Genomic DNA, 57,081 nt, shown 5'->3' with positions numbered 1-57,081 from the left:
TTCCGGCGGTTCCAACCTTACCAGACTCTTTTTCGTTCCGTTTCCGGTCCGAATTTGAATTCCGGTGGCCTTTGGAGTGGCCTTGCCTTTCGGCGGATCCGACTTTATCAGAAGTTCTGAGTCGGAATTTCCACCCTGTCCTGGACGCCCAGCGCACACGAGTGTGCGCGGTGCTTCCCGGTCAGGCGGAGCCGTAAACGTACTGGAGCGGGGCGCCCCGATGCAAATCGGGGGCCCCGCTCCGGAGTTCGCGCCTGTCGGCGTCAGACCTCGACGACGACCGGAAGGATCATCGGACGCCGGCGGTAGGTGTCGGAGACCCACTTGCCCACCGTGCGGCGGACGAGCTGCTGGACCTGGTGGGGCTCCAGCACGCCGTCCTGGGCCGACCTGTTGATCGCTTCCTCGATCTTCGGCACGACGGCGCTGAACGCCGAGTCGTCGATGCCGGAGCCGCGGGCGTGGATGTCCGGTCCGCCCGTGATCTTGCCGGAGGAGCTGTCGACCACGATGAAGACGGAGATGATGCCCTCTTCGCCGAGGATCCGGCGGTCCTTGAGCGAGGTCTCGGTGACGTCGCCGACCGACAGGCCGTCGACGTAGACGTAGCCCGCCTGGACCTTGCCGACGATCTTGGCCCGGCCGTCGACGAGGTCGACGACGACGCCGTCCTCGGCGATGACGATGTGGTCCTTGGGCACTCCGGTGAGCGCGCCCAGTTCGGCGTTGGCCCTCAGGTGGCGCCATTCGCCGTGGACCGGCATCAGATTCTTCGGCTTGCAGATGTTGTAGAAGTACAGCAGCTCGCCGGCCGAGGCGTGGCCCGAGACGTGGACCTTGGCGTTGCCCTTGTGGACGACGTTGGCGCCCCAGCGGGTCAGGCCGTTGATCACGCGGTAGACCGCGTTCTCGTTGCCCGGGATCAGGGACGACGCCAGGATCACGGTGTCACCCGGGACGATCCGGATCTGGTGGTCGCGGTTGGCCATCCGGGACAGGGCCGCCATCGGCTCGCCCTGGGATCCGGTGCAGACCAGCACGACCTCGTCGTCCGGCAGGTCGTCGAGGGTCTTGACGTCGACGACCAGGCCCGCCGGAACCCGCAGGTAGCCGAGGTCGCGGGCGATACCCATGTTGCGGACCATCGAGCGGCCGACGAAGGCGACCCTGCGGCCGTACTCGTGTGCCGCGTCGAGGATCTGCTGGATGCGGTGCACATGGCTGGCGAAGCTCGCCACGATGATGCGCTTCTGGGCGTTGGCGAACACCGTGCGCAGGACGTTGGAGATGTCCCGCTCGGGCGGCACGAAGCCGGGGACCTCGGCGTTCGTCGAGTCGGAGAGGAGGAGGTCGATGCCTTCCTCGCTCAGCCGCGCGAAGGCGTGCAGGTCGGTGAGCCGGCCGTCCAGCGGGAGCTGGTCCATCTTGAAGTCGCCGGTCGCGACGGCCATGCCCGCGGGGGTGCGGATGGCGACCGCGAGGGCGTCCGGGATGGAGTGGTTGACCGCGATGAACTCGCAGTCGAACACGCCGATGCGCTCGCGCTGGCCCTCCGCCACTTCGAGGGTGTACGGACGGATGCGGTGCTCCTGGAGCTTCGCCTCGATCAGCGCGAGGGTCAGCTTGGAGCCGATGAGGGGGATGTCCGGCTTCAGGCGCAGCAGATACGGGACACCACCGATGTGGTCCTCGTGTCCGTGCGTGAGGACGATGCCCTCGATGTCGTCGAGACGGTCCCGGATCGTGGTGAAGTCCGGCAGGATCAGGTCGATTCCGGGCTGCTCCTCCTCGGGGAAGAGGACGCCACAGTCGACGATGAGCAGGCGGCCGCCGTACTCGAAGACCGTCATGTTGCGGCCGATTTCGCCGAGACCGCCGAGCGGGGTGACCCGGAGGCCGCCCTTCGGGAGCTTCGGCGGGGTGCCGAGTTCGGGATGCGGATGACTCAAAAGACTCTCCTTACCACGCACGCCACGTACCGCTTGGGCACGTGGCGCGCATGTCATTCGTGCACTTGCTGTTGTCTGTTTTTTCGCTCTTGCGAGTGTTCTTCGCGTATTCAGTTGTGAAGTCTGTGATTACAGCTCTACCCCGCCGGCGGCGAGATCGATCTTGAGCTGGGCCGTTTCCTGCTCGGTGAGCTCCACCAGCGGGAGGCGCAGCGGGCCTGCGGGCAGTCCCTGGAGGGCCAGGGCGGCCTTGGTGGTGATCACACCCTGGGTGCGGAACATGCCGGTGAAGACCGGCAGGAGCTTCTGGTGGATCTCCGTCGCCTTCTGGACGTCGCCCCCGACATGGGCCTCGACGAGGGCGCGCAGGTCGGGGGTGACGACATGGCCGACGACGGAGACGAAGCCGATGGCGCCGACCGAGAGCAGCGGCAGGTTGAGCATGTCGTCGCCGGAGTACCAGGCGAGGCCGGAGCGGGCGATGGCCCAGCTGGCGCGGCCGAGGTCGCCCTTGGCGTCCTTGTTGGCGACGATGCGCGGGTGCTCGGCGAGCCGTACCAGCGTCTCCGTGTCGATCGGCACACCGCTCCGGCCGGGGATGTCGTAGAGCATCACCGGCAGGCCGGTGGCGTCCGCGATGGCCGTGAAGTGGCGGAAGAGGCCTTCCTGCGGCGGCTTGTTGTAGTACGGCGTCACCGCGAGGAGCCCGTGGGCGCCGGCGCGTTCGGCCGTACGGGCGAGCTCGACGCTGTGACGGGTGTCGTTGGTGCCGATGCCGGCGACGACATGGGCCCGGTCTCCCACGGCTTCCAGGACCGCCCTTACGAGCTGGTCTTTCTCCGCGTCGCTGGTGGTCGGGGACTCGCCGGTGGTGCCGTTGACGACGAGGCCGTCATTGCCTGCGTCCACCAGGTGGGCGGCGAGCCGCTGGGCACCGTCGAGGTCGAGTGCGCCGTCCGCCGTGAAGGGCGTGACCATAGCGGTGAGGACCCGCCCGAAGGGGGTCTGCGGAGTGGAGATCGGAGCCATGGGTAACACGCTACTCGCTGCTCAGGGCCCAATGCCCCCTCGGGGGGACAAGCGATAGGAGCCCGGCACTGCCTGCTCGGGGGTTCAAGCAGTGCCGGGTCCGTTTGATCAGCCTAGATGAACTTCACGAAACGCCGCAATATGGACACCGCTTACGGGGCTACGCGTCCGTTCTTGTTGAAGGCTGCATGGGTGAGCGGCATCAGGCGGGCCCAGTGCTCCTCCATCTGCTGGCCGACCATCTCGATCTCGCGCTGCGGGAAGGACGGCACCTTCGCCAGCTCGTGCTGGGTGCGCAGGCCGAGGAAGTGCATCAGCGAGCGGGCGTTGCACGTGGCGTACATCGAGGAGAAGAGGCCGACGGGGAGCACGGAGCGGGCGACCTCCCGGGCCACTCCCGCGGCGAGCATCTCCTGGTAGGCCTCGTACGCCTGGCGGTAGGAGTCCTCCATGACGCGGCCGGTGAGCTCCTGCTGGGCCTGGGTGCCCTCGACGAACTCGTACTTGCCGGGGCGGCCCTGCTGGACGAGCTTGCGGGAGGCGTCCGGGACGTAGAAGACCGGCTCCAGCTCCCGGTAGCGGCCCGATTCCTCGTTGTACGACCAGCCGACGCGGTGCCGCATGAACTCGCGGAACACGAAGATCGGGGCGCTGATGAAGAAGGTCATCGAGTTGTGCTCGAACGGGCTGCCGTGGCGGTCACGCATCAGGTAGTTGATGAGTCCCTTGGAGCGCTCGGGGTCCTTCGTGACCTCTTCCAGGGACTGCTCACCGGCCGTGGAGACGCGGGCCGCGAACAGGACGTCGGAGTCGCCCGCGGCGTGTTTCACCAGCTCAACGGTCACATCGCTGCGGAAGCTGGGCTTTGCGGGCTCGGGGGTCTCGGTCACCGGCGGGGTCCTTCCAATTGCGTCGCTCGGGCGGCGCCCACTCTACGGGCCACCACTGACAACCGGTCCGGAAGGGCCGTCCAGGGATTTCTTCGACGAATTCGGCGATTCGGGGCACCGATCGGGCCCGTTGTGCGTCTGACTCAATAGCAGCATCCGTCACAGAGTTCAAGGAGACCTTCCTCATGTTCCGCCGGCGTGAATCCGTCCCGTTCTCGTTCGTGGCCGAGAGCGACCGATTCCGCAGTAATGTCACACCCCCGCCCCGGCAGCGCGCCACCGTCTCCCAGCTGGCCGGGCGTTCCCTCGTCGGGCTGACCATGGTCGCCGGTCTCGTCGGGGCACTGGTCCTCGGCCTGCCCGCGCTCGGCCCCGCGCAGAGCCCCTCGCACGCCGAGCAGACCGAGGCCACCCACGGGCGCTGACTCGTACGGGGCCCTGGGGTGGTCGGGTCGGTGATCTCCTCGGTAGCCTCACCGGGCACAGCAATCGAGCGTGTTTGTGAGTGAGGATCAGTCGTGCCCCTGCCCTTCCTGACGGCCGACCGCGCGTTTGACGCGAGCGCCGAGGACATCGCGCTGCCGTTCGACGACCATGACAGCTGGCGGCGTCCGTACCGTCCCGGCCCCTGGCGGGTCGCGGCGGCGGCCTTCCTGCTGCTGCTCGCGTCCTTCGTACTGCTCGCGGGAATGATCATCGCGTTCGCCGGCGCGGTGCCGGGTTCGGCCGTATGCCTGGGCCTCGCCCTGGCGGTCATCCTCAGCGCGCTGCGGCTGCTGCGGGTCGGTACCTGGGTCAGCAGCCACGGTGTGCGGCGGGTGGGCTTCTTCACCAGCGTCACCGTGCCGTGGAACCGGGTCGCCGCGATCCGCACGGTGCAGCAGCCCGTGAAATGGCTCGGATTCCCCCGCACCGTCCAGGGGCAGGCGCTGATCCTGGTACGCCAGGGGGGTGAGCCGGTTCCGCCGCTGCTCACCGACAACAACGCCGACTTCCTGACCCGGAGCGAGGCGTTCGACCGCGCCGCCGACACGGTGGAGGCGTGGGGAGACGAGTACCGGGGGGTCTGACCCCCGGAGAGCCGGCAGGACGCCCGGCCCGGCCCCTTCAGGGGGTGCTGGGCCGGGCGTCCTTCGTGTGCAGGGCGATGGCGCGCTGCATGGCCTTGCGGGCCCGCGGGGTGTCCCTGGCGTCCTGGTAGGCGACGGCGAGGCGGAACCAGCAGCGCCAGTCGTCCGGGGTGTCCTCGGTCTCCTCGCGGCGGCGGGCGAACACGGCGTCGGCCGAGTCGCGGTCGATCCGGCCGGACGGGGTGCGGACCAGCTCGTCGACCGGCAGGCCGCCCTCCGCGTCGAGCTCCGCGGCCAGCGCGTTGGCCCGCGACACGAACTGGGTGTTCTTCCAGAGGAACCAGATGCCGATCACCGGCAGGATCAGCACCGCGACGCCGAAGGCGACCGTCAGCAGCGTGCCGTGCCGGATGAGCAGGACGCCGCGACTGCCGACGAGGGCGAAGTAGAAGACCAGGACGGCAGCGGTGACGAAGTAGGTGATCTTTGCGCGCATGGCAGGCTCAGTCAGTTCAGGTCGAGGAAGTTTTCCAGGCCGAACGTGAGGCCGGGAGTGGTCACCACGCGGCGTACACCGAGCAGGATGCCCGGCATGAAGCTGCTGTGGTGCAGGGAGTCGTGGCGGATGGTGAGCGTCTCGCCCTCGCCGCCGAGCAGCACTTCCTGGTGCGCGAGGAGACCGCGGAGCCGGATCGCGTGGACGGGGACGCCGTCCACGTCCGCGCCGCGGGCGCCGTCCAGGGCCGTGGCGGTGGCGTCGGGCTGCGGGGCGCAGCCGGCCTTCCGGCGAGCGTCGGCGATCAGCTGGGCGGTACGGGTGGCGGTGCCCGAGGGGGCGTCCACCTTGTTGGGGTGGTGCAGTTCGACGACCTCGACCGACTCGAAGTAGCGGGCGGCCTGCTCCGCGAACTTCATCGTGAGGACGGCGCCGATGGAGAAGTTCGGTGCGATGAGCACACCGGTCTCCGGGGAGCCGGAGAGCCAGGTGTTGAGCTGCGCGAGCCGTTCGTCGGACCAGCCCGTCGTACCGACGACGGCGTGGATGCCGTGCCGGACGCAGAAGTCGAGGTTGTCCATCACCGACGCGGGGGTGGTGAGCTCGACGACGACCTGGGCGCCGGAATCCGTGAGGGTCGCCAGCTCGTCGCCGCGGCCCAGCGCGGCCACCAGCTCCATGTCGTCGGCGGCCTCGACGGCTCGTACCGCCTCGGATCCGATGCGGCCCTTGGCGCCGAGAACGGCCACGCGCAGCTTGCTCATTGCTCTGGTTCCTTAACGGTGGGGTTAGGAGACCGCTTCTTCGAGGCGGTCGGCCTGCTTGTCCTTGAGCGGGCCGATGACGGAGAGGGAGGGGCGGTGTCCGAGGACCTCGGCCGCGACCTCGCGCACGTCGTCGGGGGTGACCTGTGCCATCCGGGCGAGCATGTCGTCGACCGACATCTGGTCGCCCCAGCACAGCTCGCTCTTGCCGATGCGGTTCATCAGCGCGCCGGTGTCCTCCAGGCCGAGGACGGTGGAGCCGGAGAGCTGGCCGATGGCGCGGCCGATCTCCTCGTCGGTCAGTCCTTCGGACGCCACCCGGTCGATCTCGTCCCGGCAGATCTTGAGGACGTCGTGGACCTGGCTGGGCCGGCAGCCCGCGTACACCCCGAAGAGTCCGCAGTCGGCGAAGCCCGAGGTGTACGAGTACACGCTGTAGGCGAGGCCGCGCTTCTCCCGTACCTCCTGGAAGAGGCGTGAGCTCATGCCGCCGCCGAGGGCGGTGCTGAGTACGCCCAGTGCCCAGCGGCGATCGTCGGTGCGCGCCAGGCCGGGTACGCCGAGGACGACGTGGGCCTGCTCGGTCTTGCGGTTCAGCAGCTCCACCCGGCCCGCGGTGCGCAGGGTGCGCGATCCCTCGCGCGGGGCGACCGGGACGGCGTCGGTGCGGGACAGCGCGCCCGCCCGCTCGAACGCGCGGCGGACCTGGCGTACGACGGTGGCGTGGTCGATGTTGCCCGCGGCGGCGACGACCAGGTGCGTGGGGTCGTAGTGCTTCTTGTAGAAGCGGGCGATCCGGCCGCGGTCGAGCGCGTTGATGGTGTCGACGGTGCCCAGGACCGGGCGGCCGAGGGGGGTGTCGCCGAGCATGGTGTGCGCGAACAGGTCGTGCACGCAGTCGCCCGGGTCGTCCTCGGTCATCGCGATCTCTTCGAGGATGACGCCGCGCTCGGCGTCGACGTCCTCGGCGGTGATCAGCGAGCCGGTCAGCATGTCGCAGACGATGTCGATGGCCAGCGGCAGGTCGGTGTCGAGGACCCGCGCGTAGTAGCAGGTGTACTCCTTCGCCGTGAAGGCGTTCATCTCGCCGCCGACCGCGTCGATCGCGGCGGAGATGTCCAGGGCGCTGCGCTTGGCGGTGCCCTTGAAGAGGAGGTGTTCGAGATAGTGCGTCGCGCCGTTCAGCGTGGGGGTCTCGTCGCGTGATCCGACGTTGGCCCAGATGCCGAAGGTGGCGGAGCGTACGGAGGGCAGGGTCTCGGTGACCACCCGGAGACCGCCGGGCAGGACGGTGCGGCGGACCGTACCGATGCCATTGGTGCCCTTGAGAAGCGTTTGGGTACGGGCGACGGCCCGCGCCTTCGAGGAGGCGCGGGCCGTCGTCACGGAACTACGGGACGTCACTTGGCGGCGTCGTCCTTCTTCTCGTCCTCTTCACCCTCGACGACCGGGATCAGGGAGAGCTTGCCGCGCGAGTCGATCTCGGCGATCTCGACCTGGACCTTGGCGCCGACGCCGAGCACGTCCTCGACGTTCTCCACGCGCTTGCCACCGGCGAGCTTGCGGATCTGCGAGATGTGCAGCAGGCCGTCCTTGCCGGGCATCAGGGAGACGAAGGCACCGAAGGTGGTGGTCTTGACGACCGTACCCAGGTAGCGCTCGCCGACCTCCGGCATGGTCGGGTTGGCGATCGAGTTGATCGTGGCGCGGGCGGCCTCGGCGGCCGGGCCGTCGGCGGCACCGATGTAGATGGTGCCGTCGTCCTCGATCGTGATGTCGGCGCCGGTGTCCTCCTGGATCTGGTTGATCATCTTGCCCTTGGGGCCGATGACCTCACCGATCTTGTCCACTGGGATCTTGACGGTGATGATCCGCGGGGCGTTCGGGGACATCTCGTCCGGGACGTCGATGGCCTCGTTCATCACATCGAGGATGTGGAGGCGGGCGTCGCGGGCCTGCTTCAGCGCGGCGGCCAGGACCGAGGCGGGGATGCCGTCGAGCTTGGTGTCGAGCTGGAGCGCGGTGACGAACTGCTTCGTACCGGCGACCTTGAAGTCCATGTCACCGAAGGCGTCCTCCGCACCGAGGATGTCGGTGAGGGCGACGTAGTGGGTCTTGCCGTCGATCTCCTGGGAGATCAGACCCATGGCGATACCGGCGACGGCGGCCTTGAGCGGCACACCGGCGTTCAGCAGCGACATGGTGGAGGCGCAGACCGAGCCCATGGACGTCGAGCCGTTGGAGCCCAGCGCCTCGGAGACCTGGCGGATCGCGTAGGGGAACTCCTCGCGCGTCGGCAGCACCGGCACGATGGCGCGCTCGGCGAGCGCACCGTGGCCGATCTCGCGGCGCTTGGGCGAGCCCACGCGGCCGGTCTCACCGACGGAGTACGGCGGGAAGTTGTAGTTGTGCATGTAGCGCTTGCGGGTCACCGGGGAGAGGGTGTCCAGCTGCTGCTCCATGCGGAGCATGTTGAGGGTGGTGACGCCCAGGATCTGGGTCTCGCCACGCTCGAACAGCGCCGAGCCGTGCACCCGCGGGATGGCCTCGACTTCGGCGGCGAGCGTACGGATGTCCGTGACGCCGCGGCCGTCGATGCGGACCTTGTCCTTGATGACGCGCTCGCGGACCAGCTTCTTGGTCAGGGCGCGGTACGCGGCGGAGATCTCCTTCTCGCGGCCCTCGAAGGCCGGGAGGAGCTTCTCGGCGGCGATCTCCTTGACGCGGTCCAGCTCGGCCTCGCGGTCCTGCTTGCCGGCGATGGTGAGCGCCTGGGCCAGCTCGGACGTCACGGCGGCGGCGAGCGCCTCGAAGACGTCGTCCTGGTAGTCCAGGAAGACCGGGAAGTCGCCGGTGGGCTTGGCGGCCTTGGCGGCGAGGTCCGACTGGGCCTTGCAGAGGACCTTGATGAAGGGCTTCGCGGCTTCCAGACCGGCGGCGACGACCTCCTCGGTCGGGGCCTCGGCGCCGTCCTTGACGAGCTGGATGGTCTTGTCGGTGGCCTCGGCCTCGACCATCATGATCGCGACGTCGCCGTCCTCCAGGACGCGACCGGCGACGACCATGTCGAAGACGGCGTCCTCCAGCTCGGTGTGCGTCGGGAAGGCGACCCACTGGCCCTTGATCAGCGCGACACGGGTGCCGCCGACGGGGCCGGAGAAGGGCAGGCCGGCCAGCTGCGTGGAGCAGGAGGCGGCGTTGATCGCGACCACGTCGTACAGGTGGTCGGGGTTGAGCGCCATGATCGTCTCGACGATCTGGATCTCGTTGCGCAGGCCCTTCTTGAAGGAGGGGCGCAGCGGGCGGTCGATCAGGCGGCAGGTGAGGATCGCGTCCTCGGAGGGCCGGCCCTCACGACGGAAGAAGGAGCCGGGGATCTTGCCGGCGGCGTACTGCCGCTCCTCGACGTCCACCGTGAGGGGGAAGAAGTCGAGCTGGTCCTTGGGCTTCTTGGAAGCGGTGGTGGCCGACAGCACCATGGTGTCGTCGTCCAGGTACGCCACGGCGGAGCCGGCGGCCTGCTTGGCCAGGCGGCCCGTCTCGAAGCGGATGGTGCGGGTGCCGAAGGTTCCGTTGTCGATAACGGCCTCGGCGTAGTGGGTCTCGTTCTCCACTAGCGTTTTCTCCGATACATAGCGTCTTCTCGCCCCCACGCCCGTGTGGCGGGGGACGGTAGCGGAGAAGCCCTCCATCGGCGGGCCGGTCTTCGATCGAAGCACCCGGGTCGATGAGTCCGGGGGCCACTACCGAGGACCGGCGGCGGGGAGGTCTGCTTCTCGCTCGTCTGTCGGTCGTTCTCCGACCAGGTTACTGAGATTCGGTTCTGCTTGGCATTTCCGGCCGTGCGGGCGGACCCGTCACGTCCGGTTCCTGCCCGCGTACGCACAATCGTACGTACAGCAAAGGGAGCGGCCCCCCTCAGTGGTGGGAACCGCTCCCTTCACGGCGAACTACTTGGCGCCGCCGGCCGCACCGCGGCGGATGCCGAGGCGGTCGACCAGGGCACGGAAGCGCTGGATGTCCTTCTTGGCCAGGTACTGAAGGAGGCGGCGACGCTGGCCGACCAGGATCAGCAGACCACGACGGGAGTGGTGGTCGTGCTTGTGCGTCTTGAGGTGCTCCGTCAGGTCCGAGATCCGGCGGGAGAGCATGGCGACCTGGACCTCGGGGGATCCGGTGTCACCCTCCTTCTGGGCGAACTCGGACATGATCTGCTTCTTCGTAGCGGCGTCGAGCGGCACGCGTACTCCTCTTGATGTTCGATGCGCCCCACGAGTGCCCCTGGTCTTGTTCGCAGGGGAGCTTCCATGACTCGGAGGCGAAGGTCCGATGAGCGCAGATCCCAGGATGATCCGGGAGCGCGTACACAAACGGCCGTCACACAGCGTACCAGTCCCGCGCAGCCGGTTCGGCCGGGCGGGTGCGCGGGGTCAGCTGGTGAGAGCGCGGATCGATCGGTAGAGGTCGAAAACGGCGAGGCACAGGGGAATCAGCGTCAGGAGCACACACGCTTCGGCGATCTCCAGGAAGCGCCCCCAGAACGGGGTCACGCCCTTGCGCGGCACGATCAGCCCGATGGCGGTGATCAGAGCGGCGGCGCCCGCGACGGCGGCGGCGAGCCAGATCGTACGGATGTCGAGTGCGGTGCTGTCACCCATGGCGGCGTCGCGCAGCATTTCGACCGGCGGGTTGAGGGAGAGGCCGAGACCCAGGAGCACGAGGGCGCCGAGACCCGCCGCCAGCGCGCACCCGACCTGGGCGGTGTAACGGAACAGGTGGGAGCGCATCAGCATGGCCACCCCGGTGGCGAGCGCCAGCAGCTGGCCCCAGATGTTGTCCGAGAACCCCAGGACGGCCGCGGCGCCCACGGCCACCAGCGCGCATCCGCCGACCAGGCCGACGAGCAGTTCATGGCCGCGCCGCGCCTGGGCGGCGATGCGGTCGGCGTCGACCGGGCCCTGCGGGGCAGGTTCGGACGTCCCGTAGTCACCGGCGGTGGTGCGGGGCGGCTCGAAGCCGATGGGGAGGCGGGCGAAACGGGTGGAGAGGCCGGGAAGGAAGGCGAGGACTCCCACGGAGAGCGGCGCGCACACCGCGGCGGTCTCGGCGGGCTCCATGCCGGCGATGATCGCGGCGAAGGTCACCAGCACACCGACGGCGGCGGCGAACACGAAGGCGACGAAGAGGCCGTCCCCGCCGGGGGCGGCGATCATGAGGATCACCGCGACCACCAGCACCGCGGCGCAGGCGAGCAGGAACTGGAGCCTGCCGACGCCCTGCCCCGTGCCGAGCGACAGCAGCCCGGCGCCGGAGACCGCGGCGTTCGCGAGCGCGCCGATGCCCAGCGCCGTGCACGATCCCCGGTCGTCGTACACCCGGGCACGTACGCAGGCGAGCGCGAGGGCGAGCACGGCGACGATCGCGGCGAGGGCGCCCGGCAGCCCGTGCATGTCGTGCCTGGGTCCGGAGTTCCACAGCACGAAACCGAGCAGGACCAGCAGGAGCGACCCCGCGAAGAGCCCGGCACCGCGCATGAGGCTGTCGCCCCACAGGGTGCGGTCGCGGGCCACGGCGGTGGCGACCGCGTCGGAGACGTCGTCGAAGACCGCGGGCGGCAGCGACTCGGAGAAGGGGCGCAGGGACAGCAGTTCGCCGTCGAGGATGCGCTGGCCGGCCAGGGTGCGCCCGCTGTCGAGGACGGTGCCGTCGCGGCGTACCAGGTGATAGCCGACCGGAGCGCCCTGGGCGGGGCTCTGTCCCGACAGCCGGAGGATCTCCGGGTACAGGTCGGCGACGGGGATGTCCTCCGGCAGCGCCACGTCGACGCGGCTGTCGGGCGCGACGACCGTGACCCGGCAGAAGCCGGTTCCGTTGCCGGCCGGAACTCCGGGTCCGGGCCGACCTTGTCCGGTGGCTGCCGTTTGGGCCGTCATAGTCACCTGTTGCTCCCCCTCATCGTTCTCCTGACACGAACCGGGGATCGCGGACCTCGCCGAGGGCCGCCGCGTGATTCCCGGCGGGCGCGGGACGACAACCACGGCGCCTCGCCGCGTTGCCGGAACACCCGGTCGCATCCACTGCTCGGGGTGTCCCTCCGTCCTGCGGTGCACCGCATCCGGCGAGCACGCCGATCCACCGCGGCCACGGGACGGCCTTCGCGCCCCGAACGGCCATTTTCTTGCGGTAGTTAGCGAATGCTTACATGCGTTGCGACACCCTACCGCTCTCGATGTCATTCCATACGCCAGTAGGATCCTCCCGCGGATGGAGCCCGTCGCCACGGGGGCGCCGATACGAACAGTTCTGTCCGGCAAGGGAATTGGTGAGCTGTGAGCCAGATTGTCGTCAAGCGCCCACCGCGGGCCCTGCCCTCCGAAGTGCCGGACGAGCAGGTGCAGTTGCAACCTCCGCCCGAACTGCCCCGCGGTCAGCAGGAGGGGGTGATGATGCAGTTGCTGCCGATGCTCGGCATGGGCGGCTCCGTGGTCTTCTTCTTCATGACCCCGAACCCGATCATGCGGATCATGGGCATGATCATGATCGCCTCGACGGTCGCCATGGCCGTGGCGATGATGGTGCGCTTCCGGCGGGGGACCCAGGGGCAGCTTGCCGACATGCGGCGGGACTACCTGAAGTACCTGACGCAGACCAGACGTGCCGTGCTGAGGACGGCCCGGAAACAGCGCGACGCACAGTTCTATCTCCACCCGTCCCCGGACCAGTTGTGGGCGCTCGTCGCCGAGGGCAGCCGGGTCTGGGAGCGCCGCGTCGGTGACGCCGACTTCGCGCAGGTGCGCATCGGCCTGGGCAGTCAGGAACTCGCCACTGCGCTCATCGCCCCCGACACCGCGCCGGTGGACGAGCTGGAGCCGCTGACCGCGGGGGCGATGCAGCAGTTCCTGACGACCCACAGCACGCTCGACGGCCTGCCCATGGCGGTCTCGCTGCGCGCCTTCTACCACCTGACGATCAGCGGCGAGGCGGAGTCCGTCCGTTCCACGGCCCGCGCGATGGTCGGTGCGCTGGCCTCGCTGCACTCCCCCGAGGACCTGGTCATCGCCGTCGCGACGGACCCGGACGCCGCCCCGCGCTGGGAATGGGCGAAGTGGCTTCCGCACGTCCAGGCCCCGGATCTCGTCGACGGTGCCGGCGTCCGCCGGCTGATCACCACGAGCGTCGGGGAGCTGGAGGAGATGCTCGCGTCCCGGCTCGACGGCCGACCGCGCTTCCAGCCCGATGGCCAGCCGCTCATGGACCAGCCCCATGTCGTCGTCGTGCTCGACGGCCGGTCCGTGTCGCCGGTGTCCGCGCTGGCCGCGGCCGAGGGCCTTCAGGGCGTGACGGTCATCGAGGTCGTACCGGGCGAGGTCAGCGGGGCACGTGGTGGCCTGTCCGTCGTGGTCCAACCTCATCTGCTCCAGCTGGAGTCGGGGCACGGACTGGTCTACGACGGGGTTCCCGACCTGCTCAGTCATGAGGCCGCCGAGGCGCTGGCCCGGCAGCTGGCGCCGCTCCATGTGGCCTCGGGCGGGGACGACGACGAGCCACTTCTCGCCAATCTCGAATTCACCGATCTGCTGAACCTCGGTGACGCCGCCTCGGTCGATGTCGCCAGGACCTGGCGGGCCCGCTCCCAGGCGGAGCGGCTGCGCGTCCCGATCGGGGTCGGCGAGGACGGCAGCCCCGTGATGCTGGACCTCAAGGAAGCGGCGCAGGAGGGAATGGGGCCGCACGGACTGTGCGTCGGCGCCACCGGTTCCGGAAAGTCCGAGCTGCTGCGCACGCTCGTGCTCGGCCTCGCCGTCACCCACACCTCGGAGACGCTCAACTTCGTACTGGCGGACTTCAAGGGTGGTGCCACCTTCGCCGGCATGGCGCAGATGCCCCATGTCGCGGCGGTGATCACCAACCTCGCGGACGATCTGACGCTGGTCGACCGCATGGGTGACTCCATCAGCGGTGAGCTCAACCGCCGGCAGGAGATGCTGCGTGACGCGGGCAACTACGCCAACATCCACGACTACGAGAAGGCGCGTGCCGCGGGTGCCCCGCTGCAGCCCATCCCCTCTCTCGTCCTGGTCATCGACGAGTTCAGCGAACTGCTGACCGCCAAGCCCGACTTCATCGAGATGTTCGTGCAGATCGGGCGCATCGGCCGTTCGCTGGGCGTGCATCTGCTGCTGGCCTCGCAGCGCCTGGAGGAGGGGCGGCTGCGCGGTCTGGAGACCTATCTGTCGTACCGGATCGGCCTGCGCACGTTCTCGGCGGGCGAGTCCCGGGCGGCGCTGGGTGTGCCGGACGCCTACCACCTGCCCAATGTCCCCGGTTCCGGGTACCTGAAGTACGGCACGGACGAGATGGTGCGCTTCAAGGCCGCGTACGTCTCCGGGGTGTACCGCTCGGGACCCCAGACGGCCGTGCCCTCGGGGCCCCTGCCGGTGGACCGCAGGCCGGTGGTGTTCACGGCGGCTCCGGTGCCGGTCCGCTACGTACAGCCGAGCCCGCGGACCGGCGCCGCCGTACCCGACGCACGTACGTCGGAGGACGATGCCCTGGCCGACACGGTGCTCGATGTGATCGTGCGCCGGCTGGAGGGCCGGGGGGCCTCCGCGCACCAGGTGTGGCTTCCTCCGCTGGACAACCCGCCGTCGCTGGACGAGCTCCTGCCGGGGCTTTCCGCGGTCGAGGGCCGCGGGCTGACCCAGCCCGGATTCGAGGGTTCGGGCCGCCTCGTCGTACCCCTGGGTGTGGTCGACAAGCCGTACGAGCAGCGGCGCGACACCCTCTACCGGGACTTCTCCGGTGCGGCGGGTCACATGCAGATCATCGGCGGTCCGCAGTCCGGCAAGTCCACGCTGCTGCGCACGCTCATCGCGGGCTTCGCACTCACCCACACGCCGCAGGAGGTCCAGTTCTACGGACTCGACTTCGGTGGCGGTGGCATGGCCTCGGTCTCCGGTCTGCCGCACGTCGGCGGGATCGCCTCCCGGCTCGACCCCGAGCGGGTGCGGCGCACGGTCTCCGAGGTGTACGGGATCATGGCGCGGCGCGAGGAGTACTTCCGCAGCGCCGGCGTCGACTCCATCGCCACCTTCCGCAGGCTGCGGGCGCGCGGCGACATCTCGGTCACGGACCAGCCGTGGGGCGACGTCTTCCTGATCATCGACGGCTGGGGCAACTTCCGTACGGACTACGAGGCCCTGGAACCGGCGGCGTTGGACATCGCGGCGCGCGGCCTCGGGTACGGCATCCACCTGATCGTCACGGCGTCGCGTTCCATGGAGGTCCGGGCCACCCTCAAGGACCACCTGATGAACCGGCTGGAACTGCGGCTCGGTGACGTCATGGACTCCGAACTGGACCGCAAGGCCGCGGTCAACGTGCCCGCAGGCGTGCCCGGCCGCGGTCTCACGCCGGAGAAGCTGCACTTCATGGCGGCGGTACCGCGGATCGACGGCATCAACTCCGACAGCGACCTCTCCGAGGCGACCGCGGCCATGAACCAGGAGGTCGCCCGGCACTGGACCGCGGCGTCCGCCCCGGCGGTCCGGCTGCTGCCCCGCGAACTCCCGGTGCGCGATCTGCCCGCGGGTTACGCGCAGCCGGAGCGGGGCGTCGCGTTCGGTATCGACGAGAACAACCTGGAGCCGGTCTTCCTCGACTTCGAGCGCGACCCGTTCTTCCTGGTGTTCGGCGAGAGCGAGTCCGGCAAGTCGAATCTGCTGCGGCTGCTCATCAAGCAGCTGAGCGAGAGGTACGACGGGAGCACGTGCAAGTTCTTCGTCATCGACAACCGCCGAGCGCTACTGGACGTCACCCCCACGACGCACCTGGCGGAGTACGTGCCCATGTCCAACAACATGGAACACCACGTGGACGCGCTGTACGACCTGATGAAGCGTCGTACGCCGTCGCCCGACGTCACGGCGCAGGAACTGCGCGAACGCAGCTGGTGGAGCGGCCCGACGGTGTACGTGGTCATCGACGACTACGACCTGGTCTCCACCTCCAGCGGAAACCCGCTGGCCAAGCTCACGGAGATGCTGCCGTTCTCACGTGACGTCGGCGTCCGGTTCATCATCGCCCGTAGCACGGCGGGTGCCGGACGGGCCCTGTACGAGTCGTTCATGCAGCGCATCACGGAGCTGGGCGCGCAGGGCCTGATGCTCTCGGGCGACCCCATCGAGGGCGACATCCTCGGCAACGTACGCCCGCGGCCGATGCCGCCGGGGCGCGGGGTCTTCGTCACCCGGCGGCGCGGAAATCCGCTGGTGCAGACGGGGGTCATGGAGGGGCAGAGGTAGGGACGCGCGGGCTCGGCGGGGAACGCGGGGAACGCGGGGAACGCGGGCGGGGAGTGCGGGCGGGGCACGGTGACGGTCGGAACGACCGGTCGTGCCCCGTTCACGCTCCCCGCCTTCTTCACTTCCTGTCTCGCTGTCTCGCTGTCTCGCTGTCTCGCTGTCTCGCTGTCTCGCTGTCTCGCTGTCTCGCTGCTGCCAATACGCGGCCGCCGGCGCGACTGCACTCGAAGGGGGGATATTTGGTGGACATTCATGGAGCCCAGTAATTGATGAAACCCGGACCACCGGACTGAGTTGCGCCAGGCGGCCACCGTTTTCGCCTATCAGCCAACGAAGCAGAACTATAAAATTCAGCAAAACGCGCGCCCTGCACAGGTTCTGTCGGCGTCACCGTGGCAGCCACAGCGATTCCCGTCCATTGATTCCGTCCGTCAAAACCAGAGACCATGACGGAGCGTCCCGGACGGCCCGGGAACAGAACAACGGAGCGACGGAGCTGGCTTCACCGATGGCGTGGGACGAGTGGGAGCACCTCAAATCCGATGCGGCGGCGCGTGGTTCCGCACAGATGCAGCTGAATCAATATCCGGCAGATCAAGGAAGTGGCCCTGCGCCGGGCTCGGCCTCCGGCGATCTGAAATCGGACAAGAAGGCATGGGTAAGGGCCGGCGAGGGCGTGAAAGGCCTGATGGACGGCGTTGGCAAGGCCTTGGCGAAACTGAGCGAGGGACAGGCAAGGCTGGGCGACACCGGCGGGTGCCGGAGTGCGGCGGCACAGAAGGACCTGTACGAGTCCTGGCGGAAGTATGTCGGCGGTGTGAGCAGTCGCTGCGACGGGTTGGGCGGGCTCTTGGAGGGCGCGGGGCACGATCTTTCGAGGTCCGATCAGACGGTCAGGGAAGAGCTGGACAAGTTGCAGCTGAAGTACCAGGACACCGAGGCCGTCGGCGGCCGTACGAAAGAGACGTGATTCGCGCTCATGGATCTCGCGACGTTGAAAGACATCAAGCCGTCGGAGTACGAAGGCGCCGCGGACGCCTATCGGGCGACCGGTGACACGGCCAGTGCGGCCAAGGACACGATCGACAACCGGATCAGCGCGGGGATCCGCAACCAGCTCAAGGGTGAAGCGGCGAACGCGGCCTCTCGTGAGCTCCGCGAACTGTCGAAGAACTTCCACTACGTGCAGACCGAATGCGGTCTGGTGAGCACCGCGCTCAATGGTTTCGCCTTCGACATCGCAGTGGCCAAGCAGAGGCTGGAGGCGGCGATCGAGGACGCCCGCGCGGACCACTGCACGGTGAACCCGAACGGCTCGGTCACATACCCGGCAGGCAAGAAACCAGGCGCCGAGAAGACCGCCGACGGCGGCACGGTGACCGGGAGCACCGGAGGCAGCCCGGCGTCCGGCGCCCTGCAACGCCAGGCAGCCAACATGCACCCGAATCCGAACTTCGCCAGGGCGATGGCCTACGCCGACCGGATCACCGATGCGCTGAAGGAAGCCACGGATGCCGACGAGAAGTGGGCACCGAAGCTGCAAGCGCTGAAGGCCGATGACGACCTGAAGGTCTCCGCGCGGGACTGGGCCGACGCGCAGACGGACATGGGTGGAGTCCGCGAAGCGGGCAGGAGCTACCTCGGCTCCTTGCCGGAGCCCCCGACGGACGGCAGCCCGAAGGACAACGCATCGTGGTGGAACGGGCTCAGCCCGGAGGAGCGGGCAGCGTGGCTCTCCCTCCGCCCGGACACCGTGGGAGCGCTCGACGGGCTGCCTTCGACGGTTCGGGACGAGGCGAACCGCATCGTCCTCTCGGAGAAGCAGGGCGAGCTCCAACTGGAACTGGATTCCATCCCGAAGCCACCGGCCGACGAATGGACGTGGATCAAGGCCGGTCAGACTCCGTCCAGGGTGCACACTGACGAGTGGATGGCCTGGTACAACAAGTACGGCGATCGGTACGAACAGCTCAACAAGTCCCTCAAGGGGATGGAGAGCATCCAGGACCGTTTCGACGCAACCGGTACCAAGAACCTGCCCGAGGCATACCTGCTCGGATTTGACGCGGAAGGCAACGGCCGGGCGATCGTCGCCAACGGGAACCCGGACACGGCCGATCACCAAGCGGTCTACGTGCCGGGTACGACGGCGAACTTGGGCGGCATCAGCGGTGACATCAACCGGATGGTCAACGTCTGGACCGTGGCCAACGACGCGGCCGATGGTAAATCGGTGTCCACGATCACCTGGCTCGGGTACGACGCCCCGCAGAACATCGTCAAGGACTCGCCGTTCAGTCACTACGCGAACGACGGCGCGCCGGCCTTCAACCAGTTCATGGACGGACTCGACGCGTCGCACACCGGCGATTCGGACCCGCACCGCACCGCGATCGGCCACTCGTACGGAACCACCCTCATCGGTTCCGCGGCCCGGCAGGGTGACCTGAACGCGGACGATGTGATCCTCGCGGGCAGCCCTGGTGTTCAGATGCCCAAGGCCGAGCAACTGGACGTGCCCTCGGGGCACGTCTGGAACCAGGAGGCCGACGGAGATCCCGTGCCCGACATCGGTCGCTACGGACATGGCGGAACCGATTGGGACGGCCCCTGGACCATCCCCAGCGACGAACGCTTCGGCGCCAACCAGATGACCACCGACACCGAGGGCCACAGCGACTACTGGAAAGAGGGCACCGACAGCCTATGGAACCAAGGACAGGTCGTGGCGGGGAACAGTGACGCCGTGAAGTTGAAGCCACCGCCGAACTACTGGGCGCATGTGAAGTAAAGGTGTCGGGGCCTGGTGGCACCGCCCCTCGAAGCCCCCGACGACATGACCGGCCCATACCGGTCCGAAGCATCAAGGCCTCTCAACTTGAAGAGCAAACAGAGCGCCCCGGCACTCCTCCTGCCCCTCGTCCTCGCCACACTCACTGGATGCAGCATGGCTGACAGCAATAGTTCCGATGACATTCCGCTCGCGGGCGCAAGCACCTCGCTCGCCGCCGCCGACAAGATGGAACAGGTTTCCAGTGGGCTCTACGACCTGATCGGAGTCAAGGGAAAGGCGTCCGACAGCCGTCCAGGAGTCACGGATTGTTCGGGCAGAGACAAGGAGAAGTACTTCCAGATCTTTCACCCCTGGAGCTTCTATCCGACATCGGCGAGCGATCTCGACGAGGCTATGAGGCAGCTCAAGGCGGAGCTGCCCAACCACGGCTGGAAAGTCGTCGATTACGGGCCGGACACCAGTAGGAACAAGAACATCAATCTCACGGCCGACAACGACACGAAGAAGTACAGCGTCAAAGTCGTCCAGATGCCCAAGAACGACCCACCGAAGCTGAGCCTGATGGTCGTCTCCGGCTGTTATCAGGTGCCGGACGGCGAAGAGATCCAGCGGTTCTGAACGTGACGGCGGCCGAGCGGATCAAGTCGGCTTGCGGCCGGGCTTGATCAGCTCGGCTCGGTGGACGGGACACAGCTCAGGGTGGGCGCCTCCCGCGCGCGCCCACCCTGAGTCGTGATCTGCCGCGTTCTACTCGAAGTGGGCCCTCGCCCGCTTGTCGCCGGCGTGGTAGGAACCACCGGCTTCGCGCACCTTGCGCGAGATCTCGCTCAGGGCGTTGTGAATCGCCGTTGCGTCGTCGTCCCAGCCCTTCTGAGCGGTGTCGTAGGCACTCTTGGCCTCACCCACCCAGAGCTCGGACACGTTGGCGATCATCCGCTTGATGGACGCGAGGTCCTCCTGGAGCTGCTTGCTCTGCCGGTCGATGGCACCGGCCGCGAGGTCCAGGCTCGCGTAAGTGACAACCATCGTGCCGTCGTTGTTGCCCGACATGCGGTCCTCCCGTGTTATCCAGATTTGGTATGCAGGCCTCGTACGTGAAACGTGCGCGCCGAGGTCAGAAGTTGTTGAGGTTCGAAATCCTGGCCTCCGCACCGGCGTCACCCGAGTAACCGCTGACGACGTCGACGCCCTGGAGAGCCTGCTTGATCTCGTCCTCGGTGTTGTCCTTGATGGTGCGCGCTGCCTTGATGGCTTCCTGGAAGTTGAGCAGCCGATGGGCAATGCTGACCATCTTCCGGTTGACCTCTTCCTGCTTCGTGTTGAAGGCGCCGGCGCCGATGCCCTTCCAGTGGCCTTCCAGGCTGTCGATCGTCCCCTGGAGCGTCTTCAGCTGGCCCTTCACTGAGTCGAAGCGCGTGCCGAGCTCGCCCTCCAGCTTGAGGAGTGCGGCATCTGAGAGCTTCTGATCAGCCATGATCTCGGCTTCCTTCCTGGTGCTCTTGTTCGACCCGGCTTCGCTTGCCGGTGGGTACGGGTGGAGAAAGTGCGGTGGGTCAGGCGGTGCGGCGCTTACGAATGAGCGCGAAGGCTCCGCCGCCCAGCACGACGACCGCTGCCGCTCCGCCGATGATCAGGCCGAGCGAACTGCCGTTGTCCTTCTCGTTGCTGGAGCCTGCCACGACGGCGTCGTCAGCCGTTTCCTTCTTCTGGGGCTGTGACGAGCCTGGTGCGGAGGCGGCTGGGGAGGCCGAGGAACCGGACGTCTTTTCCTTGGTGAGGGGGCTGATGTCCGGAGCGCCGGGGTTTCCCTTGCCCTTGAGGATGTTCATGGAGGGGCGGATCAGACCATGACCGAGGTACTTGCTGAGCGTGCCCTTTTTCCAGTCACGGCCTGCTGTGTCGAAGAGGACGTTGAGAACCTGGTTCGCGGTCCAGTCTGGGTGAGCGGACCACACCAAGGCTGCGGAGGCAGACGCAATAGCAGTGGCCGCACTGGTGCCGCCGTCGCCGTCACAGTAGCTCTGAAATTTGGTATCGCACCAACGTGGAATTTCATTACCAGGAGCTGCGATATCCACAATATTTCCGTTTTGAGAGTACTCGGCTACCTTGCCGTCGCGGTCAGCCGAGGCGACACCGACCACCTGCGGATACGAGGCAGGAAACTGTTCCTTGTTCCCTTCCTCGGCATTGTTTCCAACTCCAGCAAAGAAGAGCTTTCCCTTGCTTTCTGCGTACTTGACTGCTTCCCGCTCTCCCCGGCCCGGGAAGTCACTCCCCATCGACATGCTGATGATCCGCGCATCGCTGTCCGCCGCAGCCCGGATAGCATCTTCGGTGTCTTTGGCATTCACCGAATGCTTGTTCTGAAACTCCGTATCAGTGACTCGAAACGGGATGATCTTCGCGCCTGGAGCAAGGCCTTGAAGTCCTCCGCCCTTGCCCGTGCCGGCAATCAGCTCGGCCATATCCGTGCCGTGCCCGGCATAGTCGTCGTACTCGTCGCCGTCGGCTCCCGTGGCGTCGAATCCTTTCAGGACCTGCCCCTTCAGGGAAGGTGTCGATGGGTTGACACCGGTGTCGATAACAGCAACCTTGATGCCTTCGCCCGTGGTGACCTTCCACATCTCCTCCGCCTGCATGGCGCTGAGATACCACTGCTTCGATTGCACATCTGCGGCTATCGCGGAGGGGGCGCCCCCCGCAATTCCCGCACTCCAAGCAACAACGACGGCCATCGTGCCGAGCAGACGTCCTGGCAATCCGACAGGCATGCGGCGCTTCCGGGTCTGGCTCATTCTTGCTGTCATCCTGACTTCCGAACCTTCCCTGTACCTACTCGATCACCGGAGGTGCGGCTCCACGCCGTCCGGCCTCCCACGTCTCTCTGTCTTCCACCAGGTAGTCCGGGCGAGCGGCGCCGCCGTCCTGGTCCTCGTCGTTGGAGTCCTGTCGCCCGACCGGACCACGTACAAGGCCCGCGCCCCCCGCCGTGAAGCCCCTCGAACCCGAGCCGGATCCGGCAGCGCTACGAGGCGTGCCCACAACGCCCTTCGAGCTGGGAGTCCCACGCCCGCCAGGTCGAGTCGCAGTGTTGGTTCCGCCGGCTCCGATCACCGTTGCGCGCGGAACACCACGGGTTCCGCCAGTCGAGTCTGTGCCTGGAGCGGTGCGCTGTGGAGTCCCGCCCATGATGGCCCTGGCGCGCCCAGTACGCGGTCCAGGCGACTTGGAGGTACTTGTAGGACTACCTGCCGTGGGCCTGCCACCGGTCACGCTGGTCCGGCCGGCGGCAGGTGGCTGACTCCCGCCTCCGCCAGGGCGTCCAGACGGGCCTGAGCCCGGGCCGCCGCCAATGGGTGCCGGACGCCCAACCGGAGCGCCGGTACGCCCAGTTGCCGTAGGCCCGCTGCTCGTGGGGCCACTCCTTCCGGGCTGTCCCACTGCTCTGGGCAGCCCGGTCGGTGGCGTGGAGCGTCGCGAGCCACCTGTCACAGGGTTCACAAACTGATTCACCATGGGCGGATTCGGCCCTGCACTCGGGCCCGTGGGATTTGCAGTCGGCGGCGCGGGGGACACGTCGGGAACTGTCACGGGGGCCGGTGGCGCCTTCACACTGTCGATCTCCGTCGAAGTGCTTGTGTCCGGCGTGGGTGCAGTTCCGAGTGCCTCGATTTCAGCTCGATTGCCGGGGGCCCCTGGGGTGCCAGTAGCAGCCGAGACACCGCGCTCTGAGTGGCCCTGTGCCGTGCGGCTGCCCAATTCCTCCGAGCTTGCGGAAGGGACGTTGGGTTCGCTCCCCTTCTCGATTTGCCTCAGCGGCTTCGGCATCGCAACATCAAGCTTCTTCTCAAACCGCGGCGGCTCCTGCGCCGCAAGCGTCTCCTCCGAAACCGAGTAGTACGACGCCAGCCGGTTCGCCTGGTTGATGGCCTCCTGGCGGTCCTTCTCGACCTTCACCGCCGCGGCGTACTCCGGGTTCCCGTCGATCCGTTTCGGGGTCTCGATCTCGTCGACCGACTTGCGTACCAAGCGGCTGTCGCGTGGCGGCAGGGACTTGCGCACGGAGGCGAGGCCGGCACCCGCGACCGTGATCTGGGTCCCGGCCGCCTCTGCGAAATCACCCAGTTTCGTGGCATGGGCGACCAGGCCTTTGCCCCAGTCGCGGAAGGCAATGCCGGACTCGCCCTCCCAGTCGACATCCCTGAGGAAGTCGCCCAGCTCCTTTGCCGCGTCCTTGATGGCTGTCCTCGCCTTCAAGAGCGCCTCACCCGCGTTTTCGAGGTGCTCCGGATTGGAGTTCTCGATCAGGTCGATCATCGCGTTGAGCTCGTGGCCCTCGAACGAAGTCCGTCCTGAAGGGCCCGACCCTCCCAAGGGGAACAGGTCCATGACCTCCTGGACCTGCCGGTTGACGTCAGTGACGATCAACTGGTTCTGGACGCGCTGATGGTCCTGTGCCTGCTGTTCCTTGGGAGTCAGCTCCGGCTGCTTCGGATCACTCATTCGGCTGCCCACCCCGAGTCACTCTTGTTGTCAGTGCTTCCGTGCTCAGGCTTGTCGGTCTTCTCCCCGTGCGCCTTCTCCTGCTCCTTGTCCAGGCGCGCCTGGATCTCGTAGAACCGGCGCCGAACCTCGTCGTCCACGTTGTCGAAGCCGACGGCCGCCGCGTGCACGCCCAGGCTCAAGTACTCGATCTGGTCACCGAGCGACTTGGAGAGCGAGACGAGCGCCTCGTGGACTCGGTTGTACTGCGTGTACAGCCCGTCCGCCTCCGCGAAGCACGCGTTCTGGCCGCTCAGTGCGGCGCGTGACACCCTCTGCGCCGCGATCTTCGACTTGCCGGCGGCCGACCCCTCAAGGTCGGCGAGCAACGCGTTGACACGACTTTGGAACTTCTCCAGCGCGCCAACACCGCGCCGGAGGTCGCCTGGACCGGCCACGATCCTGCCCTCCCCGTTTCCCCGATTCCCCGTTTGCTCGGACTGTCACTCGTTGCTTTCGCACTCACGTGAACAAGTCCGGCTCATCCCAAACCCTAGTCACTGGCTCCGACAGGGCCAACCTTCTTATCCATCACGTGACTTCCGCCGATCGATTCCCGGCCGAGAACCGCCTGGACCGCCGGCGGGCATCGCGCACGGCCACGGCGACGCCCGCTATCGCGGCGACCAGCACCGCTCCGCCCACCACCACATAGGTCGCCAGGCGTGCGTTGCGTTCGTCCGCCGTTTCGCCCAAGTGAAGTTCGGCCGGCGTCGGCGCTTCGCCCTTGCTCACGCCCTCGTGCGCCACCGGGCGCTCGATGGGCTTGTCGTCCTCCGTCAGGGCCCGCACGGGGTCGACCACACCCCAGCCCACCAGGTGGTCGTGGCCCGCCACCGAGCGTTCCGCCGTCTGCTCGATCTGGGCGACGATCTGTTTCTGCGTCCAGTCCCGGTGCTTGGCCTTGATGAGGGCGGCGACTCCCGCGACGTAAGGGGCCGAGAAGCTGGTGCCGTTGTCGGCGCAGTGTCCGCCGTCGGGGACCGTCGAGATCATGTCCACGCCGGGGGCGGCCACGCCCACGAAATCGCCGGACTGGGAGAAGGCCGCCCGCTCGTTGTTGCGGTCCGACGCGGCCACGGCCAGGACACCGTCGTACGAGGCCGGGTAGGTCTTCTTGACGTTGCCGCCGAGCCCGTCGTTGCCCGCGGAGGCGACGATCACGATGTCCTTGGCCAGGGCGGCGTCCACGGCGTCCTTCAGCACGCCTTCGGGCATCACCGCGTTGGCCGTGTCCTGGGAGATGTTGATGACGTCCGCGTGGGCGGTGTCGGCCGCGTAACTGATGGCGGTGGCCAGTGTTTCGGCCGTGCCGTGGCCCTCCGCGTCGTTCTGCTGGATCGGGATGATCACCGCGTCGGGAGCCAGGCCGGTGAAGCCGGTGCCCTTCACCTCCCGTGCGGCGATGATTCCGGCGACCTTGGTGCCGTGCCCGACTCTGTCGGTGGTGCCGTTCTCGTTGCCGCGCTCGATCTTGTTGCCGTTGTCGTCCTTGATGCCCTTCTTCATGAAGTTGTGGCCGCTCTTGGCGTCCACAGCCCCCTTGAGCTGGGGGTTCTTGATGTCCACGCCCGTGTCGATGACCGCCACCCGCACCCCCTTGCCGGTGGACTGCTTCCACAACTCGTCCATCAGGACGCGCTGCAACGACCAGGGGCGGCCCGCGTACATCTTCGAGGGGAAGGTGCACTGGGTGGAGTCGTCCGCCGCCGCGGGCGGCACCGGCAGTGTGACGAGGAGGACGGCGGTGGCGGCTGCGGCCGCCAGCGGACGCCCGTACGGATGCGAAGAGGAGTGCGTCGTCATGTGGATACGCCCCTCAGGAACCCTGCGGCTGGCGGGCCGCGCCCGTGGACAGGCGCGGTCCCGTGGGCAGGAACGAGGACCAGGCGGCCGGGACGGGAGCGGGCACGACGTCCTTGTAGCCGAGCCGGTTCTGCGCCTGTTGTGCCTCCTGCTGCCGCTGCTCCCGCTCCTCCTTCGTGCCCGATTCACCGATGCCGGAGTCGCCCTGCTCGCTGTCGCCGTTGGACTGCATGGCGTAGCGCAGACCGGTGTCGGTGACCAGGAAGAGCGGGCCGGAGTCCGCGCTGGACCCCTTGAACTGCCGGAAGAGCTGCCCGGATCCGGGGGTGACGTAGGCGCTGCTGGAGCCGGTGGGAAGCGTTGCGGGGAAGCTCGTGCCGACCCATGTGCTGAGCGTGGTGGCGCCGTTCTTCGTGTCGACACCGCGCAGGACGTTGCACACGGTGTTGCGGCGGCCGGCCTTGGAGCTCGCGGAGTTGACGGGCTTCGGCTCGCTCCTGGGCCAGTCGAAGTTCTGCCCGAACCCCTTGCCGGGCACGAACGCTCCCGCGCTGACGGACCTCGCCTTGCCGTCCTGGCCGAGCTTGACCAGGTCCCGCCTGCTGAGCAGGAGCTTCGCGACGAAGTCCGACACGGGGGCGACCCGGCCGGGCAGCACCACGTACTTCTGGGTCCTGGTGCCGGAGGTCGCCGCGAGGACCATGCCCACCTTGTTCGCCTCGTGCGGCAGCTCCCCCTGGATGCCCGCGTCGGCGCCGGGGACTCCGCTGAGGGGCGGGAAGTCGACCGCGTCCCCGGTGTGCAGGGTGGCCAGCCACGCGGCGGACACCCGTTGCGGGGTGCGGCGGTTGTCGAGCAGGGCGCGCAGCAGCAGTTCGTCCTTCTTCACCTTGTACGCCTTGCCCTCGGCGTCCACGATGTAGCGGGTTCTGTCCGGTCCGGGCCCCTCGACGTACATCAGCTCGCCGCCGTGCAGCCGTCCCGCGCCCTCGGTCTTCTTCCGGTCGCGCTCCGAGAAGACGAACGCCGCCTTCAGGATGGCCCTGCCGCCCTCGCCGGGCCGCTCGCAGACGGCCCACCGCTTCTTCGAACCGGCCTCGCTCCCGTCCGGCAGCCGGTCGGGGGCGTACGGGATGCCGAGCGTGGCGCCGTGCGGGATCTTGCCGTTGTCGAGCACGGATTCGTCGACGTTGATGACCTGGCCCTTGTCCGGGTCGAGCAGGAGCTTGGCGGAGGACATGTTCAGCACCGGGTGGAGCTGCGTCTTGCCGTCGGTCTTCAGCACCACGTAACGCGTGGTGGACTTACTGGCGATGATGACGTTCTCGTAGGGCGTGTCCCACTTCTGGGGTGCTACGGGCTTGAACATCCCCCAGGCTCCGAACACCGCGATGACGACGACGCCGACGATCGCTCCCGGCACCACCGCACGCAGGGGGCGCGGCGCGCCCTCCTCCGAACCGCTCGGGTTGGGTTGCAGGAACTGTGCGATCAACCTCCGCTTCGCGAAGGTGTAGGCGTTGAGTTCGTCCCGCCGTGATGCCATCTGTCCGCTGCCCCTTTTCCCCAGTGAGCGACCAGGTTCCCACACGCACCGTGGGCCGCTGCCGCCGACTGGGCTCCCCGCTATGCCTGTTGGCAGTCGGCCTTCGCTGCTCGGGTAGGGTGATCGCCCGGTCAACACCCGTGAAAAAACTGTACATACGGATACAAGGGGGCAACGCGGCGATGGGTGCAGCGACGCGCGAACGCACGGGGCGGTCTACCCATCGAGTGTCCGGCCCTTCACGACGGCAACGTGGCAACGAGCCGGCCGCCGCCGCTCCCGCCCCGCCGGTGGGCGTGCCCGCGAAGACGACTCTGCGGTCGGTCTCGCGTACCGGCCGCCCCGCCGGTCTGCTGCGGCGGATGGTGCTCGTCGAGGCGGCCCTGGCGGTCGCCGCGGCGGGTTTCGCGCTCGGCGGTCCCTGGCCGGTGCCCATGGTCTCGGTCGCCTGTCTGCTGGTACTGCTCGCGGTGGTACGTCGCCGGGGCCGTGCCGTGCAGGACTGGCTGTCGACGGCGCTCGCGCTCCGCGACCGCAGGCGAACGGCCGTGGCGTCCGACGCGGATACGGAGCCGCAGCTGGCGCCGGTGGCGGAGAGCGTGCCCGGCTTCGCTCCGTACATCTATGTCGACCGGGACCGCCGCACGGTGGGCATGGTCGGGGACGGTACGTTCCTGACTGCTGTCGTACGGGTGGAGGCTGGCGGTGAATCGCTGCGCCAGGCGCGCGGGGCGCGGGCGCTGCCGTTGTCCCTCCTGGGCGATGCCCTTTCGGTGGACGACATCGTGCTGGAGTCCGCGCAGCTCGTGCAGCAGGTACGCCCCGCTCCGGCGCAGCACCTGCCGCAGCAGTCGGCGGCACGGCTCTCCTACGGCCCGCTCCAGGAGCAGGTCGGTGCGCCCGCGCTGCGGATGACCTGGGTGGCCGTGAAGCTGGATCCGGAGCTGTGCCGGGAGGCGGTCGAGGCGCGCGGGGGCGGCGTCGGCGGTGCTCAGCGTTGTCTGGTCCGGGTCGCGGACCATGTGGCGAGCCGGATCACCGGGGCCGGCTTCCGTGCCGTGGTGCTGGACCAGGAGGAGTTGCACTCCGCCGTGGCCACGTCCGCCTGTGCCAATCCGATGCTCTCGGCCCGCGCCGGACGCCCGGACGCCCCGGCGCAGCGGCGGACGACGGAGACGACGAGGGTCTGGCGGTGCGACGACCGCTGGCACACCGCCTATGCGGTGGACCGCTGGCCCGAGTTGGGCCGGGGGGCGACGCCGCTGCCGCGCCTCGTCTCGCTGCTGACCTCGGTTCCCGCGTACGCGACGACCTTCAGCCTGACGGTGCGGTCCGGTTCGCACCAGGGCGAGGTGTCGGTGTCCGGCCATGTGCGGATCACGGGCGGGTCCGATACGGAACTGGTCGGAGTACGAAGGACGTTGGAACAAGCCGCACGGCACGCCAAGGTCGGCCTGGTGCGGCTGGACCGCGAGCAGCTGCCGGGCGTGCTGGCGACGCTCCCGCTGGGAGGCGCACAGTGACGCATCGCATCGGTCCCAGGCGGGGGCTGCGCGGCCCGCGCCACGCGGGGCACACTCTGACGGCGGACCACCTGGGCGCGCTGTCGCTGCCGGTCGGGGACGACGGCGTCATCATCGGCACGGATGCCGAGGGGCACCCGCAGTTGATCGGGTTCCACCGCCCCACACCGTATGACGTGCTGCTGATCGGCGGTCTGTGGACGGCGCAGGTGCTGGCGCTGCGGGCGGCGGCCACCGGGGCACGGGTGGCCGTCGAGACCGGACGGACCCAGGCATGGGCGACGCTGGCGCAGGCCGCGGGAGCCGGTCTTGAGTGTGTCTCCCTCCACGACGTGGGACGCGTTCCGCCGACCGGGGCGACCGTGGGCAGTCCCGTGGTGGTCGTGCGGGACTGCGGGATGCGCCCGCCCCGTGGCCGGGTGGTGTCCTCGCCCTGGCAGTCGGTGCTGACGCTGCTGCCCTATCTGAGTCCGGTGGCGCCCCGGCTGATGCGGTCGTCCACACTCGTGGGGGTCCAGCGGGTCTCGCCCGAGGAGGCGGCCCAGATCGGCCGGATCCTGGGGCTCGCCCGGGCGGAGGTCGAGGCCCTGCCCACCCTGGCGGACGGTGTCACGCTCTGGGTGGCGGGCGGCGAGCGCCACTGGGTGATGACCGGTGCGACGGACATAGAGACCGGACTGCTCGGCACTGCCCGCCGGATGGACTGAACTCTTCCGTTCGCGACCCTGGGCCTTCCGCTTCCGGGAGGATGGCGGGGAACGACACGGTTCGATCGAAGGGACGCCGACATGGGCACCCAGCAGGAAAAGGAAGAGCTCTACGCTCTCGACATCTCCGATGTGGAGTGGCTGAGCGCACCGGGTACCGAGAACGTCGAGGAACGGGTCGAGATCGCGCACCTGCCGGGCGGCGCGGTCGCCATGCGCTCTTCGTTGGACCCGGGGACCGTGTTGCGGTACACGGAGGCCGAGTGGCGGGCTTTCGTACTGGGTGCGCGGGACGGTGAGTTCGACCTCAAGTAGGCAACGGTCCGGTGAAAGGGTGGCTGTCCCGACTGGGTGGTCACCCTTTCATCGCGCCTGGTTATGTTCACAATCGACCGCTTTGGCCTGCGTGCTCTGCCGCACGCGGGGCGCTCGGCGGCAGCGCGTGACCTACTGGACAGTTTCTGCCGTGCGATACGGCCTGCCGCAGTGAGCCCGATGACGATTAGGGTGGGTCGGGGCGCAGCGGAAGAACCTGCGGGCAGGCGATGCGCGTCCCAAGGGGGAGAGCCGGGCGGATCAGACAACGGGAACGGTCGCCCCCACCCACCACGGCACAAGGGTGCTCGACCACACCAGGAGGCAAAGTGAACGGCGATCGGGACGAGATCCGCGGGGGCTGGAACAAGCCCGTCGACGAGTCGTCCGACGCGGAGCCCGCCGAGATGACGGGTGAGTTCACCATCGACTACACCCCGCCCGCCTGGTACACGCAGAACGCGCCGGGGGACTCGTCGGGCGGTGCCGGTACGCATCTGGCGCCTCCGCCGCCGAGCGGAACACCGCTGTCCGTGCCCGCGCCGTCCACCGGCGGCGGTTTCGACTCCGACTGGACGCCGGCTCCGCCCCAGCCCATTCCCGCGCCGCCCGTTCCCGCGCCGCCCACGCCCGCCGCCCCCGCCCCGGTGCCGGTTCCCGCCCAGTCCTCGGCGGGTGACGCCGCGCCCGCTCCCGCGGGCAGCACGGGGGAATCCGGCGGTGCGCCGGACCCGTTCGGGGGCGGCGACGTGGAGAGCGGCTCGACGATGCGCTTCTCGCCGGCCTCGCTGAAGCGGCAGATCGCGGAGATCGAGGGGCGTCCGGCGGACGAGGCGGGGGACGGGAGCGGCGCGGGGGACGAGTCCCGGGCCGCCTCGGGGCCGGGTGTCGCCGAGGCCGGTGCCGGTGGTCGTGATGCCGGTGGTGACGGGAGTCCGGGTACGGGCGACGCGCCCGATTCCGGCCCTGCCACGCCCCCCGGCGCGTCCGCCGAGGAGCCCGATGGCGCTGCCGCCCCGGGCCTCGGCACAGATCTTGCCGCCGCCCCGGTGGACGGGCCGCAGGACTCCGCGCCCGCCGACGCCGTCGCGGACGCGGCGCCCCAGGACGTACCGCCCACCGGCGCACCGACCACCGACGTACCGCAGGGCGCCGTCGCGCCCGTCGCGCCGAGCCCCTGGACCCCGGCACCGCCGCAGGGCGGTCTGCCGCCGCTGCCGCCCGCCTTCCAGCCCGCCGCGCCGCAGCCCGTCGCGCCCCAGCCGGCCCAGCAGTGGCCCGCCCCGGGCCCGACCGGCCAGGCGGCTCCCGGCGGCTACGGATTCCCGCAGGGGCAGGCGCCGCAGCAGCCGCAGGCACCCATGCCGCCACAGGGCGGTTACGGCTTCCCGCAGCAGCCCGCTCCCCCGGCTCAGCAGACCCCGCCGGGCGGCTACGGCTTCCCGCAGGGCCAGGCACCGCACCAGCCGCAGCCGCAGGCGCCGCACCAGTCTCAGGCGCCTCAGCCGCCGCACACACCTCATGCACCTCATGCAGCTCAGCTTCCGCAGGCGGCTCAGGCGCCTCAGCCCTCCCCGGCTCAGCCCTCCCAGGGTGCTCAGTGGCCCGCGCAGCCGGGCGCCCCCCTGCCGCCGCAGGCCCCCCAGGGCGCCCTGCCGCCGGCCCAGCCCGCGCCCCACCTCCCCGCGCAGGTCACCCCGCAGCAGCAGGCCCAGCCCCAGGCTCCCCAGCAGCCCCAACACCCGCAGCAGGGGCAGCCCGTGGACCCCCGCACCGGTGGTGCCTGGCCGACCCCGGTCACGCACGATCAGCGCGAGCGTTCCGTGCCCGGCGCCCCGCTCGGGTACACGGCGGCCGTGGAGCTCTCCTCCGACCGGCTGGTCCGGGGCAAGCAGAAGGCGAAGAGCAGCCGCAACCCGTCCGGCGCGTCCCGCTTCAAGCTGGGCGGCAAGAAGGAGGAGGCCGAGCGGCAGCGCAAGCTGGAGCTGATCCGTACGCCCGTGCTGTCCTGCTACCGGATCGCGGTCATCAGTCTCAAGGGCGGCGTCGGCAAGACCACGACGACCACCGCTCTCGGCTCGACCCTGGCCACCGAGCGGCAGGACAAAATCCTCGCCATCGACGCCAACCCGGACGCGGGAACGCTCGGCCGCCGGGTGCGCCGCGAGACCGGTGCCACCATCCGCGACCTGGTCCAGGCGATCCCGTACCTCAACTCGTACATGGACATCCGCCGGTTCACCTCGCAGGCGCCCTCCGGCCTGGAGATCATCGCCAACGACGTGGACCCGGCGGTCTCCACGACGTTCAACGACGAGGACTACCGGCGCGCGATCGACGTGCTGGGCAAGCAGTACCCGATCATCCTCACCGACTCCGGCACCGGCCTGCTCTACAGCGCGATGCGCGGGGTGCTGGACCTCGCCGACCAGCTGATCATCATCTCCACGCCGTCGGTCGACGGCGCGTCCAGCGCGTCCACCACACTGGACTGGCTCTCCGCGCACGGCTACGCGGACCTCGTGCAGCGCTCCATCACCGTCATCTCCGGGGTCCGCGAGACCGGCAAGATGATCAAGGTCGACGACATCGTGCAGCACTTCGAGACGCGCTGCCGGGGCGTGGTCGTCGTACCGTTCGACGAGCACCTTTCGGCCGGTGCCGAGGTCGACCTGGACATGATGCGCCCCAAGACCCGCGAGGCGTACTTCAACCTCTCCTCGATGGTCGCCGAGGACTTCTCCCGCGCCCAGCAGCAACAGGGGCTCTGGACCTCGAACGGCTCCACCCCGCCACCGCAGTACGCCCCACCGATGCCCGGCCAACAGCAGTACCCCCCGCAGCAGCAGCCGTACCCGCCGCAGCAACAGCAGCCGTACGGCGGCCAGCAGCCCCCGCAGCCCTACCCGCCGCAGCCCGGCCCCGCCGGGCCGCAGCAGAACGGCTGGCAGCAGGGTCGGCCCGGCCTGCCGGGACAGCCGGTTCCGCCCGGGCCGCAGGGCCCCGTCCCGCCCGCCGGATGGCCGCAGCAGCCGCCGCCAGCGCCTCAGCAGTAAGGCATCAGAGGTCTAAACCAATGAGGGCCCGCACCGTCTCCACGGTGCGGGCCCTCATTGCATTCCCGCAGACCACACGCGGTTTCGATGACCGTTGACGCAGCTCGACCCCCGCTGATAAACCTTCGCTTCACCAGCTGGCGAACCACAGATCAACCCGCCTTCTCCGTGCGAGTCATGACGCGAGGTCCCTGACCATGGTCGAAAGAGTTCCACCACGCTCCGCCCAGCCACGCTCACGCCTGCGTGTCCTCCTGGCCTCCGGTGCCGCCGCTCTGGCGCTGGCCGCCGGTTCCGTCGTCCCGGGTGTGCCGCTCGGTCCCGCGCCGCAGCAGGCGCAGGCCGCCGACAGCGGAAAGTCGACGCTGACCGTCGCCGTCGCACAGAGCGTCGACTCGCTGAGCCCGTTCCTCGCTCAGCGGCTCATGAGCACCAGCATCTCCCGGCTCATGTACGACTTCCTCACCAACTACGACCCCAAGGACAACCACGCGATCCCCGGCCTCGCCACCAAGTGGGAGCCGTCCGCGGACAAGTTGACCTGGACGTACACCATCCGGCCCGACTCCAAGTGGTCGGACGGGCAGCAGGCCACCGCCGAGGACGCGGCCTGGACGTTCAACAAGATGATGACCGACGAGGCCGCCGCGCAGGCCAACGGCAACTTCGTCGCGAACTTCAAGAAGGTGACGGCTCCCAGCCCCACGCAGCTGGTCATCGAGCTGAAGGAACCGCAGGCCACCATGGCGGCACTCGATGTGCCGATAGTGCCGAAGCACGTCTGGGAGAAGGTCGGTGACTTCTCCAAGTTCAACAACGACAAGGCGTTCCCGATCGTCGGCAACGGGCCGTTCGTCGTGACCGACTACAAGGTCGACCAGTACGTGAAGCTCAAGGCCAACAAGGACTTCTGGCGCGGCAGGCCGAAGTTCGACGAGCTGGTCTTCAAGACGTACAAGGACCAGGACACGGCGGTCGCCGCGCTGCGCAAGGGCGAGGTCTCCTTCGTCGCCGGCTCCCCCGCGCTGACGCCCGCTCAGGCCGCGTCCCTCAAGGGCGACAAGAACATCAAGGTCAACGAGGGTCCGGGCCGCCGCTTCTTCGCGCTGGCCACCAACCCGGGCGCGCAGACCAAGGACGGCAAGAAGTTCGGCAACGGCAACAAGGCCCTTCTCGACCAGAGGGTGCGCCAGGCCCTCTTCCTGTCCATCGACCGCAAGACCATCATCGACAAGGTCTTCCAGGGCCACGCGGTCGAGGGCCAGGGCTACATCCCGCCGCGCTTCTCCGCGTACCACTGGCAGCCGACCGCCGGACAGAGCCTCGCCCACGACCCGGTCAAGGCGGGCAAGCTGCTCGACGAGGCGGGCTACCGGCTCAAGGGTGACCAGCGGATCGGCAAGGACGGCAAGCCGCTCGACCTGCGCATCCTCTGCCACGCCACGGACCCCAACGACAAGGCGGTCGGCAAGTACCTCAAGGAGTGGTGGGGCAAGCTCGGCATCGGCCTGAAGGTCGACTGCCTCGACAACGTCTCGGTGCCCTGGTACGCGGGTGAGTACGACCTCGCCTTCGACGGCTGGTCCGTCAACCCGGACCCCGACTTCGTGCTCGGCATCCACACCTGCGCCGCGCTGCCGGCCAGGGCGAAGGACAGCGCCACCACCGACAACTTCATCTGCGACAAGAAGTACGACGAGCTGTACAAGAAGCAGCTCGCCGAGTACGACCCGGCCAAGCGCGCCGGCATCGTCAATGAGATGCAGTCGTGGCTGTACGACTCCGGGTACATGAGCGTCATCGCGTACCCGAACGCGGTCGAGGCGTACCGCACCGACCAGATCAAGTCGATCACCACCATGCCCGAGGCGGCCGGCAACATCTACGGCCAGGACGGGTACTGGAGCTGGTGGTCGGCGGCTCCCGCTTCCGGCGGCAGTTCGGACGGCTCCGGCGGGTCGGGCTCGACCGGCGTCGTCATCGGCATCATCGTGGTGGTCGTGGTACTCGCCGGTGGCGGGTTGTTCATCGCGAAGCGGCGCCGCAACACGGCGGACGACCGCGAGTAATCACCCGGACGGGTCGAGAGGGGCCGGCCGGGGAACACTCGCGTCGTCGGCCGGCCCCTCCACGTGCAGCACGAGTAACGAGAGTTCCCCATGACAGCTGACAGCACTCCGGCGCTCGTGCAGGTCGCGGACGCGGACACCGAGGGCCCGGCTCCGGCCGGACCGTCGGCCGCCCGCGGTCCACGGGCGCGCAACACCAAGGCCTATCTCCAATACGTGGCGGCCAAGATCGCGGGAGCAGCGGTCTCGCTGTTCGCGGTCCTGGTCACCAGCTTCTTCCTGTTCCGGCTCATTCCCAGCGACCCGGTGAAGCAGATGACGGGCGGCCGGCCCGTATCCACCGAACAACTCGCCTCACTGCGGCGTCAGTTCGGCCTCGACCAGCCGATGTGGCAGCAGTTCACCACGTACGTCGGCGACGCCCTCACGGGCGATTTCGGCACCTCGTTCCAGTTCCACGCGCCGGTCATCGACAAGATCACCGAGGCGCTTCCGGCCACCCTGCTCCTCACCGGCACGTCGTACGTCCTGTACACCGCGCTCGGCATCTGGCTCGGCACCCGTACCGCCTGGCGCAATGGCTCCCCGAGCGACCGGTTCAACACCGCGTTCGCGCTGACGCTCTACTCGATTCCGGCGTTCTGGCTGGGCCTGCTGCTGATCATCGTCTTCGCGGTGGGCATCGGCCCGCTCCCGGGGATGTTCCCGACGGGCGGCCTGGAGTCGGGCAACGAGACCGGCTTCGCCTACGTCCTGGACGTGGCGCACCACCTGGTCCTGCCGGTGGTCACACTGGTCGCCGTCGGATACGCGCAGACGCTCCTGGTGATGCGCTCCTCGCTGCTCGACGAGATGGGCAGCGACTATCTGACGACGGCCCGGGCGAAGGGGCTGCGGGACGACGTCGTGCGCCGCAAGCACGCCGTGCCGAACGCGATGCTGCCGACCTTCACCCTGATGTTCGTGAACCTCGGGCATGTGGTCGCCGGACAGATCCTGGTCGAGACGGTGTTCTCCTGGCCGGGCCTCGGCGGCCTCTTCTACCAGGCGCTCAGCGTGCCCGATCTCCCGCTCGTGCAAGGGCTGTTCTTCGTCTTCGCCACCGCGGTGATCCTGGCGAACACCCTTGCCGATGTGCTCTATCCGCTGCTCGATCCCCGGGTGGGCCGATGACGACCGAATCCATGCCCACGCCCACGCCCACCGAGGCGGAGGCGGAGGCCGTGCAGAATCCGCGTGCGCTGGCCCGTGCGCGCAAGCGCCGGTCCATGGCCCGCTTCTGGCGGGAGTACCGGAGCCACCGCAGCGGGCTGTGGGGGCTGGGCGCGCTCGTCCTGATCGCGCTGATCGCCGTGTTCGCGCCGCAGATCGTCGGCGCCGACTCGCAGAGCGTCACCGACGCCCCCGGTGGCGCGCTGGAGTCGCCGAGCGGCGAATTCCCGCTCGGCACCGACCAGTTCGGGCGCAGTGTGCTAGCGCTGCTGGTCTGGGGCACCCGGGTCTCGCTGACGGTCGGCCTGCTCGCGGCGTTCCTGTGCGTCGCCATCGGTACGGTCGTCGGCATCGTCGCGGGCCATTTCCACGGCTGGTACTCGACGGTCCTGATGCGGATCACCGACTGGTTCCTGGTGATGCCGACCCTGGTCCTCGCGATCGCGCTCGCCACGGTGATGGACCGCTCGATGTGGACGGTCATCATCGCGATCGGGGTGACCACCTGGCCGACCACGGCCCGGCTGGTCCGGGCCCAGACGCTCGCCGTGGAGTCGCGCCCGTACATCGAACGGGCCCGTGCGCTCGGCGGCGGCCACGGGCACATCATGGTCCGGCACGTGCTGCCGAACGTGATGCCGCTGGTGCTCGCGCAGACCACTCTGGTGATCTCCAGCGCGATCCTCACCGAGGCCACCCTGGCCTTCCTCGGGCTCAGCGACCCGACCACCACCTCCTGGGGCGGCATGCTCCAGGACGCCCGCGAGGCGGGCGCGGTCAGCGCGGGCGACTGGTGGTACCTGGCACCGCCCGGTATCGCCATCGCCCTGGTGGCCCTGGCCTTCACACTGTGCGGCCGCGCCATCGAGTCCGTCCTCAATCCCAAGCTGGGGGTGGCCCGTTGAGCACGACGAGCATCCAGAAGACACCGCTTCTCGACGTGCGGGACCTCACGGTGACGTACGCCGGCGGAGCGCAGGCCGTCCGTGGTGTGAACCTCTCCGTCGACGCCGGGCAGAAGCTCGGCATCGCCGGTGAGTCGGGCTGCGGGAAGTCGACGCTGGCGCTCGCGCTGCTGCGGCTGCTGCCCGCCGGCACGAAGGTGTCCGGCCGGATCCTGCTGAACGGCGAGGACGTCCTCACCATGAAGTGGGGGCAGGTCCGGGCGGTGCGCTGGGCGGGGGCATCGATCGTCTTCCAGGGCGCGATGCACTCGCTCAACGCGGTGCACCGGATCGGCGACCAGATCGCCGAACCGATCCTGCTGCACCGGAAGGCAACGCAGGCCGCGGCGGCGAAGCGGGCGGGCGAACTGCTGGAGCAGGTGGGACTGCCCGCCGCCCGCGCCACCGCCTACCCGCACGAGCTCTCCGGCGGTCAGCGGCAGCGCGTGATGATCGCGATGGCGCTCGCCTGCGACCCGGGGCTGATCATCGCGGACGAGCCGACCACGGCCCTCGATGTGATGATCCAGGCCCAGATCCTGCGTCTCATCGAGCAGCTGGTGTCCGAGCAGGACCTCGGTCTGATCATGATCAGCCATGACCTCGCGGTGCTCTCCGACACCTGCGACCGGCTCGCGGTGATGTACGCGGGCCGGGTCGTCGAGGAGGGCCCGGCGTCCGAGGTCTACGAGAACGCACACCATCCGTACGGCAAGGCCCTGTCCGGCGCGTTTCCGCGCATCGGCGATCCGGCCTCCCGGTTCGCGCCCCGCGGGCTGCCCGGCGATCCGCCGGATCCCTCGGCGCTGCCCGGCGGCTGCACCTTCCACCCGCGCTGCCCGGTGGCCCTGGAGTCCTGCGCGAGCGAGGATCAGGTGCTGCGGGACGCGGGCCCGCGGCGGCGGGCCGCCTGTGTGCTGGTGGAGCCGGGGGCGGCCGGGGTGCCGGCCCTGCCCGGCGCCGAGGAAGCAAGGAGCACACCATGACACCCACCACTCCCCTGCTCAGTGCCCAGGGGCTGCACGTCACCTTCCCCGGCCGGCGCGGAGCCGCCCCGGCGCGCGCCGTGGACAGCGTCGACCTGGACATCCGGCCCGGCGAGATCGTCGCGCTGGTCGGCGAGTCCGGCTGCGGCAAGACGACGCTGGCCCGTTCGCTGCTGGGCCTGGTCCCGCCGACGTCCGGTCGGGTCACCTTCGGCGGCAAGCCGCTCGACTACGCGAGCCGAGCGCTGAAGACATATCGCAAGCGGGTCCAGCTGGTGCTCCAGGACCCCAGCGGTTCGCTCAACCCGAGGCACACGGTGTACGACGCCGTCGCCGAGGGCCTGCGGATCCACGGGTACGCGGGGGACGAGCGGGCGGCGGTCACCGAAGCGCTTTCCCGGGCCGGTCTGCGGCCGCCGGAACGATTCTTCCTGCGGTATCCGCACGAGCTGTCCGGCGGTCAGCGCCAGCGGGTCGTGATCGCGGGGGCGCTGGTGCTGGAGCCGGAGCTGATCGTGGCCGACGAGCCGGTGGCCTCGCTGGACGCCTCGGTGCGCGGCGAGATCCTGGCCCTGTTGCTGCGGCTGCGTGACGAGCTGGGTCTGTCCGCGCTGGTGGTCACGCACGATCTCGGCCTGGCGTGGAACATCGCGGACCGGGTCGCGGTGATGTACCTGGGGCGGATCGTGGAGACGGGCAGGGTCGAGGAGATCCTGACGGCCCCGCAGCACCCGTACACCCAGGCACTGCTGTCGGTGCTGCCGGAGTCCGGGGCGGAGCCGGTGATCCTGACCGGCGAGCCGCCGGACCCGTCCAGGGTGCCGTCCGGCTGCCGGTTCCACGCCCGCTGCCAGGTGCTGGCCTCGGGCGAGGCCGAACGGGCGGGCGTCGCGGACGACTGCCGCACGAAGGATCTGCCGGTGCTCGCGGGCGGCGGCGAGACGCAGGTGGCCTGCCACTGGGCGATCGCGGCCGCGAAGGCACGGACCTAGTACGGCATCGGAGCGAACGACGCGGGGCCGGGACCGTACGGACGGTCCCGGCCCCGCGTCGTCCCGCGAGGGAAGAGGTTCAGCCGCGCTCGTACGCGGACACCAGCTCGCTGCACCGCTTCACATCGGCGGCCATCGCGACGAGCAGATCGTCGATCGAGTCGAACTTCAGCATCCCGCGTACGTACGCGAGGAAGTCCACCGAGACGTGCAGCCCGTACAGGTCGAGGCCGACCCGGTCGATCGCGTACGCCTCCACCGTCCGCTCCGTGCCGTCGAACTGCGGGTTGGTGCCGACCGAGATCGCGGCGGGCATCGCCTCGCCGTCCACGTTCAGCCAGCCCGCGTAGACGCCGTCGGCGGGGATCGCGGTGTGCGGCAGGGTCTCCACGTTGGCCGTGGGGAAGCCGAGCTCACGGCCGCGCTGCGCGCCGCGGACCACGATGCCCTCGACCCGGTGCGGGCGGCCCAGGATCTCGGCGGCGCCCGCGACATCGCCCTCGGCCACCAGCCGCCGGGTGAGAGTGGAGGAGAACGGCTCGCCGCCGCCCGCCTCGCCACTCACGTACAGGTCGATGACCTCGACGCGGTAGTCGTAGGTCTCACCGAACTCGGTGAGCAGTTGTACGTTGCCGGCCGCCCTGTGGCCGAAGCGGAAGTTCGGCCCTTCGATGACCAGCTGCGCGTGCAGCTTGTCGACCAGCACCTTCACGATGAAGTCGGCCGGTGCCAGCTTCGAGAACTCGGTGGTGAACGGCAGGATGAGCACCGCGTCCACGCCGAGCTCCGCCATCAGCTCGGCACGCCGGTGGTGCGGGGCGAGCAGCGGCGGGTGGCTGCCGGGCCGTACGACCTCGCTGGGGTGCGGGTCGAAGGTCACCACGACCGACGGCACCCCCAGCTCGCGGGCGCGCTCCACGGCCCGGCCGATGATCACCTGGTGTCCGCGGTGCACCCCGTCATAGGAGCCGATGGTGACGACGCTGCGTCCCCAGTCCTGGGGGATGTCCTCCAAGCCACGCCAGCGCTGCACTCTGACCGCTCCTCGCCCGAACCTGTGTACGTGGGTTTGTCTCTTACGCAGGTCTAAGACTGCCATGCTCACGCCGCGCGGCCTGCATCGGCATCGCCTTCGGGCTTCCCAGCGCCTCCACCGTCCGCCGTGCGCCGGGGCCGACGAGCGCCGCCCATTCCTGCGGGGCGTCGGCCAGCCAGCCGGTGACCAGGGCGGCGAATCCGGGCACGTCACGGGCGAGTGCGACCAGCCCGCGGTCGAAGCGGGCCGCGCCCTCGGGGGTACGGACCAGCAGCGTCCCGGTGCGGTGGACCAGGGCGCGGGTACGGGCGGGGGCGCGGGTGCCGGAGCCGGTCGCGGCGGCCCGCAGCAGCGCGTCGAGCACGGCCGGATCCCGGTGGGCGTCCTGCTCGAAGTCCAGCAGGACCTCCAGCAGCTGTTCCCGCAGCGGCCCGGAGGCGGGGCTCCCGGGCGCGGCGAGCACCCCGGCGAGCGCGCCCCGTACCGGCGGCGGGACGGGGCGGTCCCGCAGCAGCCCGGTGAGCAGCGGCAGCAGCAGGGCACGGGCCGCGGGGCCGCGCTCCAGCCTGCGGTCGAGGTAGGAGGCCGCGTGCACGGTGTCGTCGGGGTGGCTGTCGATGTAGGCGCGCACCAGTCCGGCGGTGTGCAGGGCGAGCGCGGGGGCGTCGATCCCGGCGAGCGCGCACAGCGCCTCGCCCGCCCCGTCGTCGGGCCGGGTGAGCCGTTCCCGGTACGCGGCGAGCACCGGCTCCGGGTGGGAGGGCAGGGCGGCGGCGAGCGCCTCGGCGGACGGCGCGGGCCCGCCCGCGACGAAGGCCCGCAGCGCCTGCGGGAGGTGGCGGCCCCTGGTCTCCGGATCCTGCACGAGGAAGGTGAGCGCGGCCCCGTGCAGAGCGGTGTCCGCCGGGCGGGCCAGCAGGGCCAGGACCGATCCGCGCAGCAGCGCGCGGTCGGCGTCGAGGGTGGCGTGGGCGGCGGTGACCAGGGCGTACGAGGCGGCTGCGGCGCGGCGGGCGCTCCGGTCCTCGTCGTGGGCCCAGCGGTGGACGGCCCGGCAGAGCGCGGACGGCTCGTCCTCGGCCAGCGCGCCGAGCAGCTCCTCGGCCCTGGGGTGGGGCGTCGCGACGAGCGCGTCGGTGAGGTCGTCGACGGCCAGGTCCCGGCGGGCGTAGAGGAGCGCCTGGGCGGCGGCCGCCACGGTCGGCCGGAGCGTGCCGCCGTCCCCGGCGGGCAGCGGCCGCTCGTCGGTGAACCAGTCGCAGAGCAGTGGCTGCACGGTACGGGGCCGGTCCACGAGCAGTCCCGCCACGGCGTCCAGGAACCGCTCGCCGTCATCGCCGTCGGGGTACGTGCCGCGGGCCCGGTCCCCGTCGCCGCGCGCTTCGCCGCCGTGCGGGCCGTCGGCGGGAACGAGTCGCCGGAACAGATCGATCCGGTCCTTCTCGGAGAGCCTGAGCCGCCGCCAGAACCACGGCCCGAACGCGGCGTACGTTCCCGGACCCCCGGGCCCGCCGGAGGCCGCCCGGCGTACCACCCGACCGGCCAGGAGCCGCAGCACGCCCAGATACGGGCGGGCGTCGGGCACCCGGAGCAGGGTCTCGGAGAGCAGCCGGACCGCCCACCAGCGGGCATCGTGCCCCGCCGCCCCGTCGCGGCCGGGGACGGCCTCCCGGACCGTGGCGGAGTCCGCCGCGCCCGCCGGATCCGTCCGCGCCGGCAGCTGGTCCAGCGCCGCGATGAGATCGGCCAGCTGGTGGGAGAGCACGGCGGGACCCCTCCGGCGGCCCAGGAGCAGCAGCGCCTGGATCACCGGGCCGATGCGGTGGCGGGGTACGGGCAGGGTGCGCGGCCCGGTCGCCGCCACCGGCAGGGCCGCACGGCCCTGGCCCGACCCCGGCCGCCGGGGACGCGGGACACGGCGTTCGTCGGCCGCCGCCCCCGGCTGCCCGCCCCGCTTCTCCTGCGCGTGCCACCGGTGGACCAGCGCGTACAGCGCCGCGTCCACGTCCAGGTGGGCGCCCTGCACCCAGTCCCCCAGCTCCTCGTGCGCGAAGCGGTACCCGGCGCCCGCCGGGACGAGCAGGCCCTCGGTGAGGACGGCCGACGCCCAGCCCGTGCGCCAGGGGAAGACCTCCTCGAAGACCTCCCGGCCCAGCTCCCCCTGCCCGGGGCCCAGACAGCGCCGTGCCGCCTCGTGGACCTGCCCGGCCACCCGCGCGGCCAGCCTGCGGACGGCGCCGCCCCCCGGTGCGGGGCCCGAGGCCGCCGCGATCCGGACCGCGACGCGCAGGCACATCAGGTCCAGGTGGGCGGCGAAGACCTCCTCGGTGCCGGGCTGCCCGTCGACGTCCCCGGGCAGCGCGGCGCGCACTTCCGCGAGCAGGCGCAGGGTGAGCGGGTGCCGGTCGTGGCCGGGGGCGAGCGCTCCGGGCGGGACGGCGTACCGCTCGGCGGCCCGTGCCGCCTGGTCCGCGGTGAGGTCGCCGAGGCGGACCGCCGGGGGCAGCCGCCCGGCCGGCCGGGCGGGGCGGTGCAGCGCGCCGGGCGGGCAGAGCGTCCCGGTGCTCTCCCAGTACTCGGGTCCGCAGGCGACGACCAGCCGTGCCCCGTTGTCCCGCAGCCATTCGACGGTGGCGGCGGTCCACCGGGCCGACTCGTGGGCCAGCGCGGGCGGCATCTCCTCGGGGCCGTCCAGCAGGACGAGCAGCGGGCTCCCGGACTCCTCGGCCAGCCGGGCCACCCGCTCGGGGCCGGCGGTCGACATGTCGCCCACGGCTCCGGCGGCGGTCACGATGCGTCCGGCCCGGCGCAGCGTACGGGCGACGGCGTCGGCCACCGAGGTGTCGTCGGCCAGCAGATCGGCGCCGCGCAGCCAGAGAGTGGGGGCGGGCACCGGGCCACGCGCCCGGCGTGCGGTGAGCGCCGCCAGTTCGGTGGTGCGGCCGGTGCCCGGAGCTCCGACCAGGGCGAGGACGACGGCGGCGGTGCCGACGGGCCCGCCCGGCGCGGACGAGGGCCGGTCCGGGCCCGCGAAGGCGGCGAACTCGGCGCTGACGTCCGGGCGTTCGACCGGGTCGGCCGGGGCGTCGGGTCCGCCCGCCGAGCCGAGCGAGGTCGCGGTGAGGTGCAGGGCGCCCGCGAGATTCAGGTCGCGTCCGTATCCGGGAACGCTCGTCGCGTTGCGGCGCAGCAGATCGTCGAGCGGGCCGCCGGTGCCGGCCACCCGGAGCGGCACGGCGAACCCCGCGCCCTCGTGCCCGGCGCGCAGCGCGCCGCCCAGCACGGCGACGACCGCTCCGCTGGCCGGGTCGACGACGGGCCCGCCCACGGCCGTGCCACCGAGCCGCAGCGCGTCCCTGCCGTCCGTGCCGAGCGCCAGTTCCAGGGCCGCGCCGATCCGGTGGCGGCGGCCGTTCGCGGTGTACGTCACGGGGGCGGTGCCGAGCACCCGGGCCTCGCGCCAGCCGTGTGCGGCGATCGTCACGTACGTACCGGCGTCGATCCGGTCCCGCAGGGCGATCGGGGCTGGCTCCACGCACAGCTCGACGGGGCCCCCGGGGTGCAGCAGGGCGAGGTCCAGTTCCGGCAGCGCGGTGATGTCGCCGGACTCGACGGTGCGGCTGCGGCCGTCCGCTCCGTGCAGGACGAGCCGGGTGGCGCCGTCGACGGCCTCGTGGCTGGTCAGTACCGTGCCCCGGTCGTCCGCGACGAACCCGGTCCCCCGCGGCCGACCGGCCGAATCGCAGATACGTACCAGCGCTGCCCGGTCCCCGCTTGCCATGGTCCGAACGTTAGGTCCGATGATCGGCGCCTGTGCCGCTCATGGTGAAAGCGCCCCCGAATACACCCCTGATTCACTCCGCGCGCCTGCCCGTTGGGGTGAATTGATGGCGTCCGGTGGACAGAACATGTGGGGGGACCGTGGAGCGGGCGCAGGGATCTGCCCCGCCCGCTCCACGATGGGGTCACCGCTCAGGCGAAGACGGCGAGGCTCTTGGCCTTGCCCTTCTGCTCCTCCACCAGGACCAGGAAGCGCCCGTCGGGCCCGAAGACGCCGACCGGTCCCGGCGGGAAGGCCGGCATGTCCAGCCGTACGCCGTTCAGCAGCAGCTTGGCGCGCTTCTCGTCCACGTCCCAGCGGGGGAACGCCGAGGCGGCGGCTTCTGCCACCGGCATCACGGTCAGCTCCTCCTGGTGCTGGTCGAGCGTCCGCGCCGCGTCCAGTCCGTAGGGCCCGACCCGGGTGCGGCGCAGCGCGGTCAGATGACCGCCCACGCCGAGTCCGGCACCCAGGTCCCGGGCGATCGCACGGATGTACGTACCGGAGGAGCAGACGACCGAGACGACCAGGTCGACGACCGGGGTGCCGTCCTCGGCGGTGTCCTGGCGGACGTCGTAGACGTTGAAGGACGAGATCGTCACCGGCCGGGCCGGGATCTCGAACTCCTCACCGCCGCGCACCCGCGCGTAGGACCGCTTGCCGTCGATCTTGATGGCGCTGACCTTGGACGGCACCTGCATGATCGGTCCGGTCAGGGCCGCGACGCCGGCGTCGATGCCGTCCCGGGTCACCCCGGAGGCGTCGGCGGACGAGGTGATCTCGCCCTCCGCGTCGTCCGTGACGGTGTTCTGGCCGAGCCGGATCGTGCCGAGGTACTCCTTCTCGGTCAGTGCGAGATGGCCCAGCAGCTTGGTGGCCTTCTCGACACCGAGCACGAGAACACCCGTCGCCATCGGGTCCAGGGTGCCGGCGTGGCCGACCCGGCGGGTGCGGGCGATGCCGCGCATCTTGGCGACGACGTCATGCGAAGTGAAGCCGGACGGCTTGTCGACGATGACAAGGCCGTCCGGCGTTTTCTGCGGTGTCATTCGGTGGCGGTGTCCTCGTCGTTCTCGTCATCCGCCTTGCGGTACGGGTCGGCGCCACCGGCGTACGTGGCGCCCGAGGACGCCTCGCGCACCCGTGCGTCCGAGGCACGCGCCCGGTCGAGGAGGTCCTCTATGGCCTTGGCGTTGCCCGGCAGGGCGTCCGCCACGAAGGCCAGCGTGGGCGTGAACTTCGTCCCCGCCGCCGCCCCGACCGCCGACCGCAGGATGCCCTTGGCGCTCTCCAGACCGGCCGCGGCGCTCGCCCGTTCCTCGTCGTCGCCGTAGACCGTGTAGAAGACCGTGGCCTCCCGCAGGTCACCGGTGACCCGGGTGTCCGTGATCGTCACGTGCGTACCCAGACGCGGGTCCTTGATACCGCGCTGCAGTTTCTCGGCGACCACCTCCTGGATGAGGTCCGCCAGCTTTTTCGCCCGCGCGTTGTCGGCCACTGGTCCGTCTCCTTCTTCGCCTTGCTCAATCGTCTTCGTCGCTGTGCAGCCGCCGTCGTACGGACAGCAGCTCCACTTCCGGCCGTGCGGCCACCAGTCGCTCGCACCGGTCCAGAACATCTGTGAGGTGTCCGGTGTCCCCGGAGACCACGGCAAGGCCGATCTCGGCCCTGCGATGGAGATCCTGACCGCCCACCTCCGCCGCGCTCACCGCGTATTTCCGCTGGAGCTCGGCGACGATCGGACGGACGACGGAGCGCTTCTCCTTCAACGACCGTACGTCGCCGAGAAGCAGATCGAAGGACAGTGTCCCCACATACATGTATGTCCGGATGTCCCGCCGGTTCGGGTTCGCGCCCTGCCAGTGCTTGGCAGGGACACCAGAACCGTACACGGAACGGCCGGGGCCGATCGACGGAAATACGACCCGTCGACCGGCCCCGACTGTTGAGGAGAGGTCCGGGGGTGTCCCCCGGAATTCCCCGTTGATCAGCCTCGCGGCTTCTCGCGCATCTCGTACGTCGCGATGACGTCGTCGATCTTGATGTCGTTGAAGTTTCCGAGGTTGATACCGCCCTCGAAGCCTTCGCGGATCTCGGTGACGTCGTCCTTGAAGCGGCGCAGACCGGAGATGTTGAGGTTCTCCGCGATGACCTTGCCATCGCGCAGCAGGCGCGCCTTGGTGTTGCGCTTGACCTCGCCGGAGCGGACCAGCACACCGGCGATGTTGCCCAGCTTGGACGAGCGGAAGATCTCGCGGATCTCCGCCGTACCGAGCTCGACCTCTTCGTACTCCGGCTTGAGCATGCCCTTGAGGGCCGCCTCGATCTCCTCGATGGCCTGGTAGATCACCGAGTAGTAGCGGACGTCGACGCCCTCGCGCTCCGCCATCTGCTGGGCACGCCCGGCAGCGCGGACGTTGAAGCCGATGACGATGGCGTCGGAGCCGGTCGCCAGGTCGATGTCCGACTCGGTGACCGCACCCACACCGCGGTGCAGGACCCGGATGTCGACCTCGTCGCCGACGTCGAGCTGGAGCAGCGAGGACTCGAGAGCCTCCACCGAACCGGACGCGTCGCCCTTGATGATGAGGTTGAGTTCCTGGACCAGACCGGCCTTGAGCGCCTCGTCCAGGTTCTCCAGGGAGAACCGGACACCCTTGCGGGCGAAGTTGGCGTTGCGCTCACGGGCGGCACGCTTCTCGGCGATCTGACGGGCCGTACGGTCCTCGTCGACCACCAGGAAGTTGTCGCCGGCGCCCGGGACGTTGGTGAGACCGAGCACGAGGACGGGGGTCGACGGACCCGCTTCCTCGACGTTGTTGCCGTTGTCGTCGAGCATCGCCCGGACCCGGCCGTACGCGTCGCCGACCACCATCGTGTCGCCGATGCGCAGCGTTCCGCGCTGGACGAGGACGGTGGAGACGGCACCGCGGCCGCGGTCGAGGTGGGACTCGATCGCAATACCCTGCGCGTCCTGCTCCGGGTTGGCCCGCAGGTCGAGCGAGGCGTCGGCGGTGAGGACGACGGCCTCCAGGAGGGACTCGATGTTGAGGCCCTGCTTGGCGGAGATGTCGACGAACATCGTGTCGCCGCCGTACTCCTCGGCCACCAGACCGAACTCGGTGAGCTGACCGCGCACCTTGGTCGGGTCCGCGCCCTCGACGTCGATCTTGTTGACCGCGACCACGATCGGCACGTCGGCCGCCTTGGCGTGGTTCAGCGCCTCGATCGTCTGGGGCATCACACCGTCGTTCGCCGCCACCACGAGGATCGCGATGTCGGTGGACTTCGCACCACGGGCACGCATGGCGGTGAACGCCTCGTGACCCGGGGTGTCGATGAAGGTGATCCGGCGGTCCTCGCCGTTGACCTCGGAGGAGACCTGGTAGGCACCGATGTGCTGCGTGATGCCGCCGGCCTCGCCCGCGACGACGTTCGTCTTGCGGATCGCGTCCAGAAGCCGGGTCTTACCGTGGTCGACGTGACCCATGACGGTCACGACCGGCGGACGGGAGACCAGGGCCTCTTCGCCGCCCTCGTCCTCGCCGAACTCGATGTCGAAGGACTCGAGCAGCTCGCGGTCCTCCTCCTCGGGGCTGACGATCTCAAGGACGTAGTTCATCTCGTCCGCGAGCAGCCTGAGGGTGTCGTCGGAGACGGACTGCGTCGCCGTGACCATCTCGCCGAGGTTCATCATCACGGCGACGAGCGACGCCGGGTTGGCGTTGATCTTCTCCGCGAAGTCGGTGAGGGAGGCACCGCGCGACAGACGGACGGACTGTCCGTTGCCGCGAGGCAGCATGACGCCGCCCACCGACGGGGCCTGCATGGCCTCGTACTCCTGGCGCCTCTGCCGCTTCGACTTGCGACCACGACGCGCGGGACCGCCGGGACGGCCGAACGCACCCTGTGTGCCACCACGGCCACCGGGGCCGCCGGGACGTCCACCGAAGCCGGGACGACCACCGAAGCCGCCGCCACCGCCGGGACGACCCGCACCGCCACCGCCGCCACCGGGGCGACCGGCGAAACCGCCGCCACCGCCACCGGGACCGGCCGGACGGCCTGCGAAGCCACCGCCGCCGGGACGGCCCGCGCCGCCACCGCCGGGACGACCGCCGCCACCGGGACCACGGCCACCGCCGGGGCCACCACCGGGACGCGGGCCGGCAGCGGGACGCTGCGGCATCATGCCCGGGTTCGGACGGTTACCGCCCGGGGCACCGCCCGGACGGGGAGCCTGCGGACGGGGCATGCCGCCCGGGGTCGGACGGGCGCCGCCCTGACCCTGGGGCCGCGGAGCACCACCGGGGCCGCCCTGCGGACGCGGGGCGCCCGGACGGTCCTGGCCGCCACCGGGACGCGGGGCGCCGCCGGGACGGGGCGCCTGCGGACGGGCCATGCCCGTCGAGCCGCCGGAGGTGAAGGGGTTGTTGCCCGGACGGGGACCGGCCGGACGGGCGCCGGGGCGCGGTGCGCCCTGGCCCGCGGGACGTGCGGGGCGGTCGCCGCCACGCTCGCCGCCACGGCCGCCGTCGCGCTGGCCACCATCGCGCTGACCGCCGGCCGGGGCCGGACGGCCACCCGCCGGGCGGGGCCCGGGAGTGGCACCCGCGGGACGCGGGGCCTGCTGCTGCGGGGCAGCCGGCTGGGCCGGAGCCGGAGCCGAGAACTCGGCGGCGGGCACCGGCGTCACCGGAGCGGGCTTGGGCGCGGGCTTCGGGCCCGGACGCGGGCCGGCAGACGGCGCGGAAGGCGCTGCGGGGGTGCTGCTCGCCGGTGCGGCGGGGGCCGGCTTGGGGGCCGGGGCGCCGGGCTTGGGGGCAGCGGGACGTGCCGCAGCGGCCGGGGAGGGCGCTGCGGGCTTTGCGGGCGTCGCCTTGCGGGGCGCGCCAGGCTTTGCAGCGGACTTGCCGGCGTTGCCGCCGGGCCCCTGCAGTGCGTCAGTCAACTTGCGTACAACCGGCGCCTCGATCGTCGAGGACGCCGAACGGACGAATTCACCGAGTTCTTGGAGCTTGGCCATGACGACCTTGCTCTCGACGCCGAACTCCTTGGCGAGTTCGTATACCCGGACCTTAGCCACTTCGCTCCTTTTAGGTCCGGGTTACCGCCGGACCGTCGCTACTTCATGGGCGTACTCATCGCGTACTCATCGAGTGCTCATCGCAATCTCGACCTACTTCCAACTCGCGAGGTACCTGACCGCACGGGGTCCCGTGCCGTTCATTTCTTACGGTGTCACCCGCTCGACGAACCGCTGCACTGCGGCGGGGTCGAACGGCCCCTTGGCCTTGAAGGCCCGGGGGAAGGCCCGGCGGCGAACCGCCAGGTCCAGACAGACGGAGGCGGGGTGTACATATGCACCCCGGCCGGGCAGCGTACCGCGAGGATCGGGGACGCAGGCGTCCCCGTCCACGACGATGCGCAGCAGCTCGCTCTTGGCCGCCCGCTCCCGGCATCCCACACAGGTTCGCTCAGGGCAAGCACGGGCGTGCGTCCGGCCAGACACGGCTAAGTCTACCTCCCCGCACCGACCTCACCCCTTTGGGGCAAAAATCGAACGGATGTTGTCGTGATCTCAGCGGCATCGCCACTGCGAAATATTCCCGACGGTGCCGGTTCAGCGCCGCTCGGACCGCTCGCGGGCACGTTCGGCCCGCTCCCGGTCGGCGACGTCGCGCTCGGCGTCGGTCTCGGTGTCCGGACGGATGTCGATGCGCCAGCCGGTGAGGCGGGCGGCGAGGCGGGCGTTCTGCCCCTCCTTGCCGATCGCCAGCGACAGCTGGTAGTCCGGCACGGTGACCCGGGCGGACCGGGCTCCGAGGTCGACGACCTCGACCTCGCTCACCCGTGCGGGCGACAGCGCGTTGGCCACCATCTCGGCCGGGTCGTCCGACCAGTCCACGATGTCGATCTTCTCGCCGTGCAGCTCGGCCATGACATTGCGCACCCGGCCGCCCATCGGGCCGATGCAGGCACCCTTGGCGTTCAGTCCGGAACGGGTCGAACGGACCGCGATCTTGGTGCGGTGACCGGCCTCGCGGGCGATGGCGCAGATCTCGACGGAACCGTCGGCGATCTCCGGCACCTCCAGCGCGAAGAGCTTCTTCACCAGGTTGGGGTGGGTCCGCGACAGCGTCACGGACGGGCCCCGGACGCCCTTGGCGACCCGTACGACGTACGTACGCAGCCGCAGGCCGTGGGTGTACTCCTCGCCGGGCACCTGCTCCTGCACCGGCAGGATCGCTTCCAGCTTGCCGATGTCGACCAGGACGTTCTTCGGGTCCTTGCCCTGCTGGACGACGCCGGTGACGACATCGCCCTCGTGGCCCGCGTACTCACCGAAGGTCCTGTCGTCCTCGGCGTCGCGCAGCCGCTGCAGGATGACCTGCTTGGCGGTGGTCGCCGCGATCCGGCCGAACCCGGACGGGGTGTCGTCGAACTCCTTGGGCTCCTGGCCCTCTTCCAGGTCGGCCGGGTCCTCCTTCGCCCACACCGTCACGTGGCCGCGCTCGTCGAGCTTCACTCGCGCGCGGCGGTGGCTTCCGTCGGTACGGTGGTAGGCGATGAGGAGGGCCGACTCGATCGCCTCGACGAGCACGTCGAAGGGGATCTCCTTGTCCTGTGCCAAGCCCTTCAAGAGCTTCACATCGATGTCCACGGCTACGCCTCCTCTTCCTTCTTGTCCTTGCGGCTGAATTCGATCTCCACGCGCGCCTTGGCGATCTCGTCGAAGGCGACCCGGCGGGACGTGGGCCTGCGGCCCTTGACGCCCGGCACTTCGAGGTCGAGGCCTTCTTCGTCCACGGCGAGGATGCGGGCCACCAGCTCGCCGCCCTCGCGCAGATGCAGCTTGGCCAGGCGGCCCGTGGCACGTACGTAGTGGCGGTGCTCCGTCAGCGGACGGTCGGCACCGGGGGAACTGACTTCGAGGACGTACTCGTCGTCGCCCATCGCGTCGGTCTCGTCGAGCTTCTCGGAGATCGCGCGGCTCAGCTCGGCGCAGGCGTCCAGCTCGACGCCCTCTTCGGAGTCCACGATGATCCGCAGCACGCGGCGGCGGCCGGCCCGGGACACCTCGATCTCTTCGAGATCAAGCTGTTCGGCGCTGACGAGCGGTTCGAGCAGCCCGCGCAGCCTCTCGCTCTGGGTGGTGCTCATCCGGGTGACTCCTCGGCCGCGTGTGCTGTTGTGGGGATCGTCGCGTGTCAGGTCAAAGGGTATCCGGTCCCGGGGGGTGTTGCCGTCCGCCTGCTCCGCGGCCGCGGGTACGCTCGCCTGCGGTGATCACTTCAGGACAGATCCAGTCAAGTCAGGGCCAGCGTCTTTCGTTCGGATCCGGCCTGATCCGAACGGAAGACCCTAGGTCCGAAGGAGAACAGGTGCGGCGCACGGGGACGACGCGCAGAGGCGTGTTCGGCGCGACGGGAGCGATCGCCCTGGGGGCGATGCTGGCCGGCTGCGGTGACGGGCCCGGAAGCGGGAAGGACTCCGGCCGGTCCGGGGCAGCGACCGCGGCCGAGCAGGCCTCTGCGGCACGGGCCGAGAAGAAGATCCGGGCGGCGGCCGCCCGGACCAGTCTGGAACTGCTCGGCAGGTACGAGCACGTGGTCGAGGCCCATCCGGCGACCGCCGCGGGGCTCGCGCCGCTGCGGGACGCCGTGCGCGCCCACGCGAAGGCACTGGCCCCCGACGGCTCGCAGGCGCTCGCCTTCACGCGGTCGCGCGCGACCGACGCCGGGTCCGCCGTCAGGGAGCTGGCCGCGGCGGAACGCCGTGCCGCGGACGGGCGTCTGGCGGCCCTGATGGAGGCCCCGCCGGAGCTGGCCCGGCTGCTGGCGTCGATCGCGGCGGCGGGCGCGGCCCACGCCTATCTGCTGACCGAACTGGCCAAGGAGACCTCGTCATGAGCACCGGGACACGGAAGGCCGCGCAGGCGGCCCTGGCCGCCGAACACGCGGCGGTGTACGGGTACGGGGTGGTCGGCGGCCGGGTCGCCGAGGGCCGCCGGGCCGAGGCGACAGCGGCCTACCACGCGCACCGGGCCCGGCGCGACGCGCTGGCGCGGACCGTGCGCGGGCTGGGCGGTGAGCCGGTGGCGGCGCAGGCGGCGTACGCTCTGCCGTTCGCCGTGCCGGACCCGGCCGCGGCGGTGCGGCTGGCGGCCGTGCTGGAGGACCGGGTCGCGGGCGTGTACTCCGATCTCGTACGGGCCGCCGAGGGGCCGCTCAGGCGGGAGGCCGCCGACGCGCTGCGGGAGGCCGCGGTGCGCGCGGTCCGCTGGCGGGGCGGCGGCGTAGCCTTTCCCGGGCTCGCGGAGCGGGCCTCCGAAGGCACCACCGCGAAGAGCGGGGCCGGCGCGAACGCTGGGGTCGCCGCGAAGAGCGGGGCCGGTGGGACGAACGGGGCCGCCGCGAAGAGCGGGGCCGGTGGGACGAACGGGTCCGGTGGGACGAACGGGTCCGGTGGGACGAACGGGTCCGGTGGGACGCACTGAAAGAACTCTGAAAGGGAACAAGGCACGTATGGGTTTCGAACCGCCGCAGCGTCTGGTGCGGGCGCTGGGCGAGTCGTACGGGGACGAGGGCGCCGCCGACTGGCTCGCGCGGCTTCCCGCACTGACCGAGGAAGCGCTGTCCGCCACCGGGCAGGACACGACCGTGGAGCGGGTGGCCGCCCCGGGCGGCCGCAGCAGTCTGGTCCTGCTGGTGACCCGCGCCGACGGCACCCCGGCCGCGCTGAAGGTCGCGCCGCCCGGGGCCGAGCCGGAGCTGGAGCGGGCGGCGCTGGCCCACTGGAACGGCTGGGGCGCGGTGCAACTCGTCGCCGCCGCATCCGGCGCACTGCTGCTGGAGCGGCTGCATCCCGAGGTGTCGCTGCGCTCGCTGCCGGAGGCGAAGGCGCTGCTGGAGGCGGCGGGCACGGTGCGCCGGCTGTGGGTCGAGCCGCCGGCCGGGCACGGTTTCGAGACGGTCGCCGAACGGACCGGGCGCCGTGTCGCACCGATGCGGGCCGGCGCGGCGGCCGACCCGGGCCTGGAGCCGCTGGTCGCGGCGGCGCTCGCGGCGCGCGAGGAGCTGATCGCCCACTCCCCAGAACTCCTGCTGCTGCACGGCAACTTCCGGCAGAGCAAGGTACTGGCCGGGGAGCGGGTGCCGTGGCTGACGGTCGGCCCGGAGCCGCTGGTCGGTGAGCGTGCCTACGATCTGGCGCGGCTGGTGCGCGACCGCGTCGAAGATCTGATCGCCTCGCCCGGCGGCGCGGTGACGGCTCGCCGCCGGATCAGGAAGCTGGCCGATTCGCTGGACGTGGACCGGGAGCGGCTGCACGGCTGGACGCTGTTCCGTGCGGTGGAGTCGGGAACCCGGGCGCTGGCGGTCGGCCGCCGCCAGGAGGGCGAGCTGACGCTGGAGTTCGCGAGCTGGCTGTGAGACGACGGAAGGCCGCAGGCCCCCCGCGCGGTGCGCCTGGGGCCTGCGGCCTTCCGGGGTGTCAAGCGGTGAGGCGGGCGATCGCCTCGTCGACGGTGAGCTCCTCGCGCTCGCCGGTGCGGCGGTCCTTCAGCTCCAGGACGCCCTCGGCCGAGCGACGGCCGGCGACCAGGATCTTCGGCACACCGATGAGCTCGGAGTCGGTGAACTTGACGCCGGGCGAGACGCCCGGACGATCGTCGACCAGGACGCGCAGGCCCGCGGCGTTCAGCTTCTCGGAGACGTCCAGGGCCAGCTCGGTCTGGAGCGCCTTGCCCGCCGCGACGACGTGCACATCGGCCGGGGCGATCTCGCGGGGCCAGCACAGGCCCTTGTCGTCGGCGGTCTGCTCGGCGAGCGCGGCGACGGCGCGGGAGACGCCGATGCCGTACGAGCCCATGGTGACGCGGACGGGCTTGCCCTGCTGGCCGAGGACGTCGAGCGAGAAGATGTCGGCGTACTTGCGGCCGAGCTGGAAGATGTGGCCGATCTCGATGGCGCGGTCCACCCGGAGGCCGCTGCCGCAGTTGGGGCAGGGGTCGCCCGCCTCGACGACGACGACGTCGAGGTGCTCGTCGACCTCGAAGTCACGGCCCGCGACGACGTTCCTCGCGTGCTTGCCCTCCTTGTTGGCACCCGTGATCCAGGCGGTGCCGGCGGCGATGCGCGGGTCGGCGATGTAGCGGACCTTCTCCAGCCCCTGCGGGCCGACGTAGCCGCGTACCAGGTCCTCGCGGCCCTCGAAGTCCTCGGCGGTGACCAGTTCGACGACGGCGGGCGCGAGGTGCTCGCCGAGCTTGCCGAGGTCGACCTCGCGGTCGCCGGGCACACCCACGGCCACGATCTCGCCGTCGACCTTGACCAGCAGGTTCTTCAGGGTCGCGGAGGCCTCGACGCCCAGGTGTGCGGCGAGGGTCTCGATGGTCGGGGTGTCGGGGGTGTCCAGCTCCTCGACGGGGCCGTGCGCGGAGCCGTCCGCGGCGACCGCCTTGAAGGTGACGGCCTCGGTGTTGGCGGCGTAGTCGCAGTTCGGGCAGTCGACGAAGGTGTCCTCGCCGGCGGGCGCGGGCGCCAGGAACTCCTCGGAGGCGGAGCCGCCCATGGCGCCGGAGACGGCGGAGACGATCCGGTGGTCGAGGCCGAGGCGCTCGAAGATCCGGATGTAGGCGGCGCGGTGCAGCTGGTACGCCTCGGCGAGACCCTCGTCGGTGGTGTCGAAGGAGTACGAGTCCTTCATCTGGAACTCGCGGCCGCGCAGCACACCGGCGCGGGGGCGGGCCTCGTCCCGGTACTTGGTCTGGATCTGGTACAGGATCACGGGCAGGTCCTTGTAGGACGAGCACATGTCCTTGACGACCTGGGTGAAGATCTCCTCGTGGGTGGGGCCGAGGAGGTAGTCGGCGCCCTTGCGGTCCTTGAGCCGGAACAGCAGGTCGCCGTACTCGTCGTAGCGGCCGCTCGCCTCGTACGCCTCCTTGGGCAGCAGCGCGGGCAGCAGCACCTCCTGGCCGCCGATGGCGTCCATCTCCTCGCGCACGACGCGGGTGATGTTCTCCAGGACCTTCTTGCCGAGCGGCAGCCAGGTCCAGATTCCGGCCGCGGTGCGACGTACGTATCCGGCCCGGACGAGCAGCTTGTGGTTGAGCGTCTCGGCGTCGGCCGGGTCGTCGCGCAGTGTCTTGATCATCAATCGGGACATGCGCTGGACCTGGGCCATGATGAACTCCTGCTCGGAAGGGTGATGTGCAGGAGGTTAGCCGGGCGGTGCGGGTGGGCGGAAATCCATTGCCCGCGGTACGGGAGGCCCTAAGGGCTGTCCCGCAGTTCCTGGCGGGCGTGCGACGACAGCCCTCAGCCCTTGCGACGCAAGGGGAGCGGGGCTCCCATCACCGCATAGGGCTTGGGAGCGCTGGGGAAGAGCACCTGCCGGGCCAGGTCCTGGTAGCCGAGACTGCGATACAGGCCACGTGCCGGGCTCTCGGTGTCGATGGCCGAGAGGATGGACCGGGGCTGGTCGACGGCGTCGGTGATGGTGGTGATCAGTGCGCGGCCGATGCCCCGGTTCTGGAACTCCGGCAGGACGTGCAGTTCGGTGATGACGAACGAGTCGTCGAGCCAGTGCACGCTGCCGGTGGCGCGGAGGTACGGCTCGACGACGGTGGACCACCACTGGCCGCGTTCGTTGGGCATGCCGTAGACGAAGCCGACGAGCCGCTCGCCGGCGGTGGTGGCGCCGAGGGCGCGGGCGTGCGGGTGGTCGAGGTGTCTGAGGACGATGTGGCGCCGTACCTCGACCTCCTCGGGCCCCAGGCCGAAGGCGACGGCCTGTACGGCGAGCGCCTCGTCCACGCGCGCGGCGAGGTCGACCGGCCCGATCCGGACGCTGGGAGTGCGGGGGCCGCCCCCGGAATCTGCTGCCATGCGCCGACCCTACTGGCCCCGGTGGGCAACGGGGTACGGGTGGGTGGCCGTCGGCCACCGGCCGGTCAGAACAGCACGCTCATGAACGCGCCGGTCTCCTTGAAGCCGACCCGGGCGTAGGAGCGGCGCGCGGGAGTGTTGTAGTCGTTCACGTAGAGGCTGACGACGGGGGCGACGTCGGCGAGCGCGTAGCGCAGTACCGCCGCCATGCCGGTTTCGGAGAGTCCGCGGCCGCGGTGTTCGGGGGCGACCCAGACGCCCTGGATCTGGCAGGCCTGCGGGGTCGCGGCGCCGATCTCCGCCTTGAAGACGACCTTGCCGTCGTCGATCCGGGCGAACGAGCGGCCGGCCCCGATGAGTTCGGCGACGCGTGCCTGGTAGAGGAGTCCGCCGTCGCCCGCGAGCGGGGAGACGCCGACCTCCTCGGTGAACATCGCCACACAGGCCGGCATCAGGACGTCCATCTCGTCCTTGCGGATCCGGCGGACCAGGGGGTCCGGGGTCACTTCGGCGGACGGGCTCTCGGTGACCATCAGCGGCTGATGGGCCCGGACCTCGCGGGCCGGTCCCCAGCCGGGTTCGAGCAGCCGCCACAGCTGGGCGGTGGGTTCGGCGGGGCCGACGATCGAGGAGCAGCGGCGGCCGGCCCGGCGGGCGCGGTCGGCGAAGGCCCGGACGGCCTCGGGGGTGGCGCAGATGGGGACGAGGTTGGCGCCCGAGTAGCAGAGCGAGCGGAGCCGTCCGTCGGCGTACCAGCCCCACATCTCGCCGCCGAGGCGCCAGGGGTCGAGGCCCGCGATCTGGACCCGGGCCGTCACGAAGGCGTTGGCGACGGGCTCGCTCTCCAGGATGGCGAGAGCGGCTCCGAGGTCGCTGGGTTCGAGGACCCGGGTGGTGGTCTGCGTCAACACGAGGGGGCCTCACCATGCGGTCTGTTGATTTCCGCACTGTAACCGAAGCGGATCGTCCGTGCCGCCCGTGCCTGTGAACAGGGGCTGCGGCGGGCCGTGAGGTCGCTCACGGCAGCGCCCCGCCGGACGGCGTTCGTCCGGCGGGGCGCTGTGGTGCGGGTCATCGGTTCAGCTGACGGAGACCTCGGGCTCGCCGGAGGCGATGCCGTCCTTCTCCATCTGCTCGGCGATCTTCAGGGCTTCCTCGATCAGCGTCTCGACGATCTTCGACTCGGGCACCGTCTTGATGACCTCGCCCTTCACGAAGATCTGTCCCTTGCCGTTGCCGGACGCCACACCCAGATCGGCCTCACGGGCCTCACCCGGACCGTTGACGACACAGCCCATCACGGCCACCCGCAACGGCACCTCCATGCCCTCCAG

At 70.2% G+C, this 57,081-nt stretch carries 46 protein-coding genes and 1 pseudogene; 18 read left to right on the top strand and 29 right to left on the bottom strand.

Going from position 1 to position 57,081, the window contains the following annotated elements:
- Positions 1 to 263: 263 nt before the first annotated feature.
- The 3 genes from ACGF8B_RS40580 to thyX all read right to left on the bottom strand — a co-directional run bounded on the left by ACGF8B_RS40580 (position 264) and on the right by thyX (position 3,868).
- A complete protein-coding gene (locus ACGF8B_RS40580) occupies positions 264 to 1,949 on the bottom strand; it encodes a ribonuclease J (protein WP_124716047.1) in 1,686 nt (561 codons plus the stop codon).
- A gap of 129 nt (positions 1,950 to 2,078) precedes the next feature.
- Entirely contained in the window at positions 2,079 to 2,978 is a 900-nt protein-coding gene (gene dapA / locus ACGF8B_RS40575; protein WP_392747759.1) for a 4-hydroxy-tetrahydrodipicolinate synthase, read from the bottom strand.
- A 152-nt stretch (positions 2,979 to 3,130) separates the two neighbouring features.
- Positions 3,131 to 3,868, bottom strand: a complete 738-nt coding sequence (thyX, locus tag ACGF8B_RS40570; protein ID WP_385826416.1) for an FAD-dependent thymidylate synthase — start codon at positions 3,866 to 3,868, stop codon at positions 3,131 to 3,133.
- 185 nt (positions 3,869 to 4,053) lie between these two features.
- On the opposite strand from thyX, the gene ACGF8B_RS40565 reads away from it, so the two are divergent.
- Complete coding sequence (locus ACGF8B_RS40565) at positions 4,054 to 4,293, top strand: hypothetical protein (RefSeq protein WP_342282656.1); 240 nt, start codon at positions 4,054 to 4,056, stop codon at positions 4,291 to 4,293.
- Positions 4,294 to 4,386: 93 nt separating this feature from the next.
- Positions 4,387 to 4,938 (top strand): hypothetical protein, encoded by a 552-nt coding sequence (locus ACGF8B_RS40560; RefSeq protein ID WP_392747756.1) that lies wholly within the window; start codon positions 4,387 to 4,389, stop codon positions 4,936 to 4,938.
- A gap of 37 nt (positions 4,939 to 4,975) precedes the next feature.
- On the opposite strand, the gene ACGF8B_RS40555 is transcribed toward ACGF8B_RS40560, so the two are convergent.
- The 6 genes from ACGF8B_RS40555 to eccD all read right to left on the bottom strand — a co-directional run bounded on the left by ACGF8B_RS40555 (position 4,976) and on the right by eccD (position 12,131).
- Positions 4,976 to 5,434 carry a tetratricopeptide repeat protein gene (locus tag ACGF8B_RS40555; RefSeq protein WP_342282654.1) on the bottom strand — a complete coding sequence of 153 codons (459 nt, stop codon included), beginning with the start codon at positions 5,432 to 5,434 and terminating at the stop codon, positions 4,976 to 4,978.
- Positions 5,435 to 5,445: 11 nt separating this feature from the next.
- On the bottom strand, positions 5,446 to 6,198 hold the full coding sequence (gene dapB / locus ACGF8B_RS40550; RefSeq protein ID WP_392747754.1) for a 4-hydroxy-tetrahydrodipicolinate reductase: 753 nt from the start codon (positions 6,196 to 6,198) through the stop codon (positions 5,446 to 5,448).
- A 24-nt stretch (positions 6,199 to 6,222) separates the two neighbouring features.
- Positions 6,223 to 7,602: a pitrilysin family protein gene (locus ACGF8B_RS40545; RefSeq protein WP_259933858.1), complete on the bottom strand. Its 1,380-nt coding sequence runs from the start codon at positions 7,600 to 7,602 to the stop codon at positions 6,223 to 6,225.
- On the bottom strand, positions 7,599 to 9,812 hold the full coding sequence (locus ACGF8B_RS40540) for a polyribonucleotide nucleotidyltransferase (RefSeq protein WP_383213403.1): 2,214 nt from the start codon (positions 9,810 to 9,812) through the stop codon (positions 7,599 to 7,601). Before ACGF8B_RS40540 ends, ACGF8B_RS40545 begins: the two co-directional genes overlap by 4 nt.
- 336 nt (positions 9,813 to 10,148) lie before the next feature.
- A complete protein-coding gene (gene rpsO, locus ACGF8B_RS40535) occupies positions 10,149 to 10,439 on the bottom strand; it encodes a 30S ribosomal protein S15 (protein WP_003965855.1) in 291 nt (96 codons plus the stop codon).
- 189 nt (positions 10,440 to 10,628) lie between these two features.
- Complete coding sequence (gene eccD / locus ACGF8B_RS40530; RefSeq protein WP_392747752.1) at positions 10,629 to 12,131, bottom strand: type VII secretion integral membrane protein EccD; 1,503 nt, start codon at positions 12,129 to 12,131, stop codon at positions 10,629 to 10,631.
- A 396-nt stretch (positions 12,132 to 12,527) separates the two neighbouring features.
- Between eccD and eccCa the strand changes: the two genes are divergently transcribed.
- The 4 genes from eccCa to ACGF8B_RS40510 all read left to right on the top strand — a co-directional run bounded on the left by eccCa (position 12,528) and on the right by ACGF8B_RS40510 (position 19,914).
- A complete protein-coding gene (gene eccCa, locus ACGF8B_RS40525) occupies positions 12,528 to 16,502 on the top strand; it encodes a type VII secretion protein EccCa (RefSeq protein ID WP_392747751.1) in 3,975 nt (1,324 codons plus the stop codon).
- 508 nt (positions 16,503 to 17,010) lie between these two features.
- Positions 17,011 to 17,472, top strand: a complete 462-nt coding sequence (locus ACGF8B_RS40520; RefSeq protein ID WP_392747749.1) for a hypothetical protein — start codon at positions 17,011 to 17,013, stop codon at positions 17,470 to 17,472.
- Positions 17,473 to 17,481: 9 nt separating this feature from the next.
- Positions 17,482 to 19,293 carry an alpha/beta hydrolase gene (locus ACGF8B_RS40515; protein ID WP_392747747.1) on the top strand — a complete coding sequence of 604 codons (1,812 nt, stop codon included), beginning with the start codon at positions 17,482 to 17,484 and terminating at the stop codon, positions 19,291 to 19,293.
- 15 nt (positions 19,294 to 19,308) lie between these two features.
- Positions 19,309 to 19,914 (top strand): hypothetical protein, encoded by a 606-nt coding sequence (locus ACGF8B_RS40510; RefSeq protein WP_392747746.1) that lies wholly within the window; start codon positions 19,309 to 19,311, stop codon positions 19,912 to 19,914.
- A 129-nt stretch (positions 19,915 to 20,043) separates the two neighbouring features.
- Here ACGF8B_RS40510 and ACGF8B_RS40505 read toward each other — a convergent pair whose 3' ends face one another.
- The 7 genes from ACGF8B_RS40505 to eccB all read right to left on the bottom strand — a co-directional run bounded on the left by ACGF8B_RS40505 (position 20,044) and on the right by eccB (position 27,193).
- Positions 20,044 to 20,346, bottom strand: coding sequence for a WXG100 family type VII secretion target (locus ACGF8B_RS40505; protein WP_392747745.1), 303 nt, complete (start codon positions 20,344 to 20,346; stop codon positions 20,044 to 20,046).
- A 64-nt stretch (positions 20,347 to 20,410) separates the two neighbouring features.
- Entirely contained in the window at positions 20,411 to 20,770 is a 360-nt protein-coding gene (locus ACGF8B_RS40500; protein ID WP_342282644.1) for a WXG100 family type VII secretion target, read from the bottom strand.
- A 79-nt stretch (positions 20,771 to 20,849) separates the two neighbouring features.
- Entirely contained in the window at positions 20,850 to 22,106 is a 1,257-nt protein-coding gene (locus ACGF8B_RS40495; RefSeq protein ID WP_392747743.1) for a S8 family serine peptidase, read from the bottom strand.
- 25 nt (positions 22,107 to 22,131) lie between these two features.
- Complete coding sequence (locus tag ACGF8B_RS40490; RefSeq protein WP_392747741.1) at positions 22,132 to 23,802, bottom strand: hypothetical protein; 1,671 nt, start codon at positions 23,800 to 23,802, stop codon at positions 22,132 to 22,134.
- Positions 23,799 to 24,242: a hypothetical protein gene (locus tag ACGF8B_RS40485; protein WP_392747761.1), complete on the bottom strand. Its 444-nt coding sequence runs from the start codon at positions 24,240 to 24,242 to the stop codon at positions 23,799 to 23,801. Before ACGF8B_RS40485 ends, ACGF8B_RS40490 begins: the two co-directional genes overlap by 4 nt.
- Before the next feature lie 130 nt (positions 24,243 to 24,372).
- The gene (gene mycP / locus ACGF8B_RS40480; protein WP_392747739.1) at positions 24,373 to 25,647 is read right to left on the bottom strand and encodes a type VII secretion-associated serine protease mycosin; all 1,275 of its coding nucleotides are present in this window, start codon (positions 25,645 to 25,647) and stop codon (positions 24,373 to 24,375) included.
- A 13-nt stretch (positions 25,648 to 25,660) separates the two neighbouring features.
- Positions 25,661 to 27,193 (bottom strand): type VII secretion protein EccB, encoded by a 1,533-nt coding sequence (gene eccB, locus ACGF8B_RS40475; protein WP_392747737.1) that lies wholly within the window; start codon positions 27,191 to 27,193, stop codon positions 25,661 to 25,663.
- Positions 27,194 to 27,375: 182 nt separating this feature from the next.
- Here eccB and eccE point away from each other — a divergent pair, with 182 nt between their 5' ends.
- The 9 genes from eccE to ACGF8B_RS40430 all read left to right on the top strand — a co-directional run bounded on the left by eccE (position 27,376) and on the right by ACGF8B_RS40430 (position 38,997).
- Positions 27,376 to 28,716 (top strand): type VII secretion protein EccE, encoded by a 1,341-nt coding sequence (gene eccE / locus ACGF8B_RS40470; protein ID WP_392747735.1) that lies wholly within the window; start codon positions 27,376 to 27,378, stop codon positions 28,714 to 28,716.
- On the top strand, positions 28,713 to 29,423 hold the full coding sequence (locus ACGF8B_RS40465) for a hypothetical protein (RefSeq protein WP_392747733.1): 711 nt from the start codon (positions 28,713 to 28,715) through the stop codon (positions 29,421 to 29,423). The genes eccE and ACGF8B_RS40465 overlap by 4 nt, the downstream gene beginning before the upstream one ends.
- An 81-nt stretch (positions 29,424 to 29,504) precedes the next feature.
- Positions 29,505 to 29,738 (top strand): DUF397 domain-containing protein, encoded by a 234-nt coding sequence (locus tag ACGF8B_RS40460; RefSeq protein WP_342282636.1) that lies wholly within the window; start codon positions 29,505 to 29,507, stop codon positions 29,736 to 29,738.
- Positions 29,739 to 30,067: 329 nt separating this feature from the next.
- Positions 30,068 to 32,794, top strand: a complete 2,727-nt coding sequence (locus ACGF8B_RS40455) for an SCO5717 family growth-regulating ATPase (protein WP_392747731.1) — start codon at positions 30,068 to 30,070, stop codon at positions 32,792 to 32,794.
- Between the two features lie 197 nt (positions 32,795 to 32,991).
- Positions 32,992 to 34,863 carry an ABC transporter substrate-binding protein gene (locus tag ACGF8B_RS40450; RefSeq protein ID WP_392747729.1) on the top strand — a complete coding sequence of 624 codons (1,872 nt, stop codon included), beginning with the start codon at positions 32,992 to 32,994 and terminating at the stop codon, positions 34,861 to 34,863.
- 90 nt (positions 34,864 to 34,953) lie between these two features.
- Positions 34,954 to 36,036: an ABC transporter permease gene (locus tag ACGF8B_RS40445; RefSeq protein WP_342282633.1), complete on the top strand. Its 1,083-nt coding sequence runs from the start codon at positions 34,954 to 34,956 to the stop codon at positions 36,034 to 36,036.
- The gene (locus ACGF8B_RS40440) at positions 36,033 to 36,980 is read left to right on the top strand and encodes an ABC transporter permease (protein ID WP_392747728.1); all 948 of its coding nucleotides are present in this window, start codon (positions 36,033 to 36,035) and stop codon (positions 36,978 to 36,980) included. The genes ACGF8B_RS40445 and ACGF8B_RS40440 overlap by 4 nt, the downstream gene beginning before the upstream one ends.
- The gene (locus tag ACGF8B_RS40435) at positions 36,977 to 38,005 is read left to right on the top strand and encodes an ABC transporter ATP-binding protein (RefSeq protein WP_392747727.1); all 1,029 of its coding nucleotides are present in this window, start codon (positions 36,977 to 36,979) and stop codon (positions 38,003 to 38,005) included. The genes ACGF8B_RS40440 and ACGF8B_RS40435 overlap by 4 nt, the downstream gene beginning before the upstream one ends.
- Positions 38,002 to 38,997: an oligopeptide/dipeptide ABC transporter ATP-binding protein gene (locus ACGF8B_RS40430; protein WP_392747726.1), complete on the top strand. Its 996-nt coding sequence runs from the start codon at positions 38,002 to 38,004 to the stop codon at positions 38,995 to 38,997. The genes ACGF8B_RS40435 and ACGF8B_RS40430 overlap by 4 nt, the downstream gene beginning before the upstream one ends.
- A 79-nt stretch (positions 38,998 to 39,076) precedes the next feature.
- Here the strand turns inward: ACGF8B_RS40430 and ACGF8B_RS40425 are convergent, their stop codons facing one another.
- From ACGF8B_RS40425 to rimP, 9 genes are all read right to left on the bottom strand, one after another.
- On the bottom strand, positions 39,077 to 40,030 hold the full coding sequence (locus tag ACGF8B_RS40425) for a bifunctional riboflavin kinase/FAD synthetase (protein ID WP_392747724.1): 954 nt from the start codon (positions 40,028 to 40,030) through the stop codon (positions 39,077 to 39,079).
- Between the two features lie 43 nt (positions 40,031 to 40,073).
- Complete coding sequence (locus tag ACGF8B_RS40420) at positions 40,074 to 43,814, bottom strand: trypsin-like peptidase domain-containing protein (protein WP_392747723.1); 3,741 nt, start codon at positions 43,812 to 43,814, stop codon at positions 40,074 to 40,076.
- Between the two features lie 191 nt (positions 43,815 to 44,005).
- The gene (gene truB / locus ACGF8B_RS40415) at positions 44,006 to 44,902 is read right to left on the bottom strand and encodes a tRNA pseudouridine(55) synthase TruB (protein ID WP_392747721.1); all 897 of its coding nucleotides are present in this window, start codon (positions 44,900 to 44,902) and stop codon (positions 44,006 to 44,008) included.
- Positions 44,899 to 45,351 (bottom strand): 30S ribosome-binding factor RbfA, encoded by a 453-nt coding sequence (rbfA, locus tag ACGF8B_RS40410; protein ID WP_392747720.1) that lies wholly within the window; start codon positions 45,349 to 45,351, stop codon positions 44,899 to 44,901. Before rbfA ends, truB begins: the two co-directional genes overlap by 4 nt.
- 25 nt (positions 45,352 to 45,376) lie before the next feature.
- Entirely contained in the window at positions 45,377 to 45,673 is a 297-nt protein-coding gene (locus tag ACGF8B_RS40405) for a DUF503 domain-containing protein (RefSeq protein ID WP_072489324.1), read from the bottom strand.
- A gap of 167 nt (positions 45,674 to 45,840) precedes the next feature.
- The gene (gene infB, locus ACGF8B_RS40400) at positions 45,841 to 48,939 is read right to left on the bottom strand and encodes a translation initiation factor IF-2 (RefSeq protein WP_392747718.1); all 3,099 of its coding nucleotides are present in this window, start codon (positions 48,937 to 48,939) and stop codon (positions 45,841 to 45,843) included.
- Positions 48,940 to 49,086: 147 nt separating this feature from the next.
- Positions 49,087 to 49,365 carry a YlxR family protein gene (locus tag ACGF8B_RS40395; RefSeq protein ID WP_359542541.1) on the bottom strand — a complete coding sequence of 93 codons (279 nt, stop codon included), beginning with the start codon at positions 49,363 to 49,365 and terminating at the stop codon, positions 49,087 to 49,089.
- A 111-nt stretch (positions 49,366 to 49,476) separates the two neighbouring features.
- Positions 49,477 to 50,517 carry a transcription termination factor NusA gene (gene nusA, locus ACGF8B_RS40390; protein WP_072489327.1) on the bottom strand — a complete coding sequence of 347 codons (1,041 nt, stop codon included), beginning with the start codon at positions 50,515 to 50,517 and terminating at the stop codon, positions 49,477 to 49,479.
- Positions 50,518 to 50,519: 2 nt separating this feature from the next.
- A complete protein-coding gene (rimP, locus tag ACGF8B_RS40385; RefSeq protein ID WP_384762556.1) occupies positions 50,520 to 51,017 on the bottom strand; it encodes a ribosome maturation factor RimP in 498 nt (165 codons plus the stop codon).
- 221 nt (positions 51,018 to 51,238) lie between these two features.
- Here rimP and ACGF8B_RS40380 point away from each other — a divergent pair, with 221 nt between their 5' ends.
- The 3 genes and pseudogenes from ACGF8B_RS40380 to ACGF8B_RS40370 all read left to right on the top strand — a co-directional run bounded on the left by ACGF8B_RS40380 (position 51,239) and on the right by ACGF8B_RS40370 (position 53,287).
- Positions 51,239 to 51,766, top strand: coding sequence for a hypothetical protein (locus tag ACGF8B_RS40380; protein ID WP_392747714.1), 528 nt, complete (start codon positions 51,239 to 51,241; stop codon positions 51,764 to 51,766).
- A pseudogene (locus tag ACGF8B_RS40375) lies at positions 51,763 to 52,218 on the top strand (ferritin-like domain-containing protein); the annotation flags it as partial. The gene ACGF8B_RS40380 and the pseudogene ACGF8B_RS40375, both read left to right, overlap by 4 nt.
- Positions 52,219 to 52,381: 163 nt before the next feature.
- On the top strand, positions 52,382 to 53,287 hold the full coding sequence (locus ACGF8B_RS40370) for an aminoglycoside phosphotransferase family protein (protein WP_392747713.1): 906 nt from the start codon (positions 52,382 to 52,384) through the stop codon (positions 53,285 to 53,287).
- Between the two features lie 61 nt (positions 53,288 to 53,348).
- Here the strand turns inward: ACGF8B_RS40370 and ACGF8B_RS40365 are convergent, their stop codons facing one another.
- The 4 genes from ACGF8B_RS40365 to ACGF8B_RS40350 all read right to left on the bottom strand — a co-directional run.
- Entirely contained in the window at positions 53,349 to 55,043 is a 1,695-nt protein-coding gene (locus ACGF8B_RS40365) for a proline--tRNA ligase (protein WP_392747711.1), read from the bottom strand.
- 134 nt (positions 55,044 to 55,177) lie between these two features.
- Entirely contained in the window at positions 55,178 to 55,747 is a 570-nt protein-coding gene (locus tag ACGF8B_RS40360; protein ID WP_392747709.1) for a GNAT family N-acetyltransferase, read from the bottom strand.
- Positions 55,748 to 55,812: 65 nt separating this feature from the next.
- Positions 55,813 to 56,658 carry a GNAT family N-acetyltransferase gene (locus ACGF8B_RS40355; RefSeq protein WP_392747708.1) on the bottom strand — a complete coding sequence of 282 codons (846 nt, stop codon included), beginning with the start codon at positions 56,656 to 56,658 and terminating at the stop codon, positions 55,813 to 55,815.
- Positions 56,659 to 56,826: 168 nt separating this feature from the next.
- The coding region (locus ACGF8B_RS40350) for a flavodoxin-dependent (E)-4-hydroxy-3-methylbut-2-enyl-diphosphate synthase (protein ID WP_392747706.1) at positions 56,827 to 57,081 on the bottom strand (255 nt) is incomplete at its 5' end.

The organism is Streptomyces sp. NPDC047917 (assembly GCF_043204345.1).
In the GTDB taxonomy this organism is placed as follows: domain Bacteria; phylum Actinomycetota; class Actinomycetes; order Streptomycetales; family Streptomycetaceae; genus Streptomyces; species Streptomyces sanglieri.
Note: the sequence above shows the minus strand (reverse complement) of the source record. Positions and strands in the feature narration are given on the sequence as shown.

What these genes read in the sequence shown, in the direction of transcription:
- dapA (WP_392747759.1), bottom strand. Translation starts at nt 2,978, where the DNA reads ATGGCTCCGATCTCCACTCCGCAGACCCCCTTCGGGCGGGTCCTCACC.
- ACGF8B_RS40565 (WP_342282656.1), top strand. Translation starts at nt 4,054, where the DNA reads ATGTTCCGCCGGCGTGAATCCGTCCCGTTCTCGTTCGTGGCCGAGAGC.
- ACGF8B_RS40555 (WP_342282654.1), bottom strand. Translation starts at nt 5,434, where the DNA reads ATGCGCGCAAAGATCACCTACTTCGTCACCGCTGCCGTCCTGGTCTTC.
- dapB (WP_392747754.1), bottom strand. Translation starts at nt 6,198, where the DNA reads ATGAGCAAGCTGCGCGTGGCCGTTCTCGGCGCCAAGGGCCGCATCGGA.
- eccD (WP_392747752.1), bottom strand. Translation starts at nt 12,131, where the DNA reads ATGACGGCCCAAACGGCAGCCACCGGACAAGGTCGGCCCGGACCCGGA.
- ACGF8B_RS40520 (WP_392747749.1), top strand. Translation starts at nt 17,011, where the DNA reads ATGGCGTGGGACGAGTGGGAGCACCTCAAATCCGATGCGGCGGCGCGT.
- ACGF8B_RS40515 (WP_392747747.1), top strand. Translation starts at nt 17,482, where the DNA reads ATGGATCTCGCGACGTTGAAAGACATCAAGCCGTCGGAGTACGAAGGC.
- ACGF8B_RS40505 (WP_392747745.1), bottom strand. Translation starts at nt 20,346, where the DNA reads ATGTCGGGCAACAACGACGGCACGATGGTTGTCACTTACGCGAGCCTG.
- ACGF8B_RS40500 (WP_342282644.1), bottom strand. Translation starts at nt 20,770, where the DNA reads ATGGCTGATCAGAAGCTCTCAGATGCCGCACTCCTCAAGCTGGAGGGC.
- ACGF8B_RS40495 (WP_392747743.1), bottom strand. Translation starts at nt 22,106, where the DNA reads ATGACAGCAAGAATGAGCCAGACCCGGAAGCGCCGCATGCCTGTCGGA.
- ACGF8B_RS40490 (WP_392747741.1), bottom strand. Translation starts at nt 23,802, where the DNA reads ATGAGTGATCCGAAGCAGCCGGAGCTGACTCCCAAGGAACAGCAGGCA.
- mycP (WP_392747739.1), bottom strand. Translation starts at nt 25,647, where the DNA reads ATGACGACGCACTCCTCTTCGCATCCGTACGGGCGTCCGCTGGCGGCC.
- eccB (WP_392747737.1), bottom strand. Translation starts at nt 27,193, where the DNA reads ATGGCATCACGGCGGGACGAACTCAACGCCTACACCTTCGCGAAGCGG.
- eccE (WP_392747735.1), top strand. Translation starts at nt 27,376, where the DNA reads ATGGGTGCAGCGACGCGCGAACGCACGGGGCGGTCTACCCATCGAGTG.
- ACGF8B_RS40460 (WP_342282636.1), top strand. Translation starts at nt 29,505, where the DNA reads ATGGGCACCCAGCAGGAAAAGGAAGAGCTCTACGCTCTCGACATCTCC.
- ACGF8B_RS40450 (WP_392747729.1), top strand. Translation starts at nt 32,992, where the DNA reads ATGGTCGAAAGAGTTCCACCACGCTCCGCCCAGCCACGCTCACGCCTG.
- ACGF8B_RS40445 (WP_342282633.1), top strand. Translation starts at nt 34,954, where the DNA reads ATGACAGCTGACAGCACTCCGGCGCTCGTGCAGGTCGCGGACGCGGAC.
- ACGF8B_RS40440 (WP_392747728.1), top strand. Translation starts at nt 36,033, where the DNA reads ATGACGACCGAATCCATGCCCACGCCCACGCCCACCGAGGCGGAGGCG.
- ACGF8B_RS40430 (WP_392747726.1), top strand. Translation starts at nt 38,002, where the DNA reads ATGACACCCACCACTCCCCTGCTCAGTGCCCAGGGGCTGCACGTCACC.
- ACGF8B_RS40420 (WP_392747723.1), bottom strand. Translation starts at nt 43,814, where the DNA reads ATGGCAAGCGGGGACCGGGCAGCGCTGGTACGTATCTGCGATTCGGCC.
- truB (WP_392747721.1), bottom strand. Translation starts at nt 44,902, where the DNA reads ATGACACCGCAGAAAACGCCGGACGGCCTTGTCATCGTCGACAAGCCG.
- ACGF8B_RS40405 (WP_072489324.1), bottom strand. Translation starts at nt 45,673, where the DNA reads ATGTATGTGGGGACACTGTCCTTCGATCTGCTTCTCGGCGACGTACGG.
- rimP (WP_384762556.1), bottom strand. Translation starts at nt 51,017, where the DNA reads ATGAGCACCACCCAGAGCGAGAGGCTGCGCGGGCTGCTCGAACCGCTC.
- ACGF8B_RS40370 (WP_392747713.1), top strand. Translation starts at nt 52,382, where the DNA reads ATGGGTTTCGAACCGCCGCAGCGTCTGGTGCGGGCGCTGGGCGAGTCG.
- ACGF8B_RS40365 (WP_392747711.1), bottom strand. Translation starts at nt 55,043, where the DNA reads ATGGCCCAGGTCCAGCGCATGTCCCGATTGATGATCAAGACACTGCGC.
- ACGF8B_RS40360 (WP_392747709.1), bottom strand. Translation starts at nt 55,747, where the DNA reads ATGGCAGCAGATTCCGGGGGCGGCCCCCGCACTCCCAGCGTCCGGATC.